This window comes from Streptomyces sp. MMG1121 (assembly GCF_001280015.1).
In the GTDB taxonomy this organism is placed as follows: domain Bacteria; phylum Actinomycetota; class Actinomycetes; order Streptomycetales; family Streptomycetaceae; genus Streptomyces.
Window position 1 is genome coordinate 56,482 of sequence record NZ_LGDV01000051.1, and the last position, 57,671, is coordinate 114,152.

Here is a 57,671-nt window from a genome sequence, read left to right on the forward strand (position 1 = left end):
CTGGAGGCGGCGGACGAGGCCGGCGGCGGCACCCGCAGCTTCGAGGCACTGGTGCCTGGCCTGCTGCACGACCACTGCGCGGCCGTCCACCCCACGGCACCCGCCTCCCCGGCCCTGCGCGCGCTCGGCCTCGAACGGCACGGGCTGCGCTGGCGGTTGGCGGACATCGACTGCGTCCACCCGCTCGACGACGGCAGCGCCGGAGTGCTGCTGCGTTCCGTGGCGGAGACCGCCCGCCTGCTCGGTCCCGACGGCGACCGCTACCGGGCCCTCCTCGCCCTCCCCGTACGGCACTGGGACGCCCTGGCACCCGATGCGCTCGGCCCCCTGCTGCGTTTGCCCGCGCACCCGCTGCTGCTCGCGCGCTTCGGCCTGCCGGCCACCCTGCCCGCCACCGTCCTCGCCCGCCTCTTCCACACCCCGCAGGCGCGGGCCCTGTGGGCCGGAGTCGCGGCACACGCCCTGCGCCCGCTGTCGCGCCCGTTCACCTCGGCGATCGGACTCGGCATCCTCACCGCGGGCCACGCGGCCGGCTGGGCCGTGGCCGAAGGCGGTTCGCAGTCGATCGCGCGCAGCATGGAGAGTGTGCTCCGCGCCCACGGAGGCACCGTCCACACCGGTGTCTGTGTCACCGACCACTGCCAACTGCCGCCCGCCGACGTCACCCTCCTCGACCTCGACCCCGGCCAGGTGGCGGCCCTCTACGGCGACCGGCTGCCGGCCCGGGTGCGGGCCGCCTACCGCCGCTTCCGCCGCGCCCCCGCCGTCTTCAAGCTCGACCTGGCCGTCGAGGGCGGCGTGCCCTGGACCAACGAGCACGCGCGACGGGCCTGCACCGTGCACCTCGGCGGCCCGCTCGCCGAAGTGGCGCGGGCGGAGCAGGACGTGGTGGCCGGACGCATGCCCGAGCGGCCCTTCGTCCTGGTCGGCCAGCAGTACCTGGCCGACCCCTCCCGCTCGGCCGGCGACATCCACCCCCTCTACACCTACGCCCACGTCCCGTACGGCTACGACGCCGACGCCACCGAGGCCATCCTGCGCCAACTGGAGCGGTTCGCCCCCGGAGTGCGCGACCGCATCGTGGGCCGCAGGGCCACCCCGCCCGCCGGTTTCGCCGCCGCCAACCCCAACTTCACCGGCGGCGACATCATCACCGGCGCCAGGACGACCCCCCAGCTCCTCCTGGGCCCCCGCCCGGCCCTCGACCCGTACACGACCGGGATACCCGGAGTCTTCCTGTGCTCGGCGGCCACCCCGCCGGGCCCCGGCGCCCACGGTCTGTGCGGAGCCGGAGCCGCGGCGGCCGCACTGCGCCACCTGGGCATCCCGGGCTCCGGGCGGCCCAGCGCGCCCGACGCCTCGGTGCCGGATCCGGACACACGCGCCTGACGGCCGGACACCGAGCGGACTCCTAGGACTCCCGGGCCGCCGAGGTGAGGGACATGTCGGCGTAGCGCTCGCCCGCCACCCGGCCCGCGATCGGCTCCAGCGCGGCCAGCTCCTGTGCGCTCAGCGTGATCCGGGTGGCCCCCGCGTTCTCGAGCAGGCGGCCGCGCTTACGGGTCCCGGGAATCGGCACCACGGTCAGACCGTGCACCTGCGCCCGCTGCTGCACCCAGGCCAGCGCGATCTGTGCGGCACTGGCCCCGTGCTCGGCCGCGATCCGGTGCAGCGGGGCGAGCAGCGCCGTGTTCGCCTTCGCGTTGTCGCCGCTGAACCGCGGCATCTGCTGCCGGAAGTCCCCGCCGGACAACTCCTTGCTCGCGTCGGAGAAGGCACCGGTCAAAAAGCCCCGGCCGAGCGGTGAGTACGGTACGAAGGCGACGCCCAGGTCGGCGGCCGCCCCCACCACGCTGTGCTCGACGTCCCGGCTGAACAGCGACCACTCCGACTGCACCGCGGTGATCGGGTGCACGGCGTGCGCCTCGCGCAACTCGGCACCGGTCACCTCGCTCAGGCCCAGGTGCCTGACCTTGCCCTCCCGCACCAGTTCGGCCATGGCGCCGACCGACTCGGCGAGCGGGACGGCGGGGTCGCGGCGGTGCATGTAGTACAGGTCGATGACCTCGACGTCCAGGCGCCGCAGGCTCGCCTCGGCGGCCTGCCTGATGTAGGCGGGATCGTTGCGGATGGCCCGGTACGCGGGGTCGTCGGCCCGGTACTCGATCCCGAACTTGGTGGCCACGGTGAGGGTGTCGCGGTGCGCGGCCACGAACGGCGCGAGGAACTCCTCATTGGCGCCGACGCCGTACATGTCCGCGGTGTCGATGAGGGTCACGCCCGCTTCGACGGTGGCCTCCAGGGTGTCGCGGGCCGCCGCGTCGTCGGTCTGTCCGTAGGCGGCGCTGATGCCCATGGCCCCGAAGCCCTGGACGCCGACGAGGGGGCCGCCGGTGCCCAGTTCGACCTTGTGGATCTGTTCGATGGTGTTGCCCATGATGGCGCTCAGGCCCTTTCCGACGCCCGCCGGGCGTCCGCGTAAGAATCGATCTCGGCGTCGAGTACGGTCAGGGTGTCGTGCAACTCCGCGATACGCGCGAGGACTTCGCGCCGGGTCTGCTCCAGCATCCGCTGCCGCTCCACGAAGGTCTCCGCTCCCCGGCGGACCAGCTCCGCGAAGCGCACCATATCGGCGACCGGCATCCCGGTCAGCCGCAGTTTGGTCACGCACGAGAGCCACTCCACATCCCGGTCGTCGAACCGCCGCTGTCCGGCGTGCGACCGCTCCACCTGCGCCAGCAGCCCGATCTGCTCGTACCAGCGCAGCGTGTGCGCCCGCAGCCCGGTGAACGCCGCGACCTCGCGGATCGTGTACCGCCCCCGGCCGTCGGGCTCAGGCCGCACCGGCCCGGGCTCCGCGCAGATCTCCACGGACGCGGACTGCGCGGGGCTGCTGTCGATCACCGTCATGCGGACCACGCTAGATCGTTCAAGTGCGCTCCAAGCAAGTGGGTTCCGTGCGGGAGCCTGCCCGGCCCGTGCGGACCGCGTGATGCGAACAGCGCGACCTGACCAGTCGTTCGTCCAGAGAGGTCCGCATGACCGCCGTACACGGAACGACCCTCGGCAGCCCCACCCACGACGGCTCCGCCGACGCCTATTTCGTGCACCCCGACGGCGGGGCGCACCGGCTCGGCAGCCTGGTGCGCCCCACCCGCTCATGCAGCGTGGCCGCCGTCCACCGACAGCTCCGTGCCCGTCACATACACCGCCTCCGGTCCCGCGAGATAGGCGACCGCGGACGCCACCTCCTCGGCCGTGCCGAAGCGGCCCAGTGCCGTCATCGCCGCCTGACCAGACGCGAAGGGCCCGTCGGCGGGGTTCATGTCGGTGTCGGTCGGACCCGGGTGGACGATGTTCGCGGTGATCCCGCGCCCGCCCAACTCCCGGGCCAGCGCCTTCGTCAGCCCTACGACGGCCGACTTGCTCATCGTGTACAGGGTGGCCCCGGGCCCTGGGACGTGCTGCGTGATGCAGCTGCCGACGGTGATGATCCGCCCGCCGACCCCCATGAGCCCGGCAGCGGCCTGGGAGGCGAGGAACATCCCGCGGATGTTCACGGCGATGATCCGGTCCACGTCGGCGAGCGACATGTCCTCCAGCGGCTGCATCAGTGCGACGGCCGCGTTGTTCACCAGCACGTCGAGGCTCCCGAGTGCCTCCGCCGCCCGGTGCACCGCGCCCGCCGCCTCCTGCGCGTGCGCCGCGTCTGCCCGCAGGGCGACCGCCCGCCGTCCGAGTGCCTCGACGTCCCGCACCACCTCCGCCGCCGCCTCCTTGCCGTGCACATAGGTCACGGCCACGTCCGCGCCCTCCTGCGCCAGTCGCCGTGCCGTCGCCGCACCGATGCCGCGGCTGCCGCCGGTGACCAGTGCTGTCCTGCCGTTCAGGGGTGCTCGTGAAGTCATGTGTCCATTCCACCGACGGCGCCCGGGACGTGCTGGCGGCGAACGGACCTCGACCTGACGGGAAGCGCCGACAGCCGGCCGTGGGCGGGCATCACCGCGTGGGGACGGTCAGAGCAGAGTGGGAACTGCCGGAACAGGATGGGGACTGTCAGAACAGGAAGGGCACGAGGCGCTTCGTCCGCCCGCGATAGTCCGCGTACGCCGGGCCGAACGCCGCTGTCAGCAGCCGCTCCTCCGCACCGATCCGCCACAGATAGGCTGCCGTCAGCAACGCGGCCACGAGCAGGGTGGCGGGCCAGCTGCCCAGGCCCAGCGAGTACCCGATCCACACCAGCAGGCTGCCGCAGTAACCGGGGTGGCGTATCAGCCGGTACGGGCCCTCCTGGACCACGCGCTGATCGTCGACCGTGCGCAGCGTACGTGTGTAGTACTGAGCCAGGGTGCGCATGCCCCAGGCACGCAGCGCCAGCCCGCCGACCAGGACCGCGATGCCGAACCAGCGCACCGCTATGGACAGTTGACCCGTCGACGTGACCCCGAAGACCGCGTTGACCACTCCCGCGGCCACATAGCCGACGATCAGCAGCACGGTCGAACCCCGGTCGCGGTCGTCGGACTGCCAGGAACCGGTCTCCGCGTCCTTTCTGCGGCGCAACAGCACCTCGTACCCGATCCAGCACACGATGCCCAGCAAGGCGAACAGACTGGGGAGAGCCATCGCGCACACTCCTCACCTTCGGCGATGTCACCATCCACGGTCGCCCACCGCCGCGCCGGACGCACGCACCCACGGGTGGAACACGGGTGGAACACGGGTGGAAGGCGTCTCCACCCCACGGGTCAGAACCACACGACGTCGAACGAACGACGGGCGTGGTGAGGCGTCGAGACACGGGTCGACTCGGCGCACCGCTCCCCACCGGCCGTCGCCGGCCGGCTCGCGGTCGGTGCGGTGGACCTGTTCGGCACGCTGGTGGCGGAGCGGAGCCCGGCCCGCGTCCCCGACGGCGCGCGCGAACACCTGGTGCTGCGCAGCCGGGAGCACATCGACCGCCACCTCGAGGCCCCGAAGCCGAGCCCGGAGACCGTGGCCGCGGCACACCACATCTCCGTCCGGTACCTGCACCGCCTCTTCGAGGACGAGGCAACCCCCGTCGCCCGGCTCGTCCAGCGCCGCGGACTCCGGGAATGCGCGCGGGAAATCGCCCGTGGCGGCACCGCGGTGCCCAACGCGGCGGCGGTGGGCGGGCGCGGGTGTTCCGTGAACCCGTCCCACTTCAGCCGGGTGTTCCACGGGGCGTACGGCCATTGACCCCGCGCATGGCGGCGGTTGCGCGCGCAGGTGCCGGACCCGCCCGGGACACGGCGACACCCGCCGGCGCCGAACGGGACCGGGTCCCGAGCGGCCGAGGACACTCCTTCGGCGCCCGGGCGGCACGGTCAGCACGGCAGTGCTGGGGCCACGGCCTACTCGGCGGCGTCCGACCCGGTTCCCGGCTCGTTCGCCGCCGGCTCAGCGGGGGCGGGAACGGTGTAGAAGACGGACGTGCCCTGCTTGGTGCGCTGGGCGCTGTTCCTGGCGACGAGGTTCTCCAGCGTGGTGCGGATGACCTTCGTCTGGATCTCCCGCGCGGGATGTGCCTTGCCGAGCGCCTCGGCGACCTCCGCCGCGGAGCGGGGCTCCTTCTGCTCCGCCAGGTGGCCCCGGACGAGCTCGACGAGAGTGGGCTGAGCCGTCTGCGGGGCCGCCTTCTTCGCCACGGGCTTCTTCGCCACGGGCTTCTTGGCGGCCCCCTTCTTCGCCTCGGGCTCCGGCGCGCTCGCCTTCTTCGGTGCCTGACCCGCGTGGGGCGCGCTGCTCTTCTTGCGCGGGGCGGGCACCACGGCCGTGTCGGCGGTGGCGCGTGTGCTGGTCGGGGCCGCGAGACCGAGCGCCTGCCGCATGCTCACGAGAACGCCGTGATCGTGCTGCAGAGCCGCCAACTGCTCCTCCAGCGCGGCGATTTCGGCCGTGATGCGCTCCTGCTCCTTGGTGTTGCGCTCGAGGTCGTTGGACACCTGGCTGACGTAGTGCGAGGTCAACTCGGTAACGGGTGTGGTGCTTTCAGACATCTGTTCCTCCGCTCGTGACGGTGATGTGCCGCCCCTCGCGGCCGACGGTGGCAGGCGGGGAGCGGGAGTTGCGCTTCGGGGGCGCACAACACCTGGATGATACGGGTGGGTCGGCCGGTTTTCTGCTGAGTGAAGCCTGTGCGTTGCGTGCCGACAAGATGTGTCACAAGGACCGTTCATGTCTTCATACCGATCCTGCCCCGGGGAAAACGCTGTGAGCGGGGCCGCGGAGGTCTCCGGCGACGGCAAGCCCATGGTGTGCCCCCCAGGCGGAACATCCGGGCCGTCCCACCCTCCTCCCGCGGTCGCTGGTACGAGGCGCCCCAGGCCCACACGGCCGCGGAGAACGACCGGCTGTCACGGTGGCCGAGCTCACTGCACTGTTCCCGCAGGCCGAACTCGTCGTACGGCCGGGCGCCGGCCACTGTCCCTGGCCGGACGGCGCGGTCCGGTTCGGGCCAGCGGTTATGGCGTTCCCGTGCGGCCGATGACGCGGCCGACAGCGCCGATAGCATCGCGATCATGGCGGACTGGAAGATACGGCCGGCATCGGCGGCGGATGTCGAGGCGGTGGCCGAGCTGCGCGCCGTGGTGCTGAGGGCGGACCTGGAGCGGCTGGGCCGCTACGACGAACATCGCGTGCGACAGCGATTGCGTGCCGGATTCACCCCGGAGCACACCTGGGTGATCGAGGTGTCCGGCGCCCTGGCGGGTTGTGTGGCGCTGCGGCCGGCGCAGGACGCTCACCGGCTGGAGCACTTTTATCTCGGCCCGGACCTCCAGGGCAGGGGCATCGGCTCGGCCGTGCTGCGACTGCTGCTGGAGCGCTGTGACCGCGACCGTGTCCTCGTCCGGCTGAACGTGCTGCGGGGCAGCCGTGCCCGGGAGCTGTACGAGCGGCACGGTTTCACGGTCGAGTCCGAGGACCCGGTGGATGTGTTCATGGTCCGCGAGCCGGCGGCGGGCGGCACAGGCACCGACTGAGCCCCGACGCCACCGGCCGCCCGCCCGGCATCCAGCGGCCCGGGGCAGGGTGTCCTCGCACCGCGGTCAGGGTGCGTCGGTGTGCGGGCTGTGCGCGCGTACCGCGGCGGCGACCGCCGCGTCGTCGCCCCGGCCGCGGGCTTCGAGGCCCGCTATGACGCCCTCGACGTTGCGCTGCGGCTGGTTCTGGCTGAGCTTGGCCTTGGCCTCGATCCGGCTGATGACCAGTTCGACGCCGACCACCGCGCGCAACTGGCCGTCGAGGAACTTCGCCGGGGCCTGGTCGACGGACCACGGTTCGCAGGTGCCCGCTTCGTGGCGGTCGGTGAGACGGCGCATCTGTGCCGTGATCCAGGCCGGATCGTCGTGTACGACCAACTGGCCGTAGACGTGTGCGAGCACGTAGTTCCAGGTCGGCACCACACGGTGATGCTCGGCCTTCGTCGCGTACCACGTGGGCGAGACATAGGCCTGCGGCCCGTGGACGATCACCATGGCCTCGCCCTGCACCGGCTCGCGCCAGTGGCCGTTCCCGCGCGCCATGTGACCGATCAGCGAACCGTGTTCACCACCCTCCGGGTCGTACTCGAAGGGCAGGAGAGTGGCCTGGAGGCCGTGCGGGGCACGGTGATCAGGTCGGCGGCTCCGAGGTGGCTGAGCAGTGCGCGGACATCGGCGTCGGCGGGCTGGAAGTGCTGGGGGACGTACACGGACGGGCCTTTCGGGCAGAGGATCTACAGCGGGTTCGCACGGAGCCAGTTCAGGACCTGCTCGGCGTGTTCGTCCGGGGGGAACACCGGATAGAAGACGTGCTCGACCACGCTGTCGCGGACGACGAGCGTCAGCCGTTTGAACAGCCGTGTCCCGTCGGCCTCGAACGTGGGCAGGTCCAGGGCGTCGGCCAGGCCGAGGGCGGGATCGGAGAGCATGTCGAAGGGCAGCCCGAGGCGTTCCACGACCTCGTTCTGATAGGCGCTGTCCTGGCTGGACAGCCCGTACACCCGGCCGGCGCCCGCCTCCAGGAGATCCTGGAAGTGGTCACGGAAGCCGCAGGTCTCGGGCGTGCAGCCGCGGGCTCCGGGAATGGAGTTCCAGCCCTCCGGCAGGTCGGTGCCCGGGCGGCCGGTGAGGGGATAGACGTAGACGACGGCACGACGGGGCCCGAGCTCGTCCAGCCGGACCGCCCTGCCTGCCGTGTCCGGCAAGGCCAGCCGGGGCACGGGTGTGCCGGGCAGGTGGTCCGCCGCGCCGTCGTCCTCGGGGGTGGGCAGGTCCGCCGGCAGGGTCAGATAGTCCCGGCCCGCGTGGTCGCGTTCCCCGGGCGGTACGACGGCACTGCCCCGGTGGGCGGCGGCGTCCAGGCTGGCGATCAGTGTCGTACGGCGAGCGGTCAGGGCCTCGATACGCCCGGTGAGCTCGTCGATGGCCTCGCGATAGGTCGCCAGCGAGGCGGGGCAGTCGTCCGCGTACGCGCGTCCTGCCGCCAGGCACTCGAGGAAGGGCCGGGTGCGCTCGACGGGGATCCCCAGCCGGTGCAGAGCCCTGATCTCCCGCACGAGACGCACATCGTCCTCGGCGTAGTCCCGGTAACCGTTGGCGAGGCGCTCGGGAGTGATCAGCCCCAGCGACTCGTAGTACCGCACTGCTTTCGTCGTCACGCCGGCCTGACGCGCGAGTTCACCGATCTTCATGCATTCACCTCGCTCAACGCTAAACCTTGCCCCCGGGGGCAAGGTCAAGAGCCGAGTCCGCCCGCGGCTCTGCGCGGACGGCGACTGGCGTTCGAGGTCAACGCGGTGCGCGGCCGTTCCCTGAAGGGGTGGACCTGCGGGTGCGCGAGGCGTTCGGGGCGGGTCCGTGCCGGTGTGCTTCCTAGGCTGCGGCCATGATGATCCCCACCGAACCCATCGGCAGCCTCCCCCGTTCTCCCGAGCTGCTCGGGGCGATGGCCGAGTTCCAGGACGGGCGGCTGGACGCCGGCGCTCTCAAGGAGGCCCAGGAACGGGCCGTGCGCGAGACCGTCGCAGCGCTGGAGGCTGCCGGGTCGCCGGTCGTCACCGACGGCGAGCAGACCAAGCCCGACTTCCTCAGCTACCCCGTCGCGGGCACGCCCGGTCTGTCCCCCGGCGGCGCGGTGATCCCCTTCGCCGACGGGCACCAGCGACAGCTGCCCGTCCTGACGTCCGGCCCCTTCCGGTACAAGGTGTCCGCCGCCCAGTACCTGCGCGCCGCTCGGCAGCACACCCATGTGCCGGTGAAGCAGGCCGTCGTCGCGCCGTCCGCGCTGAGCCTGCTCTACCCGGCCGGCGGGATCGTGGGGTACCCGCGCGAGGAGTTCATCCACCAGCTGGCCGAGGAGTCCGAGGCGGAGATCCGCGCCTGCCTGGACGCGGGCGCGCATGTCGTCCAGCTCGACTTCGACGAGGCCCGGCTGTCCCTCAAGCTGGACCCCAGCGGACAACTGCTCGATGATCTCGTCGCCCTGAACAACCAGGTGCTGGCCCGCTTCACCGAGGACGAGCGGGCCCGGATCGGCGTGTACAGCGGGCCCGGCGCCGACCAGGCCTCCACACACAGCCTCGACGTGGACTACGCCGAGCTGCTGCCCCGGCTCTTCCGGCTCATGGCGGGCAACTTGTATCTGCAACTGGCGAGCGAGCCCGACCCGGACCGCGTCCTGCGCGTGATCGCCGGCCAGCTCCGGCCCGGCATCAGGGTCTTCGTCGGCGTGACCGACCCGACCGATCCAGCCGTCGAGACTGCCGGGCAGGTCCGCGACCGGGTGCTCCAGGCCGCCCGGCACATCCCCGTGGACCAACTGGGCACCTGCGACGACGCGGGCTTCGCCCCGTTCGCCGACGACACCTCCACGTCACGCGCCACGGCCCTCGCCAAGATCCGCGCCCGCATCGAGGGAACCGCAGCCGCCGCCCGCACCCTCGGAGCCGGCGACTAGCCTCGCCGACGGACGGACGCCTCGGTGCCGCCGCGCCTGGACCGGCCGGCCGATCACTTGGCCGTCCAGCCGGTCCTGCTCCCGACGCGGAGTCGCCTCATACCAGAGACCGAGCCGTCCGGGAGGGCACCGTATGGCCGGAGCGGGGGCGTCACAGGAGCGGCATCTCCGGTCGGCGCGTCACGGCGGAGACGGTGTCCGGGGCGCGGCCGCCGCGTCCAGGATGCGTTCGCGCAGTCGGCCGATGTCCCGGGTCACCTCTTCGGGGACGTTCTCGTTCCAGTCCAGGGCCATCTCCTCCACGGCGTCGGCGAACCACTCGCGCAGCGGTCTGCGGAACATCATGAGGCCGAGTGCGGCCACCGGGCGGAGGATCGAGCGGCCGTGGAGTGAGGCGGTCAGCCGTATCTCCCACTGGGCGTCGCCGTGCGGCCGGGGTGTCGCTCGTAGCGTGGCCGTAGCGAACCGGTGCTCGAGGCGGGCCTCGAAGGGGGGACGGGAAGGCCGTCGTCCGTCGGCCGCCTGCCACCACGCACGCAGGTCCACCCGGGCACCGCCGTGCGCGCGCAGCAGCGCCTTGCGGCCGGCGAGGGGCCGTACGGACCATTTCAGTTCGGCGGTGGCCGGCCGCTCGACGGTGCGCAGTGTGCCTTCCAGGACGGTGACCATGCCGTCGTCTCCGGGGCCGTGCTCCACCCGCAGTACCGGTGCGCCTCCCCCTTCCCGCACGGTCAGCCGAGTCGGCTCCTGCTGCCCTTCGAGGTCCTGGCCCTCCTCGGACTCGTACACCGCCCCCGGTGACAGATGGCGTCCCTTCACCAGGCGCACACCGGTCACCGCCCGTCCGTCGGGAAGCAGGACCCGTCCGTCCTCGGCGCATGTCTCGCGCACCACCTCGAAGAGCACCGGGAGAGCCCGCTCGAACCAGGCGCGGGGCACGGGTTCGACGATCACTGAGTGGCTGAGGCGGCTCATCCGTCCGCCTTCGCTCCGTACCGCCGCGGACGGACAGGGGTTCGCGGCGGCGGCGATGGGGTGCGGACGTTGCCGTGCACCGGCGATGCGGCGTGGCCGGTGCTCATCTCTCGAAGCGTGTGCTGCCCAGGGTGACCTGGTGGCCGACCATGCTGATCTCGACGCCGTCCGAGGTCGCGCGTGCCGCGGTGAAGCCGACGCCGTAGGGGAGGGGGACTCGCCATGCGGTCGCGGCCCGCTGGGCTCCGGCCACGGTCAGCGTGAGCTCGTCGCCCTGGGCGAGGAGCGTGCCCGTGCCGTCCACGTTCCTTCCGCCGACCATGCCCGTGACCCTGACCTTCGCGGCCTGTTCCGCCGACCCCGGCGCCTGGGACACGCGTACGGAGCCGCCGCTGCCGGCCAACCGCGTCACCACGCCGGACAGTTCGTCGTACGACAGCGTCAGTGTGCCGGTGGCGAGGTTCGCCTCGGCGCTGCGGGCCGTCAGGGAAGTCACCTCCACGTCGTGCAGGTCGAGATCGAACTGCTTGACGTGCAGGTAGCCGCCCTGCGCGTTGGTCGTGGTGTCGAGGGTGAACTGCCCGGCCGTGAGCTTGACGTGGCCGAAGCTCTCGCCCAGCACCTGCGTCAGGAACGGGAAACCCTGGATGGACACGTCCACGTGGCTGTCGGTGGTGTTGGCGTAGCCGTACTTCTCCTTGACGAGCCGCGCCGCCTCCTTGTCCGCGTAGTGCACGGACACGCGGTCCGCGACCGTGAACAGAACGGCCAGGACGACGACCGTGATCGCCAGGACCTTGACCCATCGACGTTGCATACCGACCCCACCCGTTGTCCCGGCCTCGTGCCGCACACGATCAGTGCGGAACTGATCATGCATGCTCGGCGGCTCGAACAACAGGCCTGTGGATAACGGTCTGTGGACGACCGCATGCTTCCTCGCGCGCCCCCGATGTGGCGCGCGGAGTGCGCCTTCGGCGCGTCACACGCTGGGTGTGCACCAGGCGCAACCCCATTGATCATATGAAGAATTGCCGTCCGTTTTTCGGGTGGGAGTAATTGTGGAATTCCGATGACAGGAGCGGATATTCGTCCGACTGGAGGACCACGGTGGAGGTCGCAGACTTGCTGGCCGATTGTCTTCGGGACGCGCGCGACATGTCTCTGGGTACGGTTCCTGTCGTCCCCGAGGGACCCGCCTACGCGGCGGCCCGGCGTACCTTTCTGACGGCCGGCCTGTCCGCGCTGCGCGTGGGTGTGCCGCAGACCGGCTGGATCCAGGTCAATCTCGCACCCGGTCCCTCGGCCTGGCAACGGACGTACCGCTGCATCGCGGACACGGCCCGCGACCTGATCGCCTCGGGCACGGTGGGTTCCTTCTTCTTCATGCACAAGTCACCGGGCCTGCGCGTCCGGTTCGAGGCCCGTGAGCCCGGACACGTCGTGCTGCGCGAGGAGTTGACGCGCCGCTTCCACGAACTCGACGGGCAGACCGCCCCGCCGGTGTGCGGGGTATACGAGCCGGAGACGTACCTCTTCGGCGGGCCGCGGTCGATGCGGCTCGTGCACGAACTGTTCACGGCGGACTCCCTCGCCTGGCTCGACCACCACACCACGACCGGTCCCGTCACGTTCGCGGACTGGCGCTTGTCCCTGGCCCTGCTGGGCGAACTCCTCGACGGGCTCGGCATCGTCGGCTGGGAGCACCGCGGGGTGTGGGAGGTGGTGCGCGACGACACCGGGCGCAGGCTGGGCACCGGCCTCGACGAGGACGCCCGCCGTGCCGCCGCCGCAATCCTCGACGTCTGGCGCACCGGTCCCCGCGCACTGCTGGACCCCTTACCCGACGCGCGGCGGTCGGTGGCCGGGGCGCACGCGGACGCGGTGCGCCGGAGCGCCGAGCGGTGGCGCACCGGGTACTTCGAGTCCGGCGACGCGGTCGTCGGCCCACGCCGTGCCGCGGCCTACTACGTCGTCTTCCACTGGAACCGCGGCCGGCTGACCCTCGCCCGGCAGAGCCTGCTGACCCATGCCCTCGCCGGCGACGGGAGGTCCTGATGTGGGCGACAACCCGATGCTGGGCGGTACGGCACTGCTGAGAGTGGCCGGGATGCCCCTGGCGGCATGGGCGGCGGCGGGCAGCCCGGAACTGTTCGCCCGTATCGCCGAGCACGCGCGCGACGGCGAACGACGTGCCGCATGCTCCCGCCTGCTGGCCGAGCGACTGGGCCTCACCGTCGTACCGCATCCCGAACTGACCGCCGCCGACCGGCGCGCCGTACTCGCCCTGCGCCGGCGCCTGCACGCCGGCGCCGCTCCGCGCCCGGCGGACTGCCGGCTGCTGGAGGGCTTGCCCACCGCCCGGGACCTCGCCCAGGAGGCCGCCCGGCTGCGCCATGACGCCGAGTCGGCGGACGAGGCCCTCGGCGAGCTGGAGCGGGCGGTGACGGCCGAGCGGGCGCGGGTGGGAGAGCTGGGCTGCTCGCTGGTGCGCGCCACCCCGGTCCTGCGGGCGTTCCTGCACGAGGCGGCACCCGGGGTGGCCGCGGACATCGTCCGGCGCCTTGCCGAGGGCGAGTCCTGGCACGGGCAACGGCTGCGCAAACGCGGGGCGTACCTGTGGCGGGCGCTGGGCCGGGCCGCGGCGAAGACGACCCCGCGCGGCTGGGCCGGCCAGGTCGTCCCGCTGCCGGTCGCCTCGGCGGCCCGGGGTGACGAGAGCGGGCACGGCGCCCGCCCACCGCTGATTCCGCCCGGCGCGGCGCTCGGTGCGCTGGCCGCCGAGGCCGTGGAGAACGTCCATCTGCTGCGCGGCCGGCTCGGCGCCCTGGACCTCAGAGCAGCCGGTCCCACGACCTTCCTCGTCCCCGCACCGCTGCACTTCCTCGATCCCGCGGGCGACGGCACGGACACCGGTACGGGCGTGTTGCGCTGCTGGGTGATCGACCCGCGCGAGCGCGGCAGAATGCGTCAGGTCGTACTCCGGCGCACCCGCCCGCTGGACGCCGTTCTCGCCCAACTCGCCGACGGTCCAAGGACGTTGGGTGACATTGAGGCGGCGCTGCTCGGCACGGCGGCGATCCGGGCAGCCGACCCCGGCCCCGGCGTGTTGCGCGGCTTCCTCGCCCACCTCGTCGAACTCGGCGTACTCCAGGTCTGCGCGGCCCCGCGCCGCCGCAGCACGGCGTGGGTACCCGCGGAGCAGGTTTGCGCGAGCGGGACACCCTGCCCCGGCCCGTACCGACACCGGCTGCCTCCCACGACGCCGGCCGTCGCGCCGCCCCGCCCGCCGCGGTCGCCGTACCGACGAGCCAAGGCCGGTCCGCGGGATCCGCGGCCACGCCCTCACCGGGATACGACCGCGGCTCTCCCCTCCCCATGGCGGACCGTGGCCCGGCCCCGGCCGCGCGGACCGCCGATTCCGACGCCTGGTTCATCGACTCGTACCGCACCGTCTCGGGCGTGGTGCCCGCAGCAGCGGTCGAGCGGGTGCAGCGGGGGCTGCGGATCGCCGCCCGTGTGGTCCTGCTGCGGGAGGCGGACCGCTCACCGTCGCCGGACGCGCGCCCCCTGCCCCCGGAGTCGGCGGCACTCGACGAACGGCCGCGCCCCCTCGGCGAGATCCTCGCCCGCAACCTGCCGGACGGTGCCTGCCCGCCACCCCCGCCGCGGACCACGCGCCGGTACACCGGCTGGCACCCCGCCGAGACCGCGGGTTCCGGCTACGCCCGGCTGCTGGCCCACCTGGCCGCGCGCACCGGTGCGGAACAGGTGGACCTGGACGACGGCCTGCTGGACGCCCTCGGCGCGCCACCGCCCCGGACCGCGCTGCCGCCCTGGCCGCTGGACTGCCTGTTACGTCCGCAGCCCGGCCCCGGACCGGTCGCCGTGCTGGAGACGGCCTCTCCCGCGGGCATCCTCGACGCCCGGTTCGCCGACGCCCTGCACACCCTGTACGGCACCTACGAGAGCCCCGACGCCTACCGTGCCTTCCTCGCCGGAGTGGAGCGGCTGACCGGCGCGCGGTTCGTCGAACTGCTGGTGCCCCCGCTGGCCGAGCGCGCCGCCAACGCCGTACGGCGTCCCGTCATCACCGAGTGGTGGACCGGCGATCCGGACCCCGCGCCGTACCAGGGGCCGGCCGGGGCGGCCGCCCGGTATCTGCCGCTGGACCGGATCACACTCCGCCGGGCCGGCTCGCAGGTGATCGCCGAGGCCGAGGGGCGGCGCGTGCTGCCCGTCCATCACGCCACCCGTTCCCCGCTGCCCCCGTACGACGTCCTGGTGCGGCTGCTGATGGCCGCCGCTCACCCCGCCGCCTCGCGAGTGATCCGGCTGGACGGCCCGGCCGGGGCGATTCCCGGTGCCGAGCGCCTGCCCCGGGTGACCGTCGGCGGGGAACTGGTCGTCAGTCCCGCCGTGTGGCGGGTGCCGCGAGCCCGGCTGTGGCGGCCCGGCGACAGCGACCTGACCAAGGCGCGCGTGCTCGCCGCCCTTCGGCACTCGGCCGGGCTGCCCCGGTTCGCGTTCGTACGGGCCGTGCCCCAGGCGAAACCGGTGCCCGTGGACTTCGAGGCGCTGACCGCCCCGCCCCTGCTGGAGCGGATCTGCGCACATCAACCCGGCCCGGAACTCCTGGTGGAGGAGATGCTCCCCGCGCCCGGGCAGCTCCTGCTGCGCGACCCCCTGCATCAGGGTGCGGCCGTGGCCGCCCAACTGCTCGTGAGACTTCCGTACGACCACAGCGCCGAGGAACTCGCCGCGCTCGCCGCCGCCGCGCTGTGCGGCACACCAGACGTCCCCGGTGCGCCCGCCCCCAACGGACGGCCCGTCCCCGGGGCGGCCACCACCCAACCCGTCCCCTGAAGGAGGACAGCAATGCCCGAAACGATGCAACTCTCCGACCTCGACACCCTCATCGGCGACCTGGAGGCCCGGATCACCGAGAGCACCCTGCCGACGCCGGAGGCCGACAGCTCCGGGTGCAGCGGTGTGTGCACGGTCATCGTCTGTGACACGGCAGTGGTCTGCAGCGGCGTGATCTGCTGATGGTCCGCCGGTAATCCTCCCGCCCGACCGGCCGCCCCGCCCGGCCCCTTCCGATCCCGCCCGGGCGGGGCGCCGGCCGGCCCTCGGGCCACAGCCCCGCACCACAGGAGGAGATGCCATGCCGCACGGCACCCACAAGGCCGAGCACACCGGCACCGCCGTCACCTCACTCGCGGTCCGGCTCCTGGACGCCTGGTCCACCAGGGCGTGCGACGGGGGAACGTCCGCCGAGGCCCCGTCCGACCCCGGAATCCCCGCCCTGGCGGCCCTGTTGCACGAGGTGGGGGAGCCGGTGAGTGCCGGTGCGGCGGTCCGCGCGGTGGCCGTGTGGGCCCGCACCGCCGGGCAGGGCCGAGGCCATCCCGGCCTGTACGACGGCGGGCTGGCCGGCACCCTGGTGGGCCTGCGCCTGGGCGCCCGGCTGCACCCTCGGCTGCACGTCGCCGCCGACCGGCTGCGCGACCGACTGGTGTGCACCACGCCGAAACGGGGCTGGCGGCGTGACCATGTCGCCTTCGCCGACTACGACTTGATCGTCGGGCCCTCCGGCATGCTGCTCGCGCTGTGTGCGGGCGCCCGGCCGACGCCCGCCGAACTCGGCCCGTTCGCCGATCATCTGGCCGCGCTGTGCGACGCGGACGAGCTGCCGAGGTTGCGGACGGCGGGTTATGCCGGCCATCCGTATCTCGACTGGCTGGACGGACGCGTCAACACCGGTATGGGGCACGGTACGGCCGGGGTCGTCGCCGCGCTCACCGCCGCGGTCCGCCATCTGGGCCCCCGCCCCGACCTGACCCGCGCCCTGCGCCACGCCACCCGATGGCTGCGGCGACAGTCCTTCGACGACGCCCGCTCCATCCGCACCTGGGACGGTGCCGGACTCGACGGGCCGCCGCCCACCGGACCACGGGCCCGCCAGGCCTGGTGCTACGGGACACCGGGCGTGTCCTGGGCGCTGTGGGACGCGGCGGACGCGCTCGGCGACCAGGAGGCCGCCGACTGGGCGGCCGGAGCCTTCGCCACGCTCGCCGAACACCACGACGAGACCTTCCACCTCTTCGGCGACCGCCCGACCGACACCCTGGCCCTGTGCCACGGCGCCGCGGGCGTGCTGGCCGTGGCCGACGCCTTCGACCACCACGCCCGCCTGCCGGCAGCGACCGAGCTGAAGACACGCCTGCTCGGCCGGCTGCTGGAGCGCCTGCCCGAACTGCACGGTCTCGGCGCCGAGACCATGGGGCTCCTCGGCGGAGCGGCGGGCTCGCTGTGTGCCCTGCTCACCGCGGCACAGGACGCTCCGCGGACCTGGCTGCCCTGTCTCGGGCTGCGCTGAGCCGCGCCTGAAGGGCGCCGCGGCTCAGGGGGTGTCATGTGCGAGCCGCCCGAGAACCCCCACCGCCCGCTCGGCGTGCTCGTACGGCACGAAGAGGTGGTCGTGGTGGAAGCCCGCGACGACGTTGCAGCTCAGGTCCGCGTCGGCGAGGGCGCGCGAGACGGCGGCGGTCAGGCCGACCGCGGCCAGCGCGGAATGCACGCGCAAGGTGATCCATCCGGCGACATAGTCGTACGCCAGCCCCGCCGCGTCGGCCTGCGCCTGCGGCACCACGAGGGTGAGGCCCTCCTGCTCGGCGACCGTCACCACCGGGGTCACACCGGACGGCACACCGCCCTGCGCCACGGTGAAGACATAGCGGCCCGGGTTCAGCTCGGGGCGCATGCCGCTGAGCAGGGTGCGCAGATCAGTCTCGCCGGTCACGGACCCACCGTACGGGCCCGAGCGGGTGTCAGGGGTGCCCGGCAGCCGAGGCGTCGCCGATGTGCAGGACCGCGTCGGCCGTGTCGAGCGTCTCCCGGTCGAGCGGGAAGTAGCCCTGCCGTGCGGTGCTGTCGGTCCGGGTGCGGGCGGGGGCGACCGTGCCGGCCGCTGCCAGACCCCAGCGGGGGAAGCGGGCCTGGAGAAGACCCTCGTAGGTGTCCGGGCCGGGATCCCGCAGGCCCAGGGCCTCGCTGCGGCCCAGGCTGCCCGCGACGAAGCGATACCGCTCGCCGAGCAGAGGTGCCACGACGGAACCGGCGCCCCACCAGTCGGCCCCCAGGTCACCTTGGCGCCAGCTGCTCAGATTGCGCTGCAGATGGAGGTTGGCCGAGAAGACCAGGGTGGGACCCCGCTCCGCCTCGATGTCCCGGATGTCCAGGAGGTTCCGGGCCATGAGGGCGTCCCGGACGGCGAGCAGCCCGGTGACCCGGGGGCCGGGTTCGAGAGGCCGCGCCGCCTGCCGGTGGTAGCGCAGCAGGCCCAGGCCGGCCGTCAGGTGTGTCCTGGCCCTGAACCACTGCTCGCGTGAGGTGGCCTTGATCAGTTCGGGTGCGCGGACGTAGAGCGAGGTGAGCATGTCGTCCCCGATCAGTCGCAGTTTCTCGGCCTCCGCCGTGGCACCGGGGGACCTGGCGGGGTCCATGACCGCCTCCGTGCGGCTCCACCGTTCGTCGTCGCCGGCGAGGTCGGCGACGTCGATGTCGAAGTCCAGGTAGGCGCGGGCGTGTTCGAGGTAGCCGCGCGGGCTGGGCGCGTTGTAGGTCTCCGTCGGGGTGTCGAAGCCATGGAAGGCGAGGCGCCCCTGCGGCGGCCGGTTCCGGTTGTAGGACCGCATCCAGGTGATCAGCCGCCTGTTGGGGTCCAGCGCCCCGAAGCCGTGGGAGAAGCCTTCGCCGAGCACCGTCTCCAGGCTGCCCACCCCCTCCCGGACGTGGTCGTCCACGGCGAGTGCGGCCACGCGGTCGGTCTCGAGGGCGATGGACCGGAAGCCGCGCTCGACCAGTTGGGCGAACAGCTCGTTGCGGACCCGCCCGAAGGCCGGCTCCTGGTGTGTCGGCTCGCCCAGTGCCAGCAGGTCGCACGGCGGGGTGACGAAGTCTCGGATGTCCTGAGTCATGAGCCTCAAGCGTATCCTTGAAAGAACGGTTGAGGCTTTGGGCGAATCCTGCTCTCGTGTCCGTTCGGACACCTGCTGTAAAGTCTCAACCGGTGAGCACCATGCGACCTACCGACCTCGCGCGTGAGCACGGCATCTCGACCCAGGCCGTCCGCAACTACGAGCGGGACGGGTGCATCCCGCCCGCCGAACGCACCCCGAGCGGCTACCGGATCTACACCGAGGTGCACGCGGCCGCGCTCCGCGCCTATCTCGCGCTCGTCCCGGCGTACGGCTACGCGGTCGCCGGCCAGATCATGAACGCACTCCACCGGGACGCGCTCGACGAGGCCCTCGCGATCATCGACCGCGGCCACAGTCGGTCGCTCCGCGACCGGGACACGCTCGACGCGGTGCGTACGGCGGTGGATCACCTGACGGCGGAATCCGGCGCCGCTGTGCTGCCCGCACCGCACCCCGCACCCGATGCCGGCGCCCGGACCGTCGGCGACCTCGCGCACCGACTCGGCGTCACCCCGGCGACCGTGCGCAACTGGGAGGAGGCCGGCATCCTCGCCCCCGGCCGGGACCCCGTCACCGGATACCGCGTCTTCGACGCCGCCGACATCCGCGACGCCGAGCTGGCACACCTGCTCCGGCGCGGGGGCTATCCGCTGGACCACATCGCCACGGTCGTCCAGCAGATCCGGACCGCCGGCGGCACGGACGCACTGGTCGCGTCCCTGGAGGCCTGGCGACGCAGACTCACCGCGCAGGGCCTGGCCATGCTCCGTGCGGCGACGCGCCTCGACACCTACCTGGTCCTGCTGGACCCCACTCCTGGACGGCTCGGCTGAGTCGGCCGCCCGACGTACGGGGGCCACGCCTCGTCCGGAGGGCTGGACCGCCCTGGTCGCGGGCAGGTCCGGCCGGGCTCAGAACCCGTCAGCGCCGTTGCGCAGTTCGTACGTCCAGTAGGCGGTCTTCGCGGCGGCCTCGTCGACGGCGGGAGCGCCGGCCGGAGCGGACACGAGGACGCTGCCCTCGGCCGGTCCAGTCGGCGGCGAAGAGGTTCACGCTGAACCGGCTGACGACCTTGTCGTCCTCGTGCGCTCCGCCCAGGGCGATCCGCACCGCTACCGTCCCGCCGCCAGTCGCGACAGCAGTTCCGCCGCCCGTTCCGAGCCCTCGGTGAACCCTGCCGCGTCGGCCGACCGGGGGTCGCCCCGCGGAGCTGGTCGGCGGGCCTCCGCCAACAGGCCAGGGCGTCCCGCAGCATCCGTACGGTGTCGACGGGCCGGCGCTGTGCCCGGGAGAGCGCGACCAGTTCCCCGAAGCGGTGGGCGTCGACCAGGGACTCGGGCATCCGCAGCTCGTACGCCGGGCCCTGGGTGGTGAGTTCGACGCCGTACTCCTGCGCGCCCTGCTCGGCGAGGAGGGCGCGCGACCGGGAGACGTGTCCCGGCAGGACCGTCTTGAAACGGGTGGGCGGCTCGTCCTCCCACAGGGCGGCCGCCAACTGGTCCACGCCCACGGTGGTGTGGGGCCGCAGCAGCATGGCCAGGAGGCTGGAGCGCTTGGCCGGACCGGGGGCCACATCACCCCTCTCGGTGATCACCGCCACGCGACGAGCAGCCGGAACTCCATCCCCCGCCTCCCCGAGTCGCTTCCCCCGGAGGTGAGGATACGTGGGCCGGTCACCTGCCTTCGGTCGCGGACCCCGGGAACGGCCTGATCAGAGGTCCGGGCCGGCGAGCGTGGACGGCGGTGGTGCCGGTCGGAGCGGCGCGGGCGCCCGTTCTCCCGCGCCCCTCCAACCGTTGGGGGTTCGGTCAGCCGGCGGTGGCCGGGGTGTGGAAGTAGTGGCCCTTGTCGAGATCGTCCAGGAGGCCGGGGTGGGTCGGCTGCCAGTCCAGCGGGTCACGGGTGAGGGCGCTCGACACCGGGGCGTCGAAACCGACGAAACCGCCCAGCCAGCCGAAGTGCTCGGCCGCCGCCTCGGGGGCCACCGACGTCGCCGGCACGCCGAGGTGGCGGCCGATCACCTCGGCGACCTCGCGGAGGGCGACGCCCTCCTCGGCGGCACCGTGCAGGACCGAGCCGGCGGGTGCCTTCTCGACCGCGAGGCGGAACAGGCGGGCGGCGTCGAAGCGGTGGACGGCCGGCCAGCGGTTGGTGCCGTCGCCGACGTACCCCGAGACGCCCTTGTCGCGGGCGACGGCGACCAGGGCGGCCATGAATCCGTTGTCCCCGTCGCCGTGGCAGGTCGGCGAGAGCCGCACCACGGACGAGCGGATGTCGTGCGAGGCGAGATCGAGCACCGCCAGGGAGGTGGCCGCCCGGACCGACAGCGGCGAGCCGTCGACCGTCGGCATGTCCCGTTCGGTCGCGAGCCTGCCGGGCGCGAGACCGGCCACGCCGGAGGCGAGGACGAAGGGGCGGTCGGTGCCGGCGAGCGCCTCGCCGAAGGTGTCCACGGCACGGCGGTCGGCCTCGGCGGCGCCCTGGAAGTCGCCGGAGAAGGCGATGTCGTGCTTGAAGGCGAGGTGGATGACCCCGTCCGAGGCGGCGGCCGCCTCGCGCAGCACGTCGAGGTCGTCGACGGTGCCGCGCACCACCTCGGCGCCGGCCTCGGCGAGCGCGGTGGCGGAGGCGTCGGAGCGGGCGAGCCCGAGGACCCGGTGTCCGGCGTCGATGAGTTCGGGAACGACGGCGGAACCGATCCAGCCGGAGGCGCCGGTCACGAAGATACGCATGGGAAGCCCCAGAAAGTCGATGTCAGTGACTGTCATAGACGGTACACCTGATGTCAGGAGCTGTCATCACGTAGGATCGGCGCATGGGCAGATGGACGCCGGACGCGCGCGGACGCCTCGCGACGGCCGCACTTGAGCTGTACGGCGAGCGCGGGTACGAGCAGACCACCGTGGCGGAGATCGCCAAGAGGGCCGGGCTCACGGAGCGGACCTTCTTCCGGCACTACGCCGACAAGCGCGAGGTGCTGTTCGCCGGCGCCCGTGAGCTGGAGGACCTGTTCGTGCGCGCGGTCACGGACGCCCCCGAGTCCGCGGCGCCGATCGAAGCGCTGGCGCTCGGTCTGTACGCCGCCGCCGAGATGTTCACGGGCCGGCGCCCCTTCGCCCGCACGCGCCATGCCGTGATCACGGCCAACGCGGAACTCCTGGAACGCGAACTGATCAAGCTCGCCTCGCTGTCGGCGGCACTCGCCGACACCCTGCGCGGCCGAGGTGTGGCGGAACCGACGGCGAGCCTGGCCGCCGAGGCGGGCGTCGCCGTCTTCAAGGTCGCCTTCGAGCGCTGGATCGTCGCGGGCGAGGAACGCGAGCTGGCCGAGCTGACGCGGGAGTCACTGGACGAACTGAAGGCTGTGGCTTCGGGGGGCTAGACGGGGAAGGGGAGTTGTGGCCTCGGGAGGTCGCACGAGGGGGCGGACGAGGGGGCCGTACCCGCGGTGGGGCGGGGATACGGCCCGTCGCTCGTCCGGGTGCGGGCCGGTGCCGGCCCGCACCCCCGACTGCTCAGCGACAGCAGGCGCGCAGGCCCGGATGCCACGGGCGGGCGATGGCCGCGAAGCCGCCGTCGGCCGCGACGCCGGCGCCGAGCGTGTCGCCGTCGCGCAGCACCTGCCGGTCCTGGACGAGGCCGCCCGTGCCGTCCCGGATCGTCTCGACCAGCCAGCGGCCGGTGCCGGGGTGGCATCGCTACGGCAGCCCCCACGCCGGGCCGGGCTCGCTTACGGCGACGGGCGCGATGACGAGGTCGGGCCGGGAACCGGAGTGGACGAGCACCTCGCGGCCCCTGGGCAGGTCGATGGCGAGGGTGCCGTCGCCCAGGTCCCTGCTGTGCGCCGGCGTGCCGTCGTCCAGTACCGCCGTGAGGGTCCCGCTCAGACCGTGCCGGAGCCTGAGCGGCTCGCCCGCCAGGCTCCTGACCCGGACGAACCGGGTGACCCCCGCCGTGCGGACGGCGCTGACCAGGAAGGCACCCTGCGTACGGAAGTCGTGCAGGGTCACATCCGCCCAGGCGGTCGGGACGGCAGGGAAGACGCGGACGACGCCGCCCCAGCTCTGGCAGAACATGTCGTGCAGGGACTGCGAGGCGGACAGCGGCGTCTCGATGACCGGGCCCGCCTCGGTGTAGTGCGTGTTGGCGCGGCAGGGGAAACGGGTGGTGGGGTCGAAGAACTTCCGCAGATAGGTGATCGCGGTGTCGCCGTCGCCGGTCATCGCGTACATCGAGGCGGCACCGGTGTAGCTGTAGCCCCGGTGGGCGCCGGTCAGCGCGTGCCAGTGGGCCACCGACCTGGTGATCAGGTCACGGCTTGTCGGCTGGTCCCAGTTGACGAGATACAGCGGATACACCATCAGCAGATGCGAGTAGTGCCGGTGGGACTGGGCGTAGGGGGTGTCGGCGCCGATCATGAAGCCGTTGTCGTCGACCGGATACGGCGTGAGCCTGGCCAGCACCTCCTGCCAGCGCGGAGTCAACTCGTCCTCGACGCCGAGGAGTTGGGCCGACTCGACGAGGGTCTGGCAGCCCCAGCGGATCAGGGCCAGATCGTAGTTGGTGTCCTGCGGCGGCACCACGGGGTACTCGGGCGAGAGCGTGCTCGGCAGATGGAGCTTGCCGTCGCTGCCCGGTGTGAGGAAGTGCAGGTAGTAGGTGACGGCCCGGCGCAGCACCGGGTAGATGGTGTCGCGCAGCAGCGCCTTGTCCATGGAGTGCCGGTACGACAGCCACACGTTGTGCAGCGCCCAGGTGAGGTCGCCGGTCTCGGCACCGGTGCCCGGTTGTCCCACCTCGCGGTCGCCGAACATGTCGGAACTGCGGCCGATGCCGGAGCTGTCCGTGCGGTAGGCGGTGGGCACGTTGGCGGCGAGCTGCTCCTGGTTCTGCCGCAGCGTCGTGGCGAGCGCGTCGAGCTCCGGGTGATTGAAGCCATGGATCAGCCAGTACTCCAGCTGGACGTTGAGGTTCCACCAGACGGCCGGCCAGGGGGTGGGCTCCAGCCATGGCCCGGGGGTGGCCATGACGGGCCCGCCCGCGCGGCTGGCCGAGGCGACCTTGTAGAGCTGGATCCAGTGGAAGCTCTGCAGCCGCTGGTCGGGGAACGACACGAAGCTCTTGCGGTAGAACGCGTGCCACCAGCGGGTGTGCCGCCGTCTGAGCCCGGCGTACGACGACGCGCGCCGCAGGCTCCGCAGCGAGTCGGCCTCGGCGGCGGTGTGGGACGGGAAGCTGTGTCCGACGCTGAGCAGGAGGTCGTCGCCGGTGCGGCGGTACGCCGTCGCGGTCTGGCCGCCGCCGGTCAGCGGCTGGAGCACCTGCTCGGTGCCGTCGGCGGTGGTCCGCGTCGTCCAGGCCGGGTTGGCGGTGTAGCCCGAGGGCGGGGCTTCGCTGATGTGCCGGGGGCTCAGCGCCTCCTCGGGATGGAACGTCCAGGTGACCTGCTCACCGCCAAAGGCCGTGACGCGGGCGGCGAAGACCTCGTCGTGGATGTGGGCGCGGAGGGTGAGCGTGCCGGCGGTCGTGGTGACGGTGCCGGTCAGCTCGGCGTCGAACAGGCTCAGCCGCCAGTCGACGGCGGTGATCGTGCCGACCGGATCGAGGGTGAGGTGGCCGACCGGCAGGCGGCAGGTGCCCCATGTGCTGCCGAACTCGGGTCGGTGGTCCTGGACGCGGCCGTGCTGGACGGTGAAGCGGATCCGGTTGGCCCCGGGTTCCTGATAGACCATGCTGCCGAGCAGTCCGTCCCCGAGGAACGGGCCCTCGTACCAGAGGGTCGGCAGTTTCTTCCACAACAGGTCCTGGCCGCCCAGGAAACGCTGCCAGGAGCCGTCGGTGGTCATGGTGTCGCGCAGTCTCCAGGGGCGTCCCGCGCCCGCGGACGGAGCGGACCGCGCTGAGTCGGCTGACGTGCCGGCGTGGGCCGTTCCGGGGAGCGCCGCCATGGCCGCCCCGCCCAGTGCGGTGCCGAGCACGGATCTGCGGGCAACTGGCGAGCGCTTCTCCGGCTGCGAGGTCATCGTCGCTCTCCAAACCTGACGGATCATCGAAACATCGGGTGTATCGGGGAACGTAGGGATGCATCGTGCACCTGTCAATGGCTCCGGGGGTCATTGCTTCCAGACACCTCCGATGTCTTGGGAAGGGGCTGAGGGCAGGGAAGTGGGGGAGAAGGTCCCGGCAACTCGACGGTCCGATAACGATCTGCGGACGACCGGAACGCGCGTCCATGAAATGTACATACCATCCGCCGCATGAACAGAGCTGTGAAGATCGGCATCGCCGGTACGTGCACCGCACTGCTCGCTCTCGGGGGAATCGGTACCTACCACATCGTTCAGGGCCTGACCTCCGGTTCCGCGGGTGACGCCAAGCCGGGGGCGGGGGGCACCTTCGACGCGTCCGAGATGTCGAGCACGCCGCCGACGGGCGCCGAAGCGGTGAAGCTGGCCCGCGCGTTCCTGGACAGCTGGTCCAAGCAGCACCTCGACGGCGCGGCGAGCGACACCGACGTGCCGGACGCCGCCTCCCAGGCACTGCAGGACTACCGTGCCGGGCTGCGTCTGAAGAAGCTGTCGTTCGACCACATCGTCGCGGTGGGGCCGTCGACGGCGACGCCGGGTGCCACGAAGGTCACCTTCGACGTCACCGCCCAGGTGGCCGGCGGCACCTGGAACTACTCCAGCGCGATCGCGGTACTCAAGAGCACCAGCGGGCAGCTGGCGGTGCACTGGAACAACTCGGTGCTCCACCCGGGCATGAGCGACGAGCAGAAGCTCACCGCGGGCGAGCTCCCGGCCGACCCGAGCGCGACCAAGGTGGTCGCGAGCGACGGCAGGACGGACCTGTCCGGCTTCCCGTCCCTGCGGGACATCACGGCGACGATCCGCCAGAACGCCAAGCCCGCCGGCGGCAGCGAGGGGACGGGCGTCGCCGTGGTCGACAGCGGTGGCGCGGCGGTGGAGCGGGTGAAGGTCTTCACCAAGGGCCGGGCCCCCGTGGTCAGGACGACCATCGACGCGGGCCTGCAGCGGGTGGCCGAGACCGCGGTGAAGGACGCCCACCTCCAGGGCAAGCCCGCCGGAACAGTGGCGCTCGACTGGCGCGACGGCCACATCCTGGCCCTCGCGCACACGGGCGACGACGGGGACATCGCCATCAACGGCATCAAGTCGCCCGGCTCCACGATGAAGATCATCACTGCGGCGGCCCTCTTCGACCGGGCCGGACTCACGGCGAGCAGCCCGGCGCCCTGCACGGACTCGCTGATGGCCAACAGCCAGATGTTCCACAACGACCCCGGCGTACGGCCCGATCCCGGCGCCTCGCTCGCCCAGGCGTTCACGGTGTCGTGCAACACCTCCTTCATCAAGGACGGGTTCCGCTACCTCGTGCACGACGGCGACGCCTCCGCCCTGCACGACGAGGCCGTGAACGTCTTCGGCATGGGCAGCTGGACCATCGGCGGCGGGGTCGCCACCACCGACCCGAGCATCCCGTCGGACGTGCAAGGCGGCGACCAGGCGGCCCAGTTCATCGGCCAGGGCAAGGTCACGGCCACCCCGCTGTTCATGGCGTCGGTGGCGGCGACCGTCCGCAACGCCGGCTTCGAGCAGCCCGTCCTGCTGCCCGGACAGCACCAGGAGACCGCGCCCCGGCCCATCTCCGCGCGCACGGCCGGGTATCTCCAGTCGATGATGCGCAGTGTCGCCACCAGCGGTACGGCGGCTCCCCGCCTCGGCGGCCTGGCGGGCGTAGGCGCCAAGACCGGCACCGCGGAGGAAGGGGACCACACCAACGGCTGGCTGACCGCCTACAACTCCCGCGTCTCGGTCGCGGCACTCGTCGAAGGGGGCACCTCGGGCGTGGACTCCGCCGGATACGTCGTACGACGACTGCTGACCGGCGGCTGAACCCGGAGCCCCCGGCGGGCGGCAACCGCCCTTGCCGGACGCGACGTGAGGCACCCCGAGTCCTGCGCGCCGTCCGGCCGGTCGACCGGGGCGGGTGCGCCGTAAAGGCCTTGTGGTGACGGGAGTTATGAACACCGCTACCGGGCAGGCTCGGGGTGGAGCCGCCCGGGCGGGTGGCTTGGAGGGGGCCGGGCACATGGCGTATCTGGTGGAACTTCCGCTCGGCGCGGCCGGCGGCCAGCCGCAGGACACCGTCAGGGTGGCGATCACGGAGCAGCCCGCGGACGGTCTGGTCCAGGTCGCCCGGCCGGGCCAGGTGGTGGCCCGAGCCAGCCGTTCGCTCGCCGAACTGCTCTCCGGCGTACGCCCCGTGGCCGAGAACTTCGTGGACACCTTCCGCGGGATGGCGCACGGGCCGGACGAGATCTCCATCGAGTTCGGACTCTCGCTCTCCGCCGAGGCCGACGTGGTGATCAGCAGCACCTCCGCCCAGGCCAACTTCGCCGTACGGCTGACCTGGGACCGGCGGATACCGCAGGACCCGGCGCCGGACGCGCCCTCCGCCGCCACGGCCGACCGGTGATGGTCTCCCCGGCCGGCGCCGCGGCATGACCGAGACCGCGCGGCAGCCGGACGGCGCGGTACCGGGGCCGGGCCCCGCCACGCTCGGCGCGGCCCTGCTGCGGATCAGCGACGCGCACGGCGGCCCCCGCGGCGTCGGCTTCCTCGTCACCGAGGACCTCGCCTTCACCTGCGCGCATGTCGTCTCCGCCGCGCTCGGCCTGCCCGAGGGCACGCGGCCGCCCGCGGCCGCGGAGATCGCCGTCGACCTGCCTCTGGCACAGGGACCGCAGACGCCGGGCCCCGACGCCATCGCCCCCGACGCCGTGAGCCCCTCCCGCGCGGCGGCCCGTATCGCGCACTGGGTGCCCGCCGAGCAGTCCGGCGCCGGGGACATCGCGCTCCTGCGGCTGACGGCCCCCCTGCCCGGGGCGCGGCCGGTGCGGCTGGTCGAGGCGGACGACACCTGGGGGCACCCGGCGCGTGCCTTCGGCTTTCCCGTCGGGCGGCCGGGCGGCGCCTGGCACTCGGGTGTGCTGCGCGCCCGGCAGGCCGGCGGCTGGGTGCAGGCCGACCTCGCCGCGAGCGGCGGCTACCGCGTGAGCGGCGGGTTCAGCGGCAGCCCCGTCTGGGACGATCGACTCGGCGGCGTGGTCGGCATGATCACCGTGGCCGAGGCGGGCGATCCCCCGGCCAGCTATCTGATCCCCACCACCACCCTGCTCGCCGCTCGGCCGGATCTGCGGACCCTGACCCTGCCGCCGTCGCCGTTCCGGGGCCTGGCCGCCTTCCGCGAGGCCGACGCCGCCCTCTTCCACGGCCGGTCGACGGAGGGCGCGGAACTCGCGGAGCAGGTCCCCGGCCGGCGCTGGACCTGCCTCGTCGGCCCCTCGGGCTGCGGCAAGTCCTCGCTCGCCCTGGCCGGAGTCGTTCCCCGGCTACGGGCCGACGGTTTCGCCGTGGCCGTCCTGCGCCCGGCCTCCGGCAGCGGACCCGCCGCCGCACTGGCCGCCGTCCTGCTGCCGCTGCTGGAGCCGGAGTTCTCCGAGGCGGCCCGGCTCGCCGTCCTGCCGAACATCACCGCCCTGCTCACCCGGGGCGCCCTGCCCGATGTCGTCGCCCGGGTGCTGCACCGCCAGGAACGCGACCGGCTGCTGATCGTCGTGGACCAGTTGGAGGAGGCCTACGGCGCCGGGCCCGGCCTCGCGGGCGAACTGGCCGCCCTGCTCTTCGCCGACCGGCTCCCGGACCCCGTGCACATCCTGGCCACCCTGCGCGCCGACTTCCTGGAGGCGGCCCTCGCACACCCGGCCACCGGACCCGCCGTGCGCCGTGGCCTGTATGCACTCGGCCCGCTGGAGCCCGGACAACTGCGGCAGATCGTCACCGCCCCGGTCGACGCGACACCGGGAGTCGGGTACGAGTCCGGACTCGTCGCCCGCATCCTCACCGACACCGGCGACGCACCGGGCGCGCTGCCACTGCTCGGCTTCACCCTCGACCAGCTCTGGCTGCGGCAGAGCGGCGGACTGCTCACCCACCGGGCGTACGAGGAACTCGGCGGTGTCACCGGCGCGTTGGGCCGGCACGCCGGCAAGGAGTGGGCGGCACGGGTACCGGCCGCCGACGAGCCGACCGCCCGCGGGCTGCTCACCGCGCTGGTCCGGGTGCCGATCGGCTCGACCGCCGCCACGCGCCGGACCGCCCGGCGCACCGAACTCGGCGACACCCGCTGGGAGATCGCGCAACGGCTCGCCCGGAGCAGGCTGCTGGTCACCGGCCTGAGCCCCGACGGCACCGAGACGGTGGAACTCGCCCACGAGGCACTGATCGGCGGCTGGCCCCGGCTGGCCGCTCGGGTGGCCGAGGACCGGGCGTTCCTGGTGTGGCGCGAGACGCTCCGGCTCGACCTGGACCGCTGGGAGCGCGCCGGACGCGTCCCCGACCTGCTGCCGGGCCCCGCCGCGCTCACCACCGCCGAACCCTGGCTGCGCGAGCGCCCCGCCGACCTCAGCGACGCGGAACGCGGCTATCTGGACGTGGGGCGCGCCCATCAGCGCGCGCGGGGCCGCCGGCGCCGTACGTTCCGCTCGGGCCTTGCCCTCTTCGCCGCGCTCGCCCTCGTGTTCGGCTCGCTCTTCGGCTACTACCGGCACGTCAGCGCCGAGCGGGCCGCGGAGTCCGCCTCCCGCGCGCTCGCCGAGTACTCCGCCGGCCAGGCCGACGGTGACCCCGTGCGCTCGGCGCAGCTGGCCCTCGCCGCGTACCGCACGTCGCACACCCGCGAGGCACGGGACGCACTGCTGCGGGCCTACCTGGCGAACAACTTCTCCGACCGTGTCCTGACCGGGCCACAGGACGCCCCGATCGGAGCCCCGAGCATCACCAGCATCGTCAGCGGTGACGCGGACGCCGTCCAGACGAGCCTGGACGGCGACGTGGTGGTCGCCAACTCGGCCGGGGGCCGGGCCACGGTCTTCGTGCACGCGACTGGCGGCCGCGTCCTCAGCCAGCGTTTCGACGTGGGCGTACAGGCTGCGCACCCGCTGGTCTCCGGCGACGGCCGACGGGCCGGTTTCCTCACCCTGGACGGCGGCCTGATCTGGTACGACGTGCACCGGGACGGCACCGACGGACACCTGCTCGGGGCCGAGGCGCACCGGCTGCCGGCGGTGTCCGGCGCGAACGGCCCGGACCGCGAGTACGACGGCTACCGCGCGGTGATGTCCGCGGACGGCCGCTACGCCGCCGCCCTCGGTGACGCCGACCTGCTCTGGTGGGACCTGGACGCGCCGGGCGGGACCGCGCACAGCGGCTGGGTTCCCGCGCCGTCCGGCGTGCTGACGCCGCACGACATCCGGTTCACCCCCGACGGCCGTACACTGCTCGTCCAGGTCAGCCGGTCGATCAAGGACGGCGTCGGTTACGGGGTGCTGGCGGTCGACCGGATCACCGGCAGGAACCGGACGGTGGTGGCCGGCAAGGACATCCAGGGCGTGAGCATCTCCGGGGACGGCACGGCCGTGGCGGTCTGCGCGCAGCACGGCACCGGCGACAGCGTCACCCTGTGGCGGCAGCCCGTCGCGGACGGGCCGGCGAAGCACAGGCCGCCCGGGTACACGGAGCGGGACCTCTACTGCGACGCGGTGAAGGCCGTCGACACCACCGGCCGCCACGTCGCGGTCCACGAGGACGGGTGGTACAACCTGGTCGACCTGGACCAACGCACCATCGCGGTCAGTGCCGGGCCGCCGTCCGACGCCGGCCGGATGACCGAATATCCGCTGCTCGGCACCGTCGGCGGTCAGCCCGCGCTGATCGCGGTGGGCGCCAATCGCGTGGTCTACGGCAGCCTCTCCGCCGCCCGTCGCATCATCCCGGTCGGCCCCGCGGTCCTCACCCGCGACGGCGGAAAGGTGATCACCATACTCAAGGACGGCTCGCGCATCGGGATCGTGCCCGTCGGTGCCTCCCGGCCCACGGTCAGGGCCTACCGCCCCGAGCCGTACTGGAAGCCGGCGCAGAACGACCTCATCGTGTTCGACGGCGGGGAGAAACACCTGGCGGAACGGGTCGGCAGCAACCGTGTCATGATCCGCACGGTGGCCGACCTCCGGCCGCTCCACGAGATCACCACGGCCGCCTTGCCGGGCGGCGCGAGGGGAAGCCTCAGCTACTTCTTCGACCGGTCGCGGAGCCTTATCACCGTCTCCGGAACGGTGATCCAGCGCTGGAACCCGTCCGACGGACGGCAGTTGGCACGCTACGACGCCAAGAACCTCCACCCGTCCTGGACGAACGGCGCACCCAACCTGGTGGTGGCGGACTACCCCACGCCGGGCCGGGTCGCGATCACCGTGTGGGACCAGCGGCAGGTACGCATCGTCGCCCTCTCCACCGGCCGTACGCAATCCACGCTGGCCACGGGCCCGGACACCAACACCGTGAACTTCACCAGGGACGACCGGTACTTCGCCCTGTTGCGCCTGGGCGGTGCGGTGGAGTTGTGGCAGCGTGATCCGCTGCGCAGAGTGCTGGGACCCGTGGGGCTGGGGGAGTTCGACGCGAAGTTCGCGCTCTCCTATCCGAGCAGGAGTACGTTCCTGCTGGCCAGCCATGGCCTGATCCACCTCTACCGGCTCGGGGACCCGGCCGGGGAGGACGACGTCTACAACCTCGGACCGGCGCCCCCGCAGAACACGCCGTACACCTTCGAAGCCGCGTCGGCCGACGGCCGGACCGTGATCTACACCGACAGCGACGGCCACAGCGCCCCCCTGCGCCTGGACCCCGACGCCTGGCGCCGCGCCCTGTGCGGGGTCATCGGATACCGCGAACTGACCGCCGAGGAACGCTCGGGACTGCCGGTCAAGGTGCCCGACGGCTCCCTCTGTCCGGACCCCCACTCCGGTACGACCGCCCCCGATCCCGGTCGGCCGGAACTGATGTGACGGTGCGGGGATGTAGGGCGGCAATTGGAATGCCCCATTCCGTCGTGACGACCTGCGTGTTCTCGCGTTGTCTCATTCGGATGGCCCGGCATTCTGTCTCACGGTCTTGGCCCGTCAGACCCGGGCGGGGGTGGTGCGCCGTGTGCCGAGGCGCCCGTAAGCACCGTCGTCTTGCTGCGCGAGCTGGTGGAGTTGGCCCGCCAGGAGCACCTTGCCGAGGTGTGGATCCACCTCGACGGCGATGCGCGGTGGGTGACGCGGGCCGCGCGGGCCCTGCGCCTGCCGGTCGCCCCGGACACCGACGACGGCACCTCAACGACGCTTGTGTTCCGGCTCGATGCGCCCGGAGGCATGCCGTCAGTGGGCGCCGGTGAAGATCTCGCGCGCCTCGCGGAGGGCGTAGTAGACCAGCACGTATCCCGCGGCCGGGTCGGCCCACCACCAGCCGAGCCAGGTGTTGAGGACCAGGCCGACGAGGACGGCGGTGGCGAGCAGGCCGTCGATCAGGGTGACGCGGCCCTCGGTCGTCAGGACCGGGCTGTCCAGTGCGGCGCCGGTGCCGGCCTTGCCGAAGGCGAGGGCGAACATCACCGCGGCGGTGACCGCCGTCCAGCCAATGCCCAGCGGTGACGAGTCGGGGTGGAATCCGGCGGCCAGGACCCAGGTGGACTGCACCAGCAAGTACACCGCCAGCAGTGCGAAGGCGCCCCCGATCAGCTTCAGTGCGCGCTTCTGGCGGGCTTCTCCGGTGCCGGACAGTTCCCAGATCACCACGGTGGACGCGCCGATCTCGATCAGCGAGTCCAGGCCGAAGCCGGCCAGCGCCACTGAGCGGGCCGACAGCGCCGCGGCGGCCAGGACCACGATGCCGACCACGTTCCAGGCCAGCGTCGTGTATTCCAGGGCGCAGCCCCGGCGCAGCAGCACCTGGTGGGAGAGTGTCCGGGGAGTGGTCGTCACCGCTGGTTTCCTCCGGGCTTCTGCTCGTCTGAAATGGCGGGAGCGTGCGGGCCGTCTGCTCCCCGGTTGAGGCCGGTGAGCCGCGCCAGGGCGGTGAAGCCGTCGTCGCTGCCGGGCCAGTGACCGCGTACCGCGTCGATGCCGGCCCGGCGCACGACGCCGCGCAGCACGAACGCGACGATGATCGCGTCGTCCGCGTAGCCGATGACCGGCAGGAAGTCCGGGATCAGGTCGATGGGGCTGGCCAGATAGACCATCAGCAACGCGAGCCGGACCCGCACGCCGCGCGGCAGGTTCTTGTCGGCGGCGAGTCGTTTCAGCAGCCGCAGCAGATCCGGCAGCAGGCGCACCGCCTCTGCGAGCAGGGCGCCCTTGGGGCGGATCAGCAGCAGGGCGATCAGCAGCGCCAGCCACGCGGCCGCCAGTCCCACGCCGATCCCGATCGCTATGTCCCACCACATGCGGGGCTCCTCCTGCCCTACTCGACCGCGCGCAGCCGCGCCGAGGCGGGCAGCACCGTCTCGGCCGCTTCGCCACTGGCTGTGTGCTCGCCGGCCTGCGCGGCGATGGCCGCGTCCTCGAAGGCGGCGAGCGCCTCGCGGCACCGCTCCACCGCCGACCGCGCCGCCTCACCTCCCGGGGCGCCGAAGTAGTCCCGGGCCGCGATCTTGGCGAGCCACTTGTCGAACCGCTCCAGGTCCGCCTCGGACTCCTCCACCTCCGCATAGGTGGCCCGCCCCCGGGCGGTCTCCTTCTCCAGCTCGGCAAGAAGGTCCGGGGCACGCTCGACCACCTCGGCGTACTCGGTGTCCCGCTCGGCGTTGAACTCCGCGACGAGCTGCGCGTATTCGCCCGCATCGGTGACCGCCACGGTCAGCGAGCGGGCCGTACCGCCGTCCTTGCGGACCGAGGCGATCAGCCGCTGCACCTGACGGCGCACCGGGTCCCGGTCGGGCAGCAGGCACACCGACTGCTGCAGATACAGCGCCCCCAGCGAGCGCAGCTTGCGCCACACCCGCACCCGGGTCGCCGCCGGCGCCCCTGCCGTGCTCGCCGACACCAGCAAGAACCCGTCCGGCTCCACCACATCTTGGGTCATGTAACGACCGTAACATCCATGATGAAACGCAGAGCACGAAGAGCCGCTGAGGTGCTGCTGTCCAGGGACCTGCCGCAGCGTCCCGGGCCGCCCGTCCCGCCTGTACATCCCGGAGTAGCGCCCATGCCGCACGCCCTGCCGAGCCCGCCCCGTCTGCCCAACGCCCGCCAGGCCGCCGGGGCAACGCTCGCCGTCCTGGCCCTGGCGGCGATGCTCGCGCTGTTCGTCAAGGTCGCCGACCTGCTCGCCGAGCGACACGCCGGACTAATCGACCACACCGCGCTCGCCGAGGCCGTCGAGCACCGCAGCCCGCTCGCGACCGCCTGCATGGAGGCGGTCAGCACCCTGGCCGAGCTGCCCCTGATGGCCGCGACCGCCCTGCTGGCCCTCACCTTGTCCTACCGCGCGCGCAGCTGGCGGCCCCTCGCCTTGACCGGGGGCACGGCCGTGCTCGCCATCGGGCTCGCCACGCTCGTCAAGGAGGTCGCCGCGCGCACCCGGCCCCCGCTGGCCTCCGCCGTGATCCAGGAGACCGGACACTCCTTCCCCTCCCGCCACACCACCGTGGCCACCGCCCTCCTGCTCGCCACCGCCTACCTCCCTGGCCCGCCGCGCAGGCTCGCGCTCCTGTGCACTCGCCTGATGGACCGCCGCCCTGGCGCTGTCCGCGCTGGTCGCCGCCAGCCGCGTCTACCTCGGCGTTCACTGGGCTACCGACGTCACCGCCGGTTTCGCCCTCGGCGCCGCCGCCACCCTCACCCTGATCACCATCGACGTCGGACTTCACCTCTGGGCCCGCGGGCCGCAAGGACCGCACCCGAGGCACTGACGCCTCCCACGCATGCTCGGGGCCGACGGCCGGTGACCGACGGCGGCTTACGAGCGGGTCCCCTGCGGGGCGGCGGCGCGGCTCCAGGCGGCGTCCCGCAGCAGGCGGAGCCCGTTGAGGCCGACGATGACGGTCGAGCCCTCGTGGCCGAGGACACCGAGCGGCAGCGGCAGGTGACCGACCAGGTCCCAGATGACCAGCCCGGAGATGAACACGGCGGCGATGACCAGGTTCTGCACCACCAGGCGGCGGGCTGCCCGCGAGAGGCCAATGACCTTGGGGACGGTGGCGAGTTCGTCGCGGACGATGACGGCGTCGGCCGTCTCCAGGGCGAGGTCGGAGCCCGCGCGGCCCATGGCGATGCCAGTGTGGGCGGCGGCCAGGGCGGGTGCGTCGTTGACCCCGTCGCCGATGACCAGCACCTTGCGCCCCCGCGCCTCCAGGCGCCGTACGGCTTCGACCTTGTCCTGGGGCAGCAGACCGGCGTGGACCTCGTCGCTGGTGATACCGACCTCGGCGCCCAGGCGGGCGGCGGCGCGCGGGTTGTCGCCCGTCACCAGCATCGGAGAGCTGCCGGTCAGCATGGTCAGGGCGGCGACGGTCTCGGAGGCGTCGGGCCGCAGCCGGTCGGCGATGCCCAGCACCCCGACGGGGACGCCATCGCGCAGGACCAGGACGGCCGTGCGACCGCCGTCCTCCAGGTCGGCCGCGACCTGGGCGGCGCGGGCCGCCTCGGTGTCGTCGGCGCCGTCGAGGAGGCGGGCGGGTGCGCCGACCGCGACCGTGTGGCCGTCGACAGTGGCGGTGACGCCGACGCCCGGCGTGGAGGTGAAGTCCCGCATGTCGGCGATGGGCAGGCCGCGGGTGCGGGCGGCGTCGACGACGGCGCGGGCCAGCGGGTGTTCGCTGGGGTGCTCGGCGGCGGCCGCGAGTGCCAGCAGGGCGTCCTCGGCCAGCCCGGAGCCGTCCAGGGGGCGGATGTCGGTGACGCGAGGGGTGCCCTCGGTGAGGGTGCCGGTCTTGTCCAGGGCGACCGCGTCGACCTGCCCGAGACGCTCCATCACCACGGCGGACTTCACCAGGACGCCGTGGCGCCCGGCGTTGGCGATCGCGGACAGCAGCGGCGGCATCGTCGCCAGGACCACCGCGCAGGGCGAGGCCACGATCATGAAGGTCATCGCCCGCAGCAGCGAGCCGGTCAGGTCTCCGCCGAACGCGAGGGGGACCAGGAAGACCGCCAGGGTCGCGACGACCATGCCCAGGCTGTACCGCTGCTCGACCTTCTCGATGAACAGCTGGGTGGGCGCCTTGGTCTCGGAAGCCTCCTCGACCATCGCCACGATCCGGGCGATCACCGAGTCCGAGGCATCCCGTTCGACCTTCACCCGCAGCGCGCCGGTGCCGTTGAGGGTGCCGGCGAAGACCTCGTCCCCGGTCTCCTTCGCGACCGGCAGCGGCTCGCCGGTGATGGTGGCCTGGTCCACCTCGCTGGCCCCGGTAAGAACACGGCCGTCCGCGCCGACCCGCTCGCCGGGGCGGACCAGGATGGTGTCCCCGACCACCAGTTCCTCGGTGGGGACCGTCGCCTCGCTCCCGTCGTCGGCCAGCCGGGTGGCCGTGGCGGGCGCGAGGTCGAGCAGACCCCGCACCGCGTCCTGAGTACGGGCGGTGGCCAGCGCCTCCAGCGCGCCGGAGGTGGCGAAGATGACGATCAGCAGCGCGCCGTCCATCACCTGCCCGATCGAGGCCGCGCCGATCGCGGCCACGATCATCAACAGGTCCACATCCAGGGTCTTCTCCCGCAGCGCCGTCAGCCCCGCCCAGGCTGGCTCCCACCCGCCGGTGAGGTAGGAGGCGGCGCACAGCGGACCCCACGCCCAGGCGGGTGCGCCGGTCAGCTGAAGCGGCAGCGCGATCAGGAACAGCGCCAGTGCAGCGGCGGCCCAGCGCGCTTCCGCCAGGGCGAACACCCGCGTACGGCGCTTCGGCGCCGTACGCGAGGCGGCCGGAGCCGCCTGCGCGGGCCGCTGGATCAGGTCGGAAGGCATGACAAAACAACCCCTTCAGGGCGGTGGATGGCGACACACTCACCGTACAGGAACATCTGAACAGGTCTTCACATGTCACCGGTAGGATGGGGTCCATGGGTCATGGAACCGACGACAAGCACCACGCCACCCCGCGCGAGCGCCTGGACGCGGCCGGGGCCACCGACGTCGCCGCCACCCTCCAGGCCCTGGCGACGCCGTCGCGGCTGTACATCCTGGCCCGCCTCCAAGAAGGCCCCTGTGCGGTCGGTGACCTCGCCGAGGCGGTGGGCATGGAGGCATCGGCCTGTTCCCACCAGCTGCGCCTGCTGCGCAATCTCGGGCTTGTCACCGGAGAGCGCCGGGGCCGCTCCATCGTCTACGCCCTCTACGACAACCACGTCGCCGAGCTGCTGGAACAGGCCCTGTACCACGTCGAGCATCTGCGGCTCGGCTTGCGTGATGTCCTCGCCGCCGAAGTGGCTCCGGCCGCGGTCCGGCGGTAGCCGGCCGCCGCCCACTGGCGTCCGCCGGCCGCGGCGAAAGGCGGCCGGTAGCCGGGCGGGGATCGGCGAGAATGCCCCCGAGCGCCCGCGACCGCTGTCGAATGGAGTCATCGAGACGTGACAGCTCCGATCGCTGTGCTGCTGGTCGGCATCACCGGCTCCGGCAAGACCGTCCTCGCCCAGGCTCTCCAAGAGCGGGGCCTGGTCCGCCTCTCCGTCGACGAGGAGGTCCACCGCCTCCACGGCCGCTACGGCGTCGACTACCCCGAGCACGAATACTCCGAGCGCGAACGCCCCGTCGTCGACGCCGTACGCGCCCAGCTCACCCAGCAGCTGGGCGCCGGACACGACGTCGTCCTGGACCACGGTCTGTGGCTCCGCGCTGACCGCGAAGCGTGGAAGAAGCTGGTGGAGGCCGCGGGCGGACGCCCGCGCCTGGTGTACCTCCCCGTCGAGAAGGCGGAGCTGCTGCGGCGCCTCGAGCAACGCAACCAGCGCGAGGACGCCAACGCGCTCACCGTCACCCCCGAGGCGCTCGACGACTTCTTCGCCCGCTTCGAGCCCCCAGCCGACGACGAGGGCGCCCTCGTCTACACCGGCGACGTGGACGCGGTTCTGCGGTGACCGTCACCGAGCAGAGCAGCGAGCGGACCTGCCGCGGCGAGGACCTCTTTCCCGAAATCGGTCAGGCGCATCCGGTGCCCGCACTGTCCGCGTATCAAGAGCTGCCCTCGTAGGTCGCGCTCCAGGTGCTGCAGCTGCACGGTCATCGTCGACGGTGACGTGCCCACGGCGCGGCAGTACGCCGCGAGCGAGGGATAGTCCACGGCCTGCAACAACCGCAGGAGTCGGCGGCGCCCGTCGAAGGTGCGCACAGCAGGCTGCACAAGGGCGGGGAAGCGGTCGACGCCCGACGCGTCTGCGGGGCGGCGGGGCTTGCGCTTCTTCTTGTGCGGGCGGCGTACGGTCGCGCGGTCCCAGGTCTCCCGTGGCAGGTCGGCCAGGGTGCAGGCCCAGCTCTCGACGGCTTGGACGACTTCCCGGCCCAAGGCGGTGAGTTCCAGCTTTCGGCCCCGGCTCGCGCGGAGCAGCAGCGGTCCGCCGAGGTCCTCCTCCAGGCGCTTGAGCTGCATGGTGAGCGTGGCCGGGTTGAGGCCGTGCGTCTGGCACGCCTCGGTGAGGGTGGGGTAGTGGTCACCTGGATGAAGATGCGCAGCCGGCGGAGTGCGTAGGAGTTGCCCAGGGCGGGCCGCAGCACTTCCGGGGCCGTAGCGAACTCCTGCAGGAGTACGTCTCACCGCGTTGTCCCTTGGGCCGGACGAGGGCCATCGTCAATGAGAAAGGGGCACGCGAAATGCGAACCTACAGTCCGGGAGCGTCGTCACACGCTTGTCACGCGTGAACCGGAATGCCCTTCCCTGGGCGCCGGTTGCCCCCTCCATGACCATCGGAGTAGCACTCTCCCTCCAGGACCCGATCGACACCTTGGTGCGGAACGCCCGGGAGGCCCATGAGGCCGGGCTGCACTCGGCGTGGTTCGGGCAGACCTTCGGCTACGACTCCCCGACGCTCGCCGCGATCGTCGGCCGCGAGGTGCCCGGCCTCCAGGTCGGCACCTCCGCGATCCCGGTGTTCGGCCGGCATCCCCTGCTCATCGCGAGCCAGGCGCAGACGGCCCAGGCCGCGACCGGCGGCCGCTACCACCTCGGGCTCGCGCTCGGCACCAGGCATCTGACCGAGACCGGCTTCGGCATCCCGCACGAGCGTCCCGTCGCCCGCCTCCGCGAGTTCCTCACCGCCCTGCGCCCGCTCGTGGAGACGGGCAGCGCCGATTTCCACGGCGAGCTGCTGACCGCCACCACACCCCTGCCGGCGACCGTCCCGGGCGCCGAACCGCCCGTGCCGATCCTGGTCGCCGCCATGGGTCCGCAGGCGCTGCGAGTGTCCGGCGCACACGCGGACGGCATCCTTCCGCTCCTGGCCGGCCCGCGCGCCCTCGCCGAGCACATCGTCCCCGCCGTCACCGCCGCGGCCGAGAGGGCGGGCCGCCCGGCGCCCCGGATCGTGGCCTTCGTCCCCGGCGTGGTCACCGCCGACGTGGAGGCCGTACGCGAACGGGCGACCGAGGAGCTGTCCTTCTACGAGAGGTTCCCCTCCTACCGGCGCGTCATCGCGCTCTCCGGCGGCAGCCGGGCCGTCGACCTGGCCGCCATCGGCGACGAGGAGGCCGTCGCGGCCGAGGTGCGCCGTTACCGCGAGGCCGGGGCGACCGAGGTGGTGTTCCTCGCGACGGACCTGGGCGGCGAGGTGGCCCGGCGGCGTACCTGGAGGCTGCTCGGTGAGCTGGCGACAGACTGAGAGCGCGTCCCAGCTATGCATGGGCATACGGAATGATGCATACTCTTCCTATGTCCAAGGTCCTCACTTCCCTTCCGGTCGGCGAGCGCGTCGGCATCGCCTTCTCCGGCGGCCTCGACACGTCGGTCGCCGTCGCGTGGATGCGCGACAAGGGTGCCGTGCCGTGCACCTACACCGCTGACATCGGCCAGTACGACGAGCCCGACATCGCCTCGGTGCCGGGCCGTGCGACGGCCTACGGCGCCGAGGTCGCGCGCCTGGTCGACTGCCGCGCGGCCCTGGTCGAGGAGGGGCTGGCCGCGCTCGCCTGCGGCGCGTTCCACATCCGCTCGGGCGGGCGTGCCTACTTCAACACCACGCCCCTCGGCCGCGCCGTCACCGGCACCCTGCTGGTCCGGGCGATGCTCGAGGACGACGTGCAGATCTGGGGCGACGGCTCCACCTTCAAGGGCAACGACATCGAGCGGTTCTACCGCTACGGCCTGCTCGCCAACCCGCACCTGCGCATCTACAAGCCCTGGCTGGACGCGGACTTCGTGACCGAGCTGGGCGGCCGCAAGGAGATGTCGGAGTGGCTGCTCGCGCACGGTCTGCCGTACCGCGACAGCACGGAGAAGGCGTACTCGACCGACGCCAACATCTGGGGTGCCACCCACGAGGCGAAGACCCTGGAGCACCTGGACACCGGCGTGGAGACCGTCGAGCCGATCATGGGCGTGCGGTTCTGGGACCCCTCGGTCGAGATCGCCGCCGAGGACGTGACGATCGGCTTCGACCAGGGCCGGCCCGTGACGGTCAACGGCAAGGAGTTCGCCTCTCCGGTCGAGCTGGTCATGGAGGCGAACGCCATCGGCGGCCGGCACGGCCTCGGCATGTCGGACCAGATCGAGAACCGGATCATCGAGGCCAAGAGCCGTGGCATCTACGAGGCGCCCGGCATGGCGCTGCTGCACACGGCGTACGAGCGGCTGGTCAACGCGATCCACAACGAGGACGTCCTCGCCCAGTACCACAACGAGGGCCGCCGCCTCGGCCGCCTCATGTACGAGGGCCGCTGGCTGGACCCGCAGGCGCTCATGATCCGTGAGTCCCTGCAGCGCTGGGTCGGCGCGGCGGTCACCGGTGAGGTGACGCTGCGGCTGCGGCGCGGTGAGGACTACTCGATCCTGGACACCACGGGCCCGGCGTTCAGCTACCACCCGGACAAGCTGTCCATGGAGCGGACCGAGGACTCGGCGTTCGGCCCGTCCGACCGGATCGGCCAGCTCACCATGCGCAACCTCGACATCGCCGACTCCCGTGCCCGCCTTGAGCAGTACGCGGGCCTGGGCATGGTCGGCACCGAGCACCCGGCGCTGATCGGCGCGGCGCAGGCGGCGTCGACGGGTCTGATCGGCGCGATGGCCCACGGCGGCGCCGAGGCGATCGCCTCGCGCGGCGAGGCCCCGGAGGAGGACGAGCTGCTCGACCGTGCCGCGATGGAGTCCGGCACGGACTGAGCGCACTCCCCGGTTCTGCGATCCCCGGACAGCGGGCCCCGTCGGTTCACCACCGGCGGGGCCCGCTGTCGTGTCCGGCGTGGCGACGGACGTGCCCCACCAGTGGCGCAAAATAGTCAGGTCCATGATCTGTCACCTGTGGTACACATGGAAGTCGCGAAGCGGGGGCCCACCTCACACTCACGCCCACATACCGGCGGCACGGCCATCTTGCACTGCAGCACACATGTTCCCGGGGACCAGGCCGTATGCCGTACCTCCCGTGAGCCACCGCATCCGGCCCGATGCGGAGCGGGACGCGAATCAGCCGATCACGCCAGCCTCTTCGACCGGTCAAGGGAGCACTGTGCCCGCACATTCAGCCATGCCCGACACGGCACGACCCCGGTAGCAGCGGCGTGTCTCTGCACCGCTTCGCCTCGCCGGCCCCCGACGCCTCCGAAGTCCCCGACGCCCCACGAGCCGCTCTGGTCTGCTTCCCGCACGCGGGCGGCGGGGCGACGACGTTCGCTCCCTGGCGACGCCGACTCCCCGACCGGCTCGATCTGTACGCCTATGTGGCGCCCGGGCGTGAGGAACGCGGCAGGGAGGCGACCCTGGGATCGGTCGCCGAACTCGTCGCGGACGCCCTGCCGGCCGTGCTGGCGCTTCCCGGACCGCTGGTCCTGCTCGGACACAGCTTCGGCGCCTGTCTGGCCTACGAGCTGACCCATCGGCTGACGGCGGAAGGGCGCCCGCCGGCCCATCTCGTCGTGCTCGCCGCCGGAGCGCCGGGTCCGACGACACCCCGGCCCGTCCGGGACGACCACGACATCGAGTTGCTGTGGAAGCGCCTCGGCGCGAACCCGGCGGGGCTCGGGCGCCCCGAGTTCCGGGAGAGGTTCTTTCCGCCGCTGCGCGCCGACCTCACCGCGCACGCGTCCTTCCGTCCGCCATCGAACCGGCCCCTGCTGACCACGCCGGTCACCGTGATGTACGGGGACGAGGACTCCGATGTGACGGCCGACGCGGCAGCCACCTGGCGCGAGCTGTGCGCCGGACCGTTCCGCCTTACCGCGATACCGGGCGGGCACTTCTTTCCGCAGAACTCGACAACTGCCACGATCGGCGCGCTCGTCCACGCTCTTGACGTCCAGTTCGGGTGAAATCGGTCATGTTCCGTCGCGGTCGCTGTGGCGGAATACGGAGACGCGCCCTTGATCGCTCGATTGACGGCCGATAAAGTGCCGGAGTCGAGAATTCACGGTAATCGCACTAGGGGGACGTGTTTCGATGACATCCGACACACCGCGGACCCTGCACCAGTTTTTCGAGGAGTGCGTACGGAAAGCTCCCGAAAACATCGCCCTGGAGTACGACGGAGAATGCATCGCCTACGGTGATCTCAATCGTCGGGCGAACAGACTGGCGCATTATCTGCGCGACACCGCCGGAGTCCGGCCGGACGATCCGGTGGCCATCCTGGTGCGGCACCCGCCGAGCGTGATCGTCGGCATGCTCGCCGTCCTCAAGGCCGGCGGCGCCTACCTCGCGCTGGATCCGGACAATCCGCCGGGTGTGACACAGCGGATCATCGAGAGCGTCGAGCCCCGGGCCGTACTGGTCGAGTCCTCGGCGGTGGCGGGCGCGGCCTTCTTCAGCGGCGAGCTGTTCGTCATGGACGTGATGAGCGCGGCCCTCGACACACCGGACACCGATCCGGCCCCGGTGACGGCGTCCTCGGACCTCGCCTATGTGATCCACACGTCGGGCACGACGGGCACGCCCAAGGCCATCGCCGTCGAGCACCATGCGATCATCCGCACCCTGCACTGGCGCAACGCGTTCTACGGATTCGGCCCGGACGACACGACGCTCGCGATGCCGCGCCCCTCGTTCGACAGTTCCGTGGCGGACACCTTCTGCGCCCTCACCTCGGGTGCCCGTCTGCTCCTTCCGCTGCGGGACCGGATTACCGACCGGCGTTATCTCGTCGGTTTGATGGAGCAGCGCGAAATCTCCCATTTCCTCATCACGCCGGCCCTGTACCATCGCCTGCTCAGGGGTATGAGCCCGCAGACGACCAAAGCCCTGCGGAGCGTCACGATCGCCGGGGAATGGTTTACCTCAAGCCTTGTGCGGGAACATTTCTCGCGACTTCCGGACGTGAAACTCTTCAACGAATACGGACCGTCCGAGAATTCGGTGTGCTCCACGGTTCATCCCCTCGCCGCGACGGACCGGAACGTGCTCATCGGAAAGCCGATCGACCACACCGAGGCCTTCGTGGTGGGCGAGGACGGAGAGCCACTGGGGCCGGGCGGCACGGGTGAACTCCTGCTCGCCGGGGCCAGGCTGGCCAGAGGCTATCTGGGCGATCCCGCACTGACCGCGGAGAAGTTCTTCGTGCCCGCCTCGCCCCGGTTCGGCGGACAGCGCGTCTACCGGACCGGGGACATCGTCCGGGTCTGCGAGGACGGCGATCTGCAGTTCGTCGAGCGCCGCGACCAGCAGGTGAAGATCCGCGGCCGGCGTGTGGAGCTGAGCCAGGTGGCCGAGGTGCTGACCAAGGACGACGCGGTCGACCACGTCCACCTCCTGCGCCGTGCCACCGACTCGGCGACCCCCCGGCTGGTCGCCTTCGTCGTGGGCCCCACGGTGCGGGACATCGACCGGCTGCGCACGAGCGCGAAGGAGAACCTGCCGGACTACATGGTCCCCTCGGCGATCATCCCGGTCGACGCCGTGCCCGTGACCGGCAACGGCAAGGTCGACGAAGCGGCCCTGGCCGCGCTGTACTCCGACGCCACCGACCGGCCCGGGCCCACGCCCGAGGCGGCGACACCCGTCGAATCCGCGCTGCTCGCGATCTGGCAGAAGATCTTCGCCCCCCTCGGCGTCGGCCTCGACGACGACTTCTTCGACCTCGGCGGCGACTCCCTCAGCGTGATGGATCTCGTGTCCGACGCGGAGGAGCGCCTCGGCATCCAGCTCGACAACTCGGACCCCTACACGGCCCGGACCATTCGGAGCCTGGCGCTCCTCATCGAGAACCGACGCAGCAGCGAGGTGGGTATAGCGTGAGCGGACAGGGCGGTACTCATTCCATGTTCCCGGACGTCGACCACGACGTGGTCATCGCGGGCGGCGGACTGGCCGGGCTCTGCCTCGCCAAACAGCTCAAGGACGCCCACCCCGCGCTCAGCGTGCTCGTGTGCGAACGTGAACGTTCCCCCATCCCCCTGTCCGCGTTCAAGGTGGGCGAGTCGTCGGTCGAGGTCGGCGCGTACTACTTCGCCGCGGTCATCGGCCTGCGGGACTACCTGGAGGAGCACCAGCTGGAGAAGCTCGGGCTGCGCTACTTCTACGGCGACCGCCCCGACTTCCACCGCGAGTCCGAATTCGGCGTCAACCGGTTCCTGCCCGCCAAGTCCTACCAGCTCAACCGGGGCTCCCTGGAGGAGCACCTGCGCCTCGTCGTGGCCGGCGCGGGGGCCGAACTCACCCAGGGCGTCAGGGTCCTGGACATCGAGCTGGGCGAGCAGGAGGAGCCGCACCGGGTGACGTACCAGCCCGACGGCGAAGGCGACCGGCAGGCCACCACCGTCACCTGCCGCTGGGTCGTCGACGCCACCGGCCGCCACCGTCTGCTGCAACGCAAGCTCGGGCTCACCAAGCGGTATCCCAAGCCGCACAACTCGGTCTGGTTCCGGCTCGAAGGACGCCTCGACACGGACGAGTTGGTGGCGCCGGGCCACAACGTCTGGCACGACCGCGTGCACGAGCCGCGGTGGAACTCCACCAACCACTTCATGTTCGAGGGCGGTTGGGTGTGGGCCATCCCGCTGGCCCCGAACCACACCAGCGTCGGCATCGTGGTGGCCGACGAACTCCATCCGGTGACGAAGTTCAACCGGATCGAGAAGGCCATCGACTTCGTGGTCGAGCGCGTCCCCGGCTTCGATCCCGCCATCCGCAAGCTGCCGGTGCTCGACTTCCGGGTCCTGAAGAACTACAGCCACTCCTCGCACCAGGTCTTCTCGCACGACCGCTGGGCGTGCGTCGGCGACGCCGCGGTCTTCGCGGACCCCTACTACTCGGTCGGCTCCAACCTGATCGGCTACGCCAACAGCTTCGTGACCGAGATGGTCGGCAGGGACCGGGCGAACGCGTTCCAGCCGGACTTCGTGCGCTACGCGAACCGGTGGTTCCTCTCGCTGGCCGAAGGACTCACCCAGAACATCCAGGGCTCCTACGCCTTCCACGACAATCCCGTGATCATGTCCCTGAAGACGATCTGGGACTACTACGTGGGGTGGTCGTTCTCCGACCCGCAGTTCTACGCGAAGACCTTCCTGGACGAGTCCGCGAGCACGACGCTCAGCGCTCTGGGCGCGCACGCGGTGTCGACCCAGGGCGCGGTGATGAACCTGTTCAAGGCCTGGTCGCGCAGCTACCGGGGTGTCTTCGAGTTCGACTACATCGACTACTTCGACGACCTGCCGACCCTGGCCCGCCTCTTCGTGCAGAACCTGCCCGCCGCCGACGGCGTGACGCCTGCCTTCGGCCCGGTGCTCGCGAGCATCCGTGACGGCATCGACCGCATCGAGGAGCTGGCCCACGTCATCTTCTACCTGGCCCTGGAGGACGCGCTGCCCGAGCACCTCGACTCCGTCCGCGCCCGTGGCTGGCTGAACGTGTCGGCGCTGAGCCTGGACCCGGACCGCTGGGAGAAGGACGGCCTGTTCACGCCGAAGAGCCGGCCCCGCCTCGCGGAGGTCGAGGCGCTCGAGGCGGAGATGCGCGGGCTGTACCGGGCGGGGACGCCCGTCGAGTCGTAGACCCCGCACCCTTGTGCGGCGGGTTCGCCCTCACGGGGTGAACCCGCCGCCCCGCGTCCGCGTCAGTGACCGCCCGGAGCCGCCACGGACACCGGATCGGCCGAGGAGCGCGGGTCGCCGTCCGCCGCCCGCACCCGGCGGCACAGCACCAGCAGGGGCTGCGTCAGCAGCGTGGTGGCGAGCGCCATCAACACGAACACGGTGTAGAGCGGACCGCTCAACAACCCCGCCTGCAAACCGGCGTTGAGGGCGATCAGCTCGGTCAGCCCACGGGTGCTGAGCAGCACCCCGATGGTGAGCGAGGTCCGCCTGTCCAGCCGGCAGGCGCGCGCCGCGAGGGCACCGGAGCCCACCTTGGCGACGACGGCGAGCACCGTCACACCGCCCAGGACGGCCACCGCGGTGCCCCCCAGCGCGCCGACGGACACGCTGCGGCCCGACACCACGAAGAAGAACGGCAGCAGCAGCGATCCGATGCCGTCCAGGGAGCGCACCAGCTCCGGGTCCAGGGTGCCGTCCGGCTCACGGGGCGTGACCACACCGGCGAGCAGCGCCCCGAAGATGACGTGCAGGCCGAGCGCGCTGGTGGCCCATGCGGCGGCGAAGGCGAACCCGATCAGCACCGCCAGCCGGGGCTGCGCGGCGACACCGGGCGAGCGCATGAGGCGGCGCAGCACCAGCCGGGCCGGACCGACCATCACGGCGACGAACACCAGGAGCAGGAACAGCCGCAACGGCAGGGACATCCCGGACCCGTCGCCGCTCTCCATGATGGTGCCGAGCAAGACGGCCCACCCCACGACGTCGATGAGCCCGGCGGCCGAGACGGCGAGGACCCCGGGCACCGTGCCGGCCAGGCCGTTCTCCCGCACCACGACGATCAGCACCGGAACGGCCGTGATCGACAGCGCGACGGCCAGGAAGAGGACCGAGCTCGCCGACATGTCACGGGGCACGCCCAGGTGCTCCAGGGGGCCGTGGAAGAGCAGCGCGGCGCCCGCGCCCACCAGCATCGGTACCGCGAAGGCCGCCGTCGCGATGGTGAGCGTCGCGCGGGACCTGCCGCGCAGCAGGTTCAGGTCCAGCTCGTATCCGACGACATACAGGAAGAGCACCAGGGAGACCTGGCTCAGTGCGGTCAGCATCGGTGCGATGGCCTGCGGGAACAGGGTGTCGCCGACGGCGGAGGGGAGTTGGGAGAGCAGACTGGGGCCGAGGGCGATGCCGGCGATCAACTGGCCGACGATGCTGGGCTGTCCGAGTTTCCGGGACAGCCACCCTCCGGCGTTGGCGGCTATGAGGATCACCGCCGACGCTCCGACCAGGTGGGTTACGGTCGCGTCCGGACTCATGTGTTCCTCCCGTTGCCTGTGCCGTGCGCGATGGGCGTGCCGGAGGGCGATCGTCGGTGCGGGAACGGTTCCCGGGGCCGTGCGAAGGAGCTGAGCGCCCCGTCGAGCCCGTGCCGTAGGGCCTCGGCCGCGCGCTGCCCGGCTGTGCCCGCGTCCGCTTCGACGCGCAACACCCGGCGGCCGGGCCCGCTCGTCCCGAGCAGGGTCACGACCAGCGGTACGCCGGTCGCGGCCGGGGCGACGGCCTGTGACGCCACGAGCACCCCGGGCAGTCCTCGGGCCGGGGCCCCCGTTCTGACCGCCTCGTCCACCGCGACGACCAGGTCGGCCGGGGTCATCGCGGCCGCCGCGTCGACCGGGCAGTGCACGCGCGCCGCCGACCGCTGCACCTGAAGCTCTCCGGCACCGCCCGCGCCCGCCGTCACCAGGGCCACCGCGGAGGTCAGCACTACCAGTTCCTCGGCGGCCCGTCCCCCGCTGATCCGCGCGAGGGCCCGCACGGCTCCCTCGGACAGGGGCAGTTCGGTCGTGGTACGAGCGAACAGGGCGGCCAGTGGGGCGTCGGGGTCGCACAGCACGGCCCGAAGGACCTCGCGCAGCTGCTCGCCGATCCGGGCCGCACTCCGCGGGGTGAACCGGTCGCGGCGGTAGCCGACGCGGATCTGGGTGTGCTGCCCGGAGCCGGGTTCCGGCAGCAGGAAGCCGAAGGAGAGGTCGAAGTCGCTGACCTCGGGCGGGTCGTCGAGATGGCGCGCGGTGCGCCGGCCGGAGCCCGTGCCGCCTTCGACGGTCGGTGACATCACCGTCTCCACCAGCACGTCGAACAGCGGATTTCGGCCCGCCTCCCGCGGCAGCGCGAGATCCTCCACGATCCGGTCGAACGGATACTCCTCGTGTTCCTGCACATCGAGGGCGGTCCGGCGGACCCGGTCGAGCAGGTCGGTGAAGGAGCCCGCCGGATCCAGGGCGGTGCGCAGCACGACCGTGTTGGCGAACAGCCCCACCTCCTCGGCCAGTTCGGGCAGCGAGCGTCCGGCCACCACCGTGCCGAGTGGCAGGTCGGTGACGCCCGTGAGCCGGTGCAGCAGCACGCGCGCCGCCGCGACACACACCATGAACGGCGTGGCGCCGGCCCGCAGGGCAAGGGCCCGCAGCCTCCGCGTCCCCTCCTCGTCCAGGGCCAGCCGGATCTGCCCGCCCGCGCCGCCCCGCACGTGTGCCGGCACATGGTCGGCGGGCAGCGGGGCGAGCGGAGGCAGATCGCCGAGCGTCCGCCGCCAATACCGTGCGTGGGCCTGCCCGCCCGCTCCGGCCAGTCGGGCGGCCAGCGCCCGCGTGTGCGCGCGGTAGCCCGGGAGCCCGGGCAGCGGGCACGGCTGCCCCGCCTCGAACGCCGCGGCCGCGGTGAGCAGGTCGCGCAGCAGCACGGAGTACGACCAGCCGTCGTTGACGCAGTGGTGGACGTTGAACAGCAGGACGGGCGGCCGTCCCCCGGCGCTCAGCTGGCGCAGCCGCACCAGCGGACCGGCGGCCAGGTCGAACCGCCACCTGGTCTCCTCGTCGTGCGCCCGGGCGAGCGCGGCCTCGAACCGCTCGGGGGGGACCCGCTCCACCAGCGGTTCGAGGTCCACCTCCGCGACCTCGTGGACGACCTGCCGCAGCACCGCGCCCGCGCCGTCCCGCGGCAGGTCGAAGGTGGTCCGCAGCGACTCGTGCCGGACCGCCAGGGCCAGCAGCCCGGCACGCAGCGCCTCCTCGGACAGGGGGCGGTCGAGTTCGTAGGCCTCCACCATGTTGTAGGCACGCGACTCGCCCTCGTCCAGGGCCTCCAGGAGCCACATGCGGCGTTGTGCGTTGCTGGCCTCGGTCTCGGCGGGGAGGGGCTGCCGGGGGGGCCGCGGTGGGGCGGCGGACGGGGTCGTGCGGGCGCCGTGCAGGCCCCGCCGTACCGCCTCGGCCAGCGCCTCGGGGGTTCGCGCGGTGAAGATCTGCCGTACGGCCACACCGCATTCGGGTTCCGCCGCGCACAGGGCGCTGACGAGCTGTGCGGCGGTGAGGCTGTGGCCGCCGGCCGCGAAGAAGTCCTCGTCCGCGGCGCGCGGCGGCTGCCCGAACACGCTCTCCCAGGCCTGTGCGACGGTCCGCGACGCGCCGTCCTGCGGCGTCCACACGGCCCGCGGCCCGGGAGCCGGGGAGGCCGCGAGCGCGGTCCGGTCGATCTTGCCGTGCGGGGTCCGGGGCAGCGCGGGCACCTGGGTGAGCAGGGCGGGGACCATGTGCGCGGGCAGCTGATCGGCCAACCGGGCCCGTACGACGGCGGGTTCGAGGGGCGGGTCGGCCGTGTACCAGCCGGCCAGGGTCACGGCGTCCCGGCCGCCGGACCGGGGCAGTACCACCGCCTCCCGTACCCCGGCGAGCCGCACCAGTGCCTGCTCCACCTCGCCGGGCTCCACACGGTGGCCGTGCAGCTGGACCTGACCGTCGATCCGGCCGAGGTAGTCCAGTGTGCCGTCGGCGTTCCAGCGGGCGAGGTCGCCCGTGCGGAAGCTGTGGCCGGCGCCGCCGACCGGGCAGGCGACGAACCGCCGGGCCGTGGCGTCGGGCGCGTTGAGATAGCCGGACGCCACGCCCGGGCCGGCGACATAGATCTCGCCGGGGACCCCGACGGGCGCGAGCGTCCCCCAGGGCGTCACGAGCAGGACACCGAAGCCCGGCGAGGGGGAGCCGATGGGCACCGACATCAGCTCGGCGGCCCGGTCGCCGTCACAGACGTACGACACGCACTCCACGGTCGCCTCGCACGGGCCGTAGAGATTGACCAGCCTGCCGATCCTGAGCCGGCCCCGGGTGCGGGCCATCAGACCGCGCGGCACCGCGTCACCGCCGAGGATCAGATGGGACAGGGGCAGCCCGGCCGACGGCGGGAGCGCCTCCAGCATGGCCGACAGCAGGCCCGGCACACAGTTGACGAGGGTGACCCGCTCGGCGCGGATCCGATCCCAGAAGGTGACGGGGTCCAGTTCGTCGGGCGCCCCCATCGCGATCAGCGTGCCGCCCGCGCCGAGCGTCACGAAGATCTGGTACGCCGTCGCGTCGGACGTGAGCGCCGAGAGCAGGGCGCACCGGACCTCGGCGTCGATGCCGAGTTGCTCCGCCGAACTGACCGCCTTGTGCCGCAGTTGGTCGTGCCGCAGGCTCACCGGGCGGGGCAGTCCGGTGGAGCCCGAGGTGAAGAGCACCATGGCCTCGTCCTCGGGCCGTACGCGTGGCGCGGGCGGCGGTTCGGAGGCGACCGGTGCGGTGTCGAGGACCCGGGCCGCGGGCAGGACGGGCAGGGCGGGGTCGGCGCAGGAGTGGTCGCCGATCAGGAGCCCGGCCTCGCTGAGGCGCAGCAGATGGCTGACGCGCTGTGCGGGATGGGCGGGATCGACGGGCACCCAGGCGGCGCCCGCGCGCAGCACGGCCAGTACGGCCACGACGAGGCCCGCGCCGCGCGGCAGGACCACGGCCACCCGGTCGCCGGGCACGACACCGTGTTCGGTGCGCAACACGGCGGCCAGGTGCGCCGAACGGCGCATCAGGTCGTCGTACGTCAGCCGGGTGGCGCCGTCGGCCACGGCGACTTTGCCGCCGTGCCGCGCGGCGGCCGAGTCGACCAGGTCGAGGAGGGTGCGGGCGGGATAGGCGGTCGGCAGCGGCAGCCCGCTCCAGCGCGCCAGCTCCGCGCGCCGGGCGGGGCCGTGGATGTCCACCTCCCGGGCTGGACGCCGTGGATCGCGGGCGAGGTCGGCCAGCGCGGCGGCCACACAGCGGGGCAGACTGCCCGCGGCGGCCGGTACCCGCGCGTACGGGGAGGCGACCGCCACCCGCAGGGTGCCGTCCTCCGTCAGCCGGCCGCGTACCTCGACTCCCGCCGACGCCGGACGTCCGGGTCCGTCCGCCGTCTCCCAGCACACGGCCAGCTGGGACAGGGCGTCGGTCTCGGCCGCGCCGGCCGCTTCGAGCCGGGCCGCGAGCGGCTCACGGTGGCGCCAGGCGAACGGTGTCGCGGCGACGAGGTCGGCGTGGGCGCGGGCGAGGAACTCGGTCATCGGCGTGCCCGGTGCGATCCCGGTGCGCAGGGCGATTTCGGCGTCCGGGTCGGCGGGCGAGGGGCACAGCACGGCCAGCTCCTCGGCCGCCCCGAACGCGCCCAGGCACAGCCGGGTCGCGGCGAAGAGCAGCAGCTGCAGGCCGACCGGATCGTCCCCCGCCATGCGCCGCAGGGCCGCCGTCCGATCGGCCGGTACGTATCCGGCCTCCGGCACCGGCGCGCTCGTCCCTCCCGGTTGGAGCAGGGGCTCGCGGCGGATGCCCCGCAGCGTGGCGAGCCAGTGGACGCGTACGGCCGCGGAGTCCCTTTCCGCACCATGGCCAAAAAGTGCGGCCGCCGGCGCGGAACGCACCGGTCCGGAGGTATGGTCGGGGCATTTCGACAATGGTGGCTCCTCGGCTCGAAAAGGGCAGGAGAAGACGCGTGTCAGGAAAACGGATCGGCGCCGCCGAGGAGAGCTATAATGCCTCAAGACCCTTGACGGTGCGAATATCCGCGACGGTTGCGATGAATGTGGGAACCTGGGGAGTGACGTGGCTCACATGTCGAGCCGCTGGGGTATTTTGTCTGGTGAGACTAGGCTTCGACCTAGTCTTTTCCGGCGACGTGGGGATGATGGCCGGTGGACGGAAACGGGGGACGGGGGCGCTCGACGGCGTTCTCGGCATGCCGTTCGAGTAATTCTAGACCGAGCCGAATTTCCCTGGATTTTAAACTGGAAAAGGTTTTCCCCGGTCCGGATCGATATGTGTCCGAAATCTCTCGTGAGGGTCCGTCTGTCCCGAATACTGCCTGAGTACAGAAAAGGAAAGCACACCTCATGGATATCAGAGGAGCTCTTCCCGTCGCGGAACTCCCGACGCGAGCCGACGACGGCATGCCCTGCCTGGAGCTGACCGATGCGGAGCGTACCGCCCTGCACGACCTGGCGGAGGCGGCCCTGGACGACAGCCACGAGCAGCCGCTCGACCAGCGGCTCGACCAACTGACCCTGCTCGCCCACGAGATGCCCGTGCGGATCCGGTCCCACCTCGTGCGTTTCCGGCTCACCGGACGCCCCTACGGCGGTCTCGTCGTCGCCAACCTGCCCGTGTCCGAAGCCCTGGCCGGCCCGACCCCCACCGACTACGTCCACGAGCCGGTGAGCGCGGAGGCGGAGCGCGCCACCGCCCTGCTGCTCCTGTTCGGCACCCTCCTCGGCGATCCGGTCTCCTTCCTGACCCAGCAGCGGGGCCGCCTGGTCCTCGACCTGTTCCCGATCAAGGGACACGAGGCGGAACAGCTCGGCTCCAGCTCCACGACCCCGCTGGAGTGGCACAACGAGGACGCCTTCCACCCGCTGCGCGCCGACTGGATCATGCTGGCGGGGATCCGCAACCACGACCGGGTGCCGACCACCTTCGCCACCGTCCAGGACATCCGGCTGGAGGACCGGCTGCGCGCGTTGCTCTTCGAGGAGCGCTTCGTCATCCGGCCCGACGAGTCGCACACCGCCGCGTTCAACAGCAGGACCACCGGACTGGAGGAGGAGAGCTGGGTCGCCGAGGCGTTCCGTGACATCGCGGACCAGCAGACCGAGCCCCGGCGCACGGCCGTCCTCTCCGGCGACCGCGCCGCCCCCTACATCCGGATCGACCCGGCCTTCATGCCGCGCACGCTCGACAGCGAGGCACTTCAGGCCCTCGACGCCGCGATCGCGGCCATCGACGCCGGCCTGCGGGACGTCGTGGTCGGACCCGGCGAGCTGCTCATCGTCGACAACAAGCGTGCCGTACACGGACGCAGGCCCTTCGCGGCCCGCTACGACGGCACCGATCGATGGCTGCGCCGCATCAACGTCCTGGCCGACCTGCGCCGGGCCGGCGGACGCCGCTACGCACCGCACGGCCGGGCCCTGGTCTGAGGCACCGTGACAGTGGCGGCCCGCGCCGGCGGGCCGCCCCGCGGTACCCGGCACAGCCGCGCCCCGCACGCCAGCCGGGGGCGTCAGAAGTCGTAAGCCGTGGCACCCCATACGCCCTCCTCCCGCTCCGCCCCGTCGCCCGGACCCACCGGTGTGCCCGGTTCGTTCACCACGGCGGACACCAGGCACACGAGGTCGTCCGCGAACCCTGTCGCCTCGTCCTGCGTCACCAGGTTCCGGTCGTAGGTGAGATCCAGGTGCAGCACGTCACCGCGCACGCTCGCGTACAGCCACAGGTCGCTGTCGGCGGGCAAGGTGTCGGACAGCACGTCCTCGACCTGCCGGGCAGTGCCGCCGACGGTCGCGTTCTCCCAGCTCACGCCCAGATCGAACAGGACGCTGCGGCCCGGCCGCGCCGGGATGCCGAGGCGCTCCACCAGGGCGTCGAAGGGCAGCCGGGCATGCTCGTACGCCTCCACGACGCGCTCTCCCACATGCTCCAGCAGTGCGCCCAGCCCGTCCCCGGCGGCGAACTCCAGGCGCAGTGGCACCGCGTTGGCGAAGTATCCGACCAGCGCGTCGGCCGCCGGCGTGTGCCGCAGGCTCGCGGGGAAGCCCAGCAGCAGGTCCGTCGCCCCGGTGGTCCGGTGGAGCAGCGCGGTGAAGGCGGTCACCACGACGGCGTACGGCGTCCCTGGGGAGCCTTGCACCGAGGCGGCCGGCAGCGTGCGCCGGACCAGTCCGGAAAGGCCTCGGCGCCGGCCCCGGCGCGCGGCGTCGACCGGATCGGGGGCCGGGCGGACCCCTTCCAGCCGCTTCCGCCAGAACGCCTCCTGCTGTGCCGCCTCCGCCGAGCCGAGCCAGGCCTCCTCCTCGGCGGCCCAGTCGCGGTACTGGTAGTGCAGCGGCGGCAGTTCGGGGCCGCCGCCGCGCTCCACCGCGTCGTACGCGGTGAACAGGTCGTCCAGCAGCACGCTGACGCTGGCACCGTCGTAGATCAGATGGTGGGCGCTGACCGTGACCAGGTCGCCGCCGGCCGGGCCCTTGATCAGGCACACCTCGAACAGCGGGGCCTGCGCGAGGTCGAAGGTCACCGACCGGGCGTCGCGCAGTGCCTCCCGCACCCCGGGTCCGTCCGGATCCGCTCCAGGCAGCTCCGTCACGCGCAGCGGAACGCCTGCGGGGAGCCGCTCCACCACCGTCAGCTCGGCCGCCGCGCCCGAGGCCCGTACCCGTGCCCGCAACAGCTCCTGGCGGTCCACGACGGCGGCGAGCGCCGTGCGCAGGGTGTCGGGGGAGAGGGAGCGGCCGGTGCGGACGAGGTCCGAGATGATGAAGCGGTCCGCGTGGGTGCGCCGCGAGGTCAGCCAGACCCTGCGCTGGGCCCGGGACAGCGGGAAGGCACCGCTCCCGCCCCGGAGCCGGGCAGGGGCTGCCGTCGGCTTCGGCGCGTGCTCGGGTACGACGGCCGCGAGCAGCCGTACGGTCGGTCGGGCGAAGACCGTACTGACCGCGATCCCCAGTTCCTTGGCGATGCGTGCCGCGATCAGGCTGTGGCCGCCCAGCGCGAACAGGTCGGCGTCCGGCCGGCGCACCGTGCGGCCGAGCACCGCCGACCACACCTCGGCGACCCGCAGCTCGGCCGCGGTCAGCGCGCTGTGGGCCGCCTCTTCGGCCGCCGCCCCGGGCTCGGGCGGGACCGGCAGCGCGGCGCGGTCCAGCTTGCCGATGGAGGTCACCGGGAGCGCGGGCAGCGGGACATAGGTGTCGGGCACCATGTGCGCGGGCAGCCGGTCGGCGAGGTGGGCCCGCAGCCGGGACGGCTCGTGCTCGCCGACGACATAGGCGACCAGACGCAGCGAGCCGTCCGCGCCCGGGACCGCCACGACGGCCGCGTTCCGTACCCCGGCAGCCTGGGACAGGACCTCCGTGACCTCCCCGGGCTCCACCCGGTGGCCACGGATCTGTACCTGGTCGTCGATGCGGCCCAGGCACAGCAAAGCGCCGTCGGCAAGCCAGCGCCCCAGGTCGCCGGTGCGGTACATACGCTCCCCGGAACGCACCGGGTTCGCCACGAACCGCGCCTCGGTCTGCCGTTCGTCGTGGAGGTAGCCGCGGGCGAGTCCGATGCCGCCGACACAGATCTCCCCGGGGGCGCCGAACGGCACCGGCACGCCGTGCTCGTCGAGGAGGTCCACCGTCTTGTTGGGGAACGGCATGCCCACGGGCGGCTCCGCGACACCGGGTTCGACCTTGACGAGCGTGGTGGCCACGCTGTCCTCGGACGGTCCGTACTCGTTGAACAGCTCGGCGTCCGGCAGGAGTTGATGGTGCCGGGCGGCCAGGGCGCCGGTGAGCCGCTCTCCGCCCAGGACCACCTGGCGCAGCGAGGGGAGTCGGTCGCCTGCGTAGTCCAGGATCAGCTGGTAGAGGCTGGGGACGGTCTGCACATGGGTCACGTGTTCCCGCCGGATGACGGCGGCGACCTCGTCGGGATCGATCAGCTGCTCCCGCTCCAGCACCACCAGGTGCGCGCCGGCGCCGAGGGCCGAGAGCACGTCGGAGATACCGGCGTCGGCGTGCACGGGGTCGACCTGGAGGATGCGGGAGTGCGGTCCGAGACCGTAGTACCCGATGCGGTACAGGACGGTGTTCAGGATGCCCAGGTGCTCGACCATGACCCCCTTCGGGGAGCCGGTGGAGCCCGAGGTGTGGACGACGTACGCCAGGTCGCTCCGGCCCGCCGGGCGGAATCGCACCTCGGCCGGCTCGGGGGCGGTGTCCTCGCCGAGGACCACGACCGGCCGCGCCGTGCCGGACAGCAGGTCGGCCCGGGCGGCGTCGGCCAGCACCGCCGCCGCTGTGCTGCCGGCCAGCAACTCGTGCAGCCGGCGTGCCGGTTGCTCCGGGTCCAGCGGCAGGAACGCCGAGCCGGTCTTGAGGATGGCCAGCAGGGAGACCAGCATCCACTCCGTGCGGGCGCACAGCAGGGCGACGATCCGTTCGGGCCCGGTCGGCGCCACCGCGGCCAGCCGTGCGGCCAGCCGTGCGGCCATGCCGTCCAGTTCGGCATAGGTGTACGTACGGTCGCCGCAGACGGCCGCGGTCGCGTCGGGGCGCCGGCGCACCTGCTCGGCGAACAGGTCGAGGACGGTGCCGTGCGTCGCAAGGGCGTGCCGCGGTCCGGTGCCGAGCGCCAGCAGATCGGCCTGCTGTCGTTGCGGCAGGACCGGCAGCAGGCCCACCGGGGTGTCCGGTGCGGCGCAGGCCTCCCGTGCCAGGAGGGCGAGTTGAGCCGCCGTCCGGCGGGCACCGCTCGCGTCGGAGGTGCCGCTGCGCACGGTCAGCGCGATCCGGGCCGGGCCCGCGCCGATGACCTCGCCGGGAACGACGGCGTGCTCCCGCGCCACCAGCGTGACCGCCGAGAGCGACGCTGCGCCGATCGCCGCCTCCACGGCATGCTGTTCCGCGCCCAGACAGGACCGAAAGCCGACGCCCGGATCGAACGGCGTCATCAATTCGACCTCCCTGTCCGGCAGTTCGGCCCGCAGGGCGATCGCCCTGCTCCGGGTCAGCCGGTGCAGCAGGATCCGCAGCAGCGCCGACACGGCCGTCGGTACCTGCGCGCCCGCCGACGTACACAGCGCACCGAGCGCCGCGCTGGTCTCGTCGTCGAGCGCGACGGTCACCCGCGCTCGGCCTTCCGCAACGCTCACCAGGATCTCCTCTGCCACAGGACGCCTCGGTCGAGGCGCCGGACGGGGGTGCGCCGAGCTTGGTGTGTGGACGGCTCCCGGGGCGCGATCGGCGTCCGGGGCCGGGCGGTCACAGGCCTGGGGTCCCGCGGGGCGACGCACGTCGCGACGCGGCCGTGGGCACCGGCACCGGGACGGCGAGGGTGAAGGCTCCGCCGGTGCCGGTGCCGGTGCCGGTGCCGGTGCCGGTGACCGGAGTCCCGCCCGGGCCGGAGCCCGTCGCCCGGTGCGGCGGTGTGACCTCAGCGGTGTGGGCGCCGGTTCAGCGCGCGCTGGCGGGCACGGATGCGCTTGTGCTCCTCGGCGCGGGCCCGGGAGTCCTGCTGCAACTCCAGCCGCTGTTGTTCGCGTTGGAGCTTCTCCCAGTTGGCGACCCGGTCCCCGGAGAGATCGCCGGCGTCGACGGCGGCGTTGACCGCGCACCCGGGCTCGCCCTGGTGGGTGCAGTCGCCGAACCGGCACTCGTCGGCGAGCTGCTCGACATCGCCGAAGGCCTGCTGGAGACCCTCCTCGATGTCCCAGGCGCCGAGCGCGCGCATCCCGGGCGTGTCGATGAGCAGGGAGCCGTCCGGCATGGGGACCAGCTCGCGATGGGTCGTGGTGTGCCGGCCCTTGCCGTCGC

At 72.6% G+C, this 57,671-nt stretch carries 45 protein-coding genes (2 of these 45 only partly in view); 22 read left to right on the top strand and 23 right to left on the bottom strand.

Annotated features, from left to right (window positions below):
* On the top strand, positions 1 to 1,389 hold the 3' portion of the coding sequence (locus ADK64_RS06960) for a phytoene desaturase family protein (protein WP_053656134.1). The gene continues 87 nt to the left of window position 1, outside the view; 1,389 of the gene's 1,476 nt are visible here — the last part of the coding sequence; its start codon lies off the left edge, out of view; the stop codon is at positions 1,387 to 1,389.
* A 22-nt stretch (positions 1,390 to 1,411) separates the two neighbouring features.
* Here ADK64_RS06960 and ADK64_RS06965 read toward each other — a convergent pair whose 3' ends face one another.
* The 4 genes from ADK64_RS06965 to ADK64_RS06980 form a co-directional block, all read right to left on the bottom strand.
* A complete protein-coding gene (locus ADK64_RS06965; protein WP_053656136.1) occupies positions 1,412 to 2,437 on the bottom strand; it encodes an aldo/keto reductase in 1,026 nt (341 codons plus the stop codon).
* An 8-nt stretch (positions 2,438 to 2,445) separates the two neighbouring features.
* A complete protein-coding gene (locus ADK64_RS06970; RefSeq protein WP_053656259.1) occupies positions 2,446 to 2,910 on the bottom strand; it encodes a MerR family transcriptional regulator in 465 nt (154 codons plus the stop codon).
* A 248-nt stretch (positions 2,911 to 3,158) separates the two neighbouring features.
* Entirely contained in the window at positions 3,159 to 3,908 is a 750-nt protein-coding gene (locus ADK64_RS06975) for an SDR family oxidoreductase (RefSeq protein ID WP_053656138.1), read from the bottom strand.
* A gap of 148 nt (positions 3,909 to 4,056) precedes the next feature.
* Positions 4,057 to 4,626: a methyltransferase family protein gene (locus ADK64_RS06980; RefSeq protein WP_053656140.1), complete on the bottom strand. Its 570-nt coding sequence runs from the start codon at positions 4,624 to 4,626 to the stop codon at positions 4,057 to 4,059.
* A 234-nt stretch (positions 4,627 to 4,860) separates the two neighbouring features.
* Here ADK64_RS06980 and ADK64_RS06985 point away from each other — a divergent pair, with 234 nt between their 5' ends.
* Complete coding sequence (locus ADK64_RS06985) at positions 4,861 to 5,220, top strand: helix-turn-helix domain-containing protein (RefSeq protein WP_053656142.1); 360 nt, start codon at positions 4,861 to 4,863, stop codon at positions 5,218 to 5,220.
* Between the two features lie 155 nt (positions 5,221 to 5,375).
* Here ADK64_RS06985 and ADK64_RS06990 read toward each other — a convergent pair whose 3' ends face one another.
* Positions 5,376 to 6,020: a hypothetical protein gene (locus tag ADK64_RS06990; RefSeq protein WP_053656144.1), complete on the bottom strand. Its 645-nt coding sequence runs from the start codon at positions 6,018 to 6,020 to the stop codon at positions 5,376 to 5,378.
* 522 nt (positions 6,021 to 6,542) lie between these two features.
* Here ADK64_RS06990 and ADK64_RS06995 point away from each other — a divergent pair.
* Positions 6,543 to 7,004, top strand: a complete 462-nt coding sequence (locus tag ADK64_RS06995) for a GNAT family N-acetyltransferase (protein WP_053656146.1) — start codon at positions 6,543 to 6,545, stop codon at positions 7,002 to 7,004.
* Between the two features lie 66 nt (positions 7,005 to 7,070).
* On the opposite strand, the gene ADK64_RS07000 is transcribed toward ADK64_RS06995, so the two are convergent.
* Both ADK64_RS07000 and ADK64_RS07005 read right to left on the bottom strand, forming a co-directional pair.
* Positions 7,071 to 7,763, bottom strand: a complete 693-nt coding sequence (locus ADK64_RS07000) for an FMN-binding negative transcriptional regulator (RefSeq protein ID WP_199829512.1) — start codon at positions 7,761 to 7,763, stop codon at positions 7,071 to 7,073.
* The gene (locus ADK64_RS07005) at positions 7,739 to 8,695 is read right to left on the bottom strand and encodes a MerR family transcriptional regulator (RefSeq protein WP_053656148.1); all 957 of its coding nucleotides are present in this window, start codon (positions 8,693 to 8,695) and stop codon (positions 7,739 to 7,741) included. Before ADK64_RS07005 ends, ADK64_RS07000 begins: the two co-directional genes overlap by 25 nt.
* Positions 8,696 to 8,889: 194 nt before the next feature.
* Here ADK64_RS07005 and ADK64_RS07010 point away from each other — a divergent pair, with 194 nt between their 5' ends.
* Positions 8,890 to 9,960, top strand: a complete 1,071-nt coding sequence (locus ADK64_RS07010; protein ID WP_053656150.1) for a cobalamin-independent methionine synthase II family protein — start codon at positions 8,890 to 8,892, stop codon at positions 9,958 to 9,960.
* A gap of 180 nt (positions 9,961 to 10,140) precedes the next feature.
* Here ADK64_RS07010 and ADK64_RS07015 read toward each other — a convergent pair whose 3' ends face one another.
* Together ADK64_RS07015 and ADK64_RS07020 are read right to left on the bottom strand one after the other, a co-directional pair.
* Positions 10,141 to 10,935 (bottom strand): hypothetical protein, encoded by a 795-nt coding sequence (locus tag ADK64_RS07015; protein WP_159046180.1) that lies wholly within the window; start codon positions 10,933 to 10,935, stop codon positions 10,141 to 10,143.
* 103 nt (positions 10,936 to 11,038) lie between these two features.
* Entirely contained in the window at positions 11,039 to 11,752 is a 714-nt protein-coding gene (locus ADK64_RS07020; protein WP_053656154.1) for a DUF2993 domain-containing protein, read from the bottom strand.
* A gap of 341 nt (positions 11,753 to 12,093) precedes the next feature.
* Here ADK64_RS07020 and ADK64_RS07025 point away from each other — a divergent pair, with 341 nt between their 5' ends.
* The 4 genes from ADK64_RS07025 to ADK64_RS07035 all read left to right on the top strand — a co-directional run bounded on the left by ADK64_RS07025 (position 12,094) and on the right by ADK64_RS07035 (position 17,317).
* Positions 12,094 to 12,993 (top strand): thiopeptide-type bacteriocin biosynthesis protein, encoded by a 900-nt coding sequence (locus tag ADK64_RS07025; RefSeq protein ID WP_053656156.1) that lies wholly within the window; start codon positions 12,094 to 12,096, stop codon positions 12,991 to 12,993.
* 1,320 nt (positions 12,994 to 14,313) lie between these two features.
* Complete coding sequence (locus ADK64_RS07030) at positions 14,314 to 15,801, top strand: lantibiotic dehydratase (RefSeq protein WP_053656158.1); 1,488 nt, start codon at positions 14,314 to 14,316, stop codon at positions 15,799 to 15,801.
* Positions 15,802 to 15,813: 12 nt separating this feature from the next.
* On the top strand, positions 15,814 to 15,984 hold the full coding sequence (locus tag ADK64_RS46560) for a hypothetical protein (RefSeq protein ID WP_199829507.1): 171 nt from the start codon (positions 15,814 to 15,816) through the stop codon (positions 15,982 to 15,984).
* A gap of 118 nt (positions 15,985 to 16,102) precedes the next feature.
* Positions 16,103 to 17,317, top strand: coding sequence for a lanthionine synthetase LanC family protein (locus tag ADK64_RS07035; RefSeq protein WP_053656160.1), 1,215 nt, complete (start codon positions 16,103 to 16,105; stop codon positions 17,315 to 17,317).
* A gap of 24 nt (positions 17,318 to 17,341) precedes the next feature.
* On the opposite strand, the gene ADK64_RS07040 is transcribed toward ADK64_RS07035, so the two are convergent.
* Together ADK64_RS07040 and ADK64_RS07045 are read right to left on the bottom strand one after the other, a co-directional pair.
* Positions 17,342 to 17,740: an ACT domain-containing protein gene (locus ADK64_RS07040; RefSeq protein ID WP_053656162.1), complete on the bottom strand. Its 399-nt coding sequence runs from the start codon at positions 17,738 to 17,740 to the stop codon at positions 17,342 to 17,344.
* 28 nt (positions 17,741 to 17,768) lie between these two features.
* Positions 17,769 to 18,917 carry an erythromycin esterase family protein gene (locus tag ADK64_RS07045; protein ID WP_053656164.1) on the bottom strand — a complete coding sequence of 383 codons (1,149 nt, stop codon included), beginning with the start codon at positions 18,915 to 18,917 and terminating at the stop codon, positions 17,769 to 17,771.
* Positions 18,918 to 19,018: 101 nt separating this feature from the next.
* On the opposite strand from ADK64_RS07045, the gene ADK64_RS07050 reads away from it, so the two are divergent.
* A complete protein-coding gene (locus tag ADK64_RS07050) occupies positions 19,019 to 19,753 on the top strand; it encodes a TioE family transcriptional regulator (protein ID WP_199829508.1) in 735 nt (244 codons plus the stop codon).
* Between the two features lie 975 nt (positions 19,754 to 20,728).
* On the opposite strand, the gene ADK64_RS07060 is transcribed toward ADK64_RS07050, so the two are convergent.
* A complete protein-coding gene (locus ADK64_RS07060; RefSeq protein ID WP_053656261.1) occupies positions 20,729 to 21,652 on the bottom strand; it encodes an SDR family oxidoreductase in 924 nt (307 codons plus the stop codon).
* Positions 21,653 to 21,735: 83 nt separating this feature from the next.
* Between ADK64_RS07060 and ADK64_RS07065 the strand changes: the two genes are divergently transcribed.
* Positions 21,736 to 22,302, top strand: coding sequence for a TetR/AcrR family transcriptional regulator (locus tag ADK64_RS07065; protein ID WP_053656170.1), 567 nt, complete (start codon positions 21,736 to 21,738; stop codon positions 22,300 to 22,302).
* Positions 22,303 to 22,618: 316 nt separating this feature from the next.
* Here the strand turns inward: ADK64_RS07065 and ADK64_RS07070 are convergent, their stop codons facing one another.
* Positions 22,619 to 24,943, bottom strand: a complete 2,325-nt coding sequence (locus ADK64_RS07070; protein ID WP_199829509.1) for a glycosyl hydrolase family 95 catalytic domain-containing protein — start codon at positions 24,941 to 24,943, stop codon at positions 22,619 to 22,621.
* 234 nt (positions 24,944 to 25,177) lie between these two features.
* Here ADK64_RS07070 and ADK64_RS07075 point away from each other — a divergent pair, with 234 nt between their 5' ends.
* The 3 genes from ADK64_RS07075 (at position 25,178) to ADK64_RS07085 (ending at position 31,848) form a co-directional block, all read left to right on the top strand.
* The gene (locus tag ADK64_RS07075; protein WP_053656174.1) at positions 25,178 to 26,836 is read left to right on the top strand and encodes a penicillin-binding transpeptidase domain-containing protein; all 1,659 of its coding nucleotides are present in this window, start codon (positions 25,178 to 25,180) and stop codon (positions 26,834 to 26,836) included.
* A 196-nt stretch (positions 26,837 to 27,032) separates the two neighbouring features.
* Positions 27,033 to 27,419, top strand: a complete 387-nt coding sequence (locus tag ADK64_RS07080; protein WP_053656176.1) for a CU044_2847 family protein — start codon at positions 27,033 to 27,035, stop codon at positions 27,417 to 27,419.
* 25 nt (positions 27,420 to 27,444) lie between these two features.
* Positions 27,445 to 31,848: a S1 family peptidase gene (locus ADK64_RS07085; RefSeq protein WP_053656178.1), complete on the top strand. Its 4,404-nt coding sequence runs from the start codon at positions 27,445 to 27,447 to the stop codon at positions 31,846 to 31,848.
* A gap of 357 nt (positions 31,849 to 32,205) precedes the next feature.
* Here ADK64_RS07085 and ADK64_RS07090 read toward each other — a convergent pair whose 3' ends face one another.
* From ADK64_RS07090 to ADK64_RS07105, 4 genes are all read right to left on the bottom strand, one after another.
* Complete coding sequence (locus ADK64_RS07090) at positions 32,206 to 32,808, bottom strand: cation transporter (RefSeq protein ID WP_053656180.1); 603 nt, start codon at positions 32,806 to 32,808, stop codon at positions 32,206 to 32,208.
* Positions 32,805 to 33,269, bottom strand: coding sequence for a YkvA family protein (locus tag ADK64_RS07095; protein WP_053656182.1), 465 nt, complete (start codon positions 33,267 to 33,269; stop codon positions 32,805 to 32,807). The genes ADK64_RS07090 and ADK64_RS07095 overlap by 4 nt, the downstream gene beginning before the upstream one ends.
* A 17-nt stretch (positions 33,270 to 33,286) precedes the next feature.
* The gene (locus ADK64_RS07100) at positions 33,287 to 33,907 is read right to left on the bottom strand and encodes a Chromate resistance protein ChrB (RefSeq protein ID WP_053656184.1); all 621 of its coding nucleotides are present in this window, start codon (positions 33,905 to 33,907) and stop codon (positions 33,287 to 33,289) included.
* Between the two features lie 398 nt (positions 33,908 to 34,305).
* On the bottom strand, positions 34,306 to 34,497 hold the full coding sequence (locus ADK64_RS07105) for a hypothetical protein (RefSeq protein ID WP_053656185.1): 192 nt from the start codon (positions 34,495 to 34,497) through the stop codon (positions 34,306 to 34,308).
* A gap of 65 nt (positions 34,498 to 34,562) precedes the next feature.
* On the opposite strand from ADK64_RS07105, the gene ADK64_RS42555 reads away from it, so the two are divergent.
* Entirely contained in the window at positions 34,563 to 34,736 is a 174-nt protein-coding gene (locus tag ADK64_RS42555) for a phosphatase PAP2 family protein (protein ID WP_078992533.1), read from the top strand.
* A 47-nt stretch (positions 34,737 to 34,783) separates the two neighbouring features.
* Here the strand turns inward: ADK64_RS42555 and ADK64_RS07110 are convergent, their stop codons facing one another.
* A complete protein-coding gene (locus tag ADK64_RS07110) occupies positions 34,784 to 36,784 on the bottom strand; it encodes a heavy metal translocating P-type ATPase (protein ID WP_053656187.1) in 2,001 nt (666 codons plus the stop codon).
* 95 nt (positions 36,785 to 36,879) lie between these two features.
* On the opposite strand from ADK64_RS07110, the gene ADK64_RS07115 reads away from it, so the two are divergent.
* Both ADK64_RS07115 and ADK64_RS07120 read left to right on the top strand, forming a co-directional pair.
* A complete protein-coding gene (locus tag ADK64_RS07115; protein WP_053656263.1) occupies positions 36,880 to 37,269 on the top strand; it encodes an ArsR/SmtB family transcription factor in 390 nt (129 codons plus the stop codon).
* Positions 37,270 to 37,386: 117 nt separating this feature from the next.
* A complete protein-coding gene (locus tag ADK64_RS07120) occupies positions 37,387 to 37,893 on the top strand; it encodes an AAA family ATPase (RefSeq protein WP_053656189.1) in 507 nt (168 codons plus the stop codon).
* Here the strand turns inward: ADK64_RS07120 and ADK64_RS07125 are convergent.
* Positions 37,860 to 38,567, bottom strand: coding sequence for a LysR family transcriptional regulator (locus ADK64_RS07125; protein ID WP_078992528.1), 708 nt, complete (start codon positions 38,565 to 38,567; stop codon positions 37,860 to 37,862). The genes ADK64_RS07120 and ADK64_RS07125 overlap by 34 nt on opposite strands.
* A gap of 142 nt (positions 38,568 to 38,709) precedes the next feature.
* Here ADK64_RS07125 and ADK64_RS07130 point away from each other — a divergent pair, with 142 nt between their 5' ends.
* From ADK64_RS07130 to ADK64_RS07150, 5 genes are all read left to right on the top strand, one after another.
* Positions 38,710 to 39,627: a TIGR03564 family F420-dependent LLM class oxidoreductase gene (locus ADK64_RS07130; RefSeq protein WP_053656193.1), complete on the top strand. Its 918-nt coding sequence runs from the start codon at positions 38,710 to 38,712 to the stop codon at positions 39,625 to 39,627.
* Positions 39,628 to 39,677: 50 nt separating this feature from the next.
* On the top strand, positions 39,678 to 41,126 hold the full coding sequence (argG, locus tag ADK64_RS07135) for an argininosuccinate synthase (protein WP_053656195.1): 1,449 nt from the start codon (positions 39,678 to 39,680) through the stop codon (positions 41,124 to 41,126).
* A gap of 398 nt (positions 41,127 to 41,524) precedes the next feature.
* The gene (locus ADK64_RS07140; RefSeq protein ID WP_053656196.1) at positions 41,525 to 42,271 is read left to right on the top strand and encodes a thioesterase II family protein; all 747 of its coding nucleotides are present in this window, start codon (positions 41,525 to 41,527) and stop codon (positions 42,269 to 42,271) included.
* Positions 42,272 to 42,398: 127 nt separating this feature from the next.
* Positions 42,399 to 44,189 carry a non-ribosomal peptide synthetase gene (locus tag ADK64_RS07145; protein ID WP_053656198.1) on the top strand — a complete coding sequence of 597 codons (1,791 nt, stop codon included), beginning with the start codon at positions 42,399 to 42,401 and terminating at the stop codon, positions 44,187 to 44,189.
* The gene (locus ADK64_RS07150; protein ID WP_159046181.1) at positions 44,186 to 45,946 is read left to right on the top strand and encodes an NAD(P)/FAD-dependent oxidoreductase; all 1,761 of its coding nucleotides are present in this window, start codon (positions 44,186 to 44,188) and stop codon (positions 45,944 to 45,946) included. The genes ADK64_RS07145 and ADK64_RS07150 overlap by 4 nt, the downstream gene beginning before the upstream one ends.
* A 62-nt stretch (positions 45,947 to 46,008) precedes the next feature.
* Here the strand turns inward: ADK64_RS07150 and ADK64_RS07155 are convergent, their stop codons facing one another.
* Both ADK64_RS07155 and ADK64_RS07160 read right to left on the bottom strand, forming a co-directional pair.
* A complete protein-coding gene (locus ADK64_RS07155) occupies positions 46,009 to 47,298 on the bottom strand; it encodes a cation:proton antiporter (protein WP_053656202.1) in 1,290 nt (429 codons plus the stop codon).
* Positions 47,295 to 51,743 (bottom strand): non-ribosomal peptide synthetase, encoded by a 4,449-nt coding sequence (locus ADK64_RS07160; protein WP_159046182.1) that lies wholly within the window; start codon positions 51,741 to 51,743, stop codon positions 47,295 to 47,297. The genes ADK64_RS07155 and ADK64_RS07160 overlap by 4 nt, the downstream gene beginning before the upstream one ends.
* Positions 51,744 to 52,211: 468 nt before the next feature.
* Between ADK64_RS07160 and gntD the strand changes: the two genes are divergently transcribed.
* Entirely contained in the window at positions 52,212 to 53,294 is a 1,083-nt protein-coding gene (gene gntD, locus ADK64_RS07165; RefSeq protein ID WP_053656206.1) for a guanitoxin biosynthesis L-enduracididine beta-hydroxylase GntD, read from the top strand.
* Positions 53,295 to 53,377: 83 nt separating this feature from the next.
* On the opposite strand, the gene ADK64_RS07170 is transcribed toward gntD, so the two are convergent.
* Both ADK64_RS07170 and rsgA read right to left on the bottom strand, forming a co-directional pair.
* Positions 53,378 to 57,010, bottom strand: coding sequence for a non-ribosomal peptide synthetase (locus tag ADK64_RS07170; RefSeq protein ID WP_159046183.1), 3,633 nt, complete (start codon positions 57,008 to 57,010; stop codon positions 53,378 to 53,380).
* Positions 57,011 to 57,291: 281 nt separating this feature from the next.
* A protein-coding gene (rsgA, locus tag ADK64_RS07175) for a ribosome small subunit-dependent GTPase A (RefSeq protein ID WP_053656209.1) crosses the window boundary here: on the bottom strand, positions 57,292 to 57,671 show its 3' portion. 715 nt of this gene lie beyond the right edge of the window; 380 of the gene's 1,095 nt are visible here — the last part of the coding sequence; its start codon lies beyond the right edge, outside the window; it ends in the stop codon at positions 57,292 to 57,294.

What these genes read in the sequence shown, in the direction of transcription:
- ADK64_RS06965 (WP_053656136.1), bottom strand. Translation starts at nt 2,437, where the DNA reads ATGGGCAACACCATCGAACAGATCCACAAGGTCGAACTGGGCACCGGC.
- ADK64_RS06970 (WP_053656259.1), bottom strand. Translation starts at nt 2,910, where the DNA reads ATGACGGTGATCGACAGCAGCCCCGCGCAGTCCGCGTCCGTGGAGATC.
- ADK64_RS06975 (WP_053656138.1), bottom strand. Translation starts at nt 3,908, where the DNA reads ATGACTTCACGAGCACCCCTGAACGGCAGGACAGCACTGGTCACCGGC.
- ADK64_RS06980 (WP_053656140.1), bottom strand. Translation starts at nt 4,626, where the DNA reads ATGGCTCTCCCCAGTCTGTTCGCCTTGCTGGGCATCGTGTGCTGGATC.
- ADK64_RS06990 (WP_053656144.1), bottom strand. Translation starts at nt 6,020, where the DNA reads ATGTCTGAAAGCACCACACCCGTTACCGAGTTGACCTCGCACTACGTC.
- ADK64_RS06995 (WP_053656146.1), top strand. Translation starts at nt 6,543, where the DNA reads ATGGCGGACTGGAAGATACGGCCGGCATCGGCGGCGGATGTCGAGGCG.
- ADK64_RS07005 (WP_053656148.1), bottom strand. Translation starts at nt 8,695, where the DNA reads ATGAAGATCGGTGAACTCGCGCGTCAGGCCGGCGTGACGACGAAAGCA.
- ADK64_RS07010 (WP_053656150.1), top strand. Translation starts at nt 8,890, where the DNA reads ATGATGATCCCCACCGAACCCATCGGCAGCCTCCCCCGTTCTCCCGAG.
- ADK64_RS07015 (WP_159046180.1), bottom strand. Translation starts at nt 10,935, where the DNA reads ATGAGCCGCCTCAGCCACTCAGTGATCGTCGAACCCGTGCCCCGCGCC.
- ADK64_RS07020 (WP_053656154.1), bottom strand. Translation starts at nt 11,752, where the DNA reads ATGCAACGTCGATGGGTCAAGGTCCTGGCGATCACGGTCGTCGTCCTG.
- ADK64_RS07025 (WP_053656156.1), top strand. Translation starts at nt 12,094, where the DNA reads ATGTCTCTGGGTACGGTTCCTGTCGTCCCCGAGGGACCCGCCTACGCG.
- ADK64_RS07030 (WP_053656158.1), top strand. Translation starts at nt 14,314, where the DNA reads ATGGCGGACCGTGGCCCGGCCCCGGCCGCGCGGACCGCCGATTCCGAC.
- ADK64_RS46560 (WP_199829507.1), top strand. Translation starts at nt 15,814, where the DNA reads ATGCCCGAAACGATGCAACTCTCCGACCTCGACACCCTCATCGGCGAC.
- ADK64_RS07035 (WP_053656160.1), top strand. Translation starts at nt 16,103, where the DNA reads ATGCCGCACGGCACCCACAAGGCCGAGCACACCGGCACCGCCGTCACC.
- ADK64_RS07045 (WP_053656164.1), bottom strand. Translation starts at nt 18,917, where the DNA reads ATGACTCAGGACATCCGAGACTTCGTCACCCCGCCGTGCGACCTGCTG.
- ADK64_RS07050 (WP_199829508.1), top strand. Translation starts at nt 19,019, where the DNA reads ATGCGACCTACCGACCTCGCGCGTGAGCACGGCATCTCGACCCAGGCC.
- ADK64_RS07060 (WP_053656261.1), bottom strand. Translation starts at nt 21,652, where the DNA reads ATGCGTATCTTCGTGACCGGCGCCTCCGGCTGGATCGGTTCCGCCGTC.
- ADK64_RS07065 (WP_053656170.1), top strand. Translation starts at nt 21,736, where the DNA reads ATGGGCAGATGGACGCCGGACGCGCGCGGACGCCTCGCGACGGCCGCA.
- ADK64_RS07070 (WP_199829509.1), bottom strand. Translation starts at nt 24,943, where the DNA reads ATGACCTCGCAGCCGGAGAAGCGCTCGCCAGTTGCCCGCAGATCCGTG.
- ADK64_RS07075 (WP_053656174.1), top strand. Translation starts at nt 25,178, where the DNA reads ATGAACAGAGCTGTGAAGATCGGCATCGCCGGTACGTGCACCGCACTG.
- ADK64_RS07080 (WP_053656176.1), top strand. Translation starts at nt 27,033, where the DNA reads ATGGCGTATCTGGTGGAACTTCCGCTCGGCGCGGCCGGCGGCCAGCCG.
- ADK64_RS07085 (WP_053656178.1), top strand. Translation starts at nt 27,445, where the DNA reads ATGACCGAGACCGCGCGGCAGCCGGACGGCGCGGTACCGGGGCCGGGC.
- ADK64_RS07095 (WP_053656182.1), bottom strand. Translation starts at nt 33,269, where the DNA reads ATGTGGTGGGACATAGCGATCGGGATCGGCGTGGGACTGGCGGCCGCG.
- ADK64_RS07100 (WP_053656184.1), bottom strand. Translation starts at nt 33,907, where the DNA reads ATGACCCAAGATGTGGTGGAGCCGGACGGGTTCTTGCTGGTGTCGGCG.
- ADK64_RS07110 (WP_053656187.1), bottom strand. Translation starts at nt 36,784, where the DNA reads ATGCCTTCCGACCTGATCCAGCGGCCCGCGCAGGCGGCTCCGGCCGCC.
- ADK64_RS07115 (WP_053656263.1), top strand. Translation starts at nt 36,880, where the DNA reads ATGGGTCATGGAACCGACGACAAGCACCACGCCACCCCGCGCGAGCGC.
- ADK64_RS07130 (WP_053656193.1), top strand. Translation starts at nt 38,710, where the DNA reads ATGACCATCGGAGTAGCACTCTCCCTCCAGGACCCGATCGACACCTTG.
- argG (WP_053656195.1), top strand. Translation starts at nt 39,678, where the DNA reads ATGTCCAAGGTCCTCACTTCCCTTCCGGTCGGCGAGCGCGTCGGCATC.
- ADK64_RS07145 (WP_053656198.1), top strand. Translation starts at nt 42,399, where the DNA reads ATGACATCCGACACACCGCGGACCCTGCACCAGTTTTTCGAGGAGTGC.
- ADK64_RS07155 (WP_053656202.1), bottom strand. Translation starts at nt 47,298, where the DNA reads ATGAGTCCGGACGCGACCGTAACCCACCTGGTCGGAGCGTCGGCGGTG.
- gntD (WP_053656206.1), top strand. Translation starts at nt 52,212, where the DNA reads ATGGATATCAGAGGAGCTCTTCCCGTCGCGGAACTCCCGACGCGAGCC.